The 57,671-nt window shown below is 71.9% G+C and carries 47 protein-coding genes and 1 riboswitch (1 of these 48 cut by a window edge); of the genes, 17 read left to right on the top strand and 30 right to left on the bottom strand.

From position 1 onward, the window contains the following. From AC07CM_RS18280 to AC07CM_RS18265, 4 genes are all read left to right on the top strand, one after another. Positions 1–766: the 3' portion of a hypothetical protein gene (locus AC07CM_RS18280; protein WP_478877412.1), read on the top strand. 227 nt of this gene lie to the left of the window's left edge; the window shows 766 of its 993 coding nt (coding positions 228–993); its start codon lies off the left edge, out of view; the stop codon is at positions 764–766. 36 nt (positions 767–802) lie between these two features. Next, positions 803–2,332, top strand: coding sequence for an amino acid permease (locus AC07CM_RS18275; RefSeq protein WP_478877411.1), 1,530 nt, complete (start codon positions 803–805; stop codon positions 2,330–2,332). Positions 2,333–2,507: 175 nt separating this feature from the next. Beyond that, entirely contained in the window at positions 2,508–3,599 is a 1,092-nt protein-coding gene (locus AC07CM_RS18270; RefSeq protein ID WP_478877410.1) for a mechanosensitive ion channel family protein, read from the top strand. Positions 3,600–3,689: 90 nt separating this feature from the next. Beyond that, positions 3,690–4,115, top strand: coding sequence for a DUF4186 domain-containing protein (locus AC07CM_RS18265; RefSeq protein WP_478877409.1), 426 nt, complete (start codon positions 3,690–3,692; stop codon positions 4,113–4,115). Here AC07CM_RS18265 and AC07CM_RS18260 read toward each other — a convergent pair whose 3' ends face one another. Continuing rightward, positions 4,116–5,681: a M1 family metallopeptidase gene (locus AC07CM_RS18260; protein ID WP_478877408.1), complete on the bottom strand. Its 1,566-nt coding sequence runs from the start codon at positions 5,679–5,681 to the stop codon at positions 4,116–4,118. A gap of 197 nt (positions 5,682–5,878) precedes the next feature. On the opposite strand from AC07CM_RS18260, the gene AC07CM_RS18255 reads away from it, so the two are divergent. The 3 genes from AC07CM_RS18255 (at position 5,879) to AC07CM_RS18245 (ending at position 11,215) form a co-directional block, all read left to right on the top strand. Further along, entirely contained in the window at positions 5,879–8,098 is a 2,220-nt protein-coding gene (locus tag AC07CM_RS18255; RefSeq protein ID WP_478877407.1) for an NADP-dependent isocitrate dehydrogenase, read from the top strand. A gap of 1,043 nt (positions 8,099–9,141) precedes the next feature. Continuing rightward, positions 9,142–9,933 carry an N-formylglutamate amidohydrolase gene (locus tag AC07CM_RS18250; RefSeq protein ID WP_478877406.1) on the top strand — a complete coding sequence of 264 codons (792 nt, stop codon included), beginning with the start codon at positions 9,142–9,144 and terminating at the stop codon, positions 9,931–9,933. A gap of 58 nt (positions 9,934–9,991) precedes the next feature. Beyond that, on the top strand, positions 9,992–11,215 hold the full coding sequence (locus tag AC07CM_RS18245) for a cytochrome P450 (protein ID WP_478877405.1): 1,224 nt from the start codon (positions 9,992–9,994) through the stop codon (positions 11,213–11,215). Positions 11,216–11,221: 6 nt separating this feature from the next. Here AC07CM_RS18245 and AC07CM_RS18240 read toward each other — a convergent pair whose 3' ends face one another. From AC07CM_RS18240 to AC07CM_RS18230, 3 genes are read right to left on the bottom strand one after another with little or no spacing between them, the layout of a single operon-like run. After that, the gene (locus AC07CM_RS18240; protein WP_478877513.1) at positions 11,222–11,710 is read right to left on the bottom strand and encodes a hypothetical protein; all 489 of its coding nucleotides are present in this window, start codon (positions 11,708–11,710) and stop codon (positions 11,222–11,224) included. Positions 11,711–11,715: 5 nt separating this feature from the next. Next, positions 11,716–12,354, bottom strand: coding sequence for an RNA polymerase sigma factor (locus AC07CM_RS18235; protein ID WP_478877404.1), 639 nt, complete (start codon positions 12,352–12,354; stop codon positions 11,716–11,718). Beyond that, positions 12,351–13,778 (bottom strand): S8/S53 family peptidase, encoded by a 1,428-nt coding sequence (locus AC07CM_RS18230; protein WP_478877403.1) that lies wholly within the window; start codon positions 13,776–13,778, stop codon positions 12,351–12,353. The genes AC07CM_RS18235 and AC07CM_RS18230 overlap by 4 nt, the downstream gene beginning before the upstream one ends. A 136-nt stretch (positions 13,779–13,914) precedes the next feature. Here AC07CM_RS18230 and AC07CM_RS18225 point away from each other — a divergent pair, with 136 nt between their 5' ends. Further along, a complete protein-coding gene (locus AC07CM_RS18225) occupies positions 13,915–16,527 on the top strand; it encodes a CHAT domain-containing protein (RefSeq protein ID WP_478877402.1) in 2,613 nt (870 codons plus the stop codon). A gap of 107 nt (positions 16,528–16,634) precedes the next feature. Here AC07CM_RS18225 and AC07CM_RS18220 read toward each other — a convergent pair whose 3' ends face one another. From AC07CM_RS18220 to AC07CM_RS18165, 12 genes are all read right to left on the bottom strand, one after another. Next, entirely contained in the window at positions 16,635–18,398 is a 1,764-nt protein-coding gene (locus AC07CM_RS18220; protein ID WP_478877401.1) for a LuxR family transcriptional regulator AbsR2, read from the bottom strand. A 200-nt stretch (positions 18,399–18,598) separates the two neighbouring features. Then, complete coding sequence (locus AC07CM_RS18215) at positions 18,599–19,732, bottom strand: LLM class flavin-dependent oxidoreductase (protein WP_478877400.1); 1,134 nt, start codon at positions 19,730–19,732, stop codon at positions 18,599–18,601. Positions 19,733–19,743: 11 nt separating this feature from the next. Beyond that, positions 19,744–20,823: an LLM class flavin-dependent oxidoreductase gene (locus AC07CM_RS18210; RefSeq protein ID WP_478877399.1), complete on the bottom strand. Its 1,080-nt coding sequence runs from the start codon at positions 20,821–20,823 to the stop codon at positions 19,744–19,746. After that, a complete protein-coding gene (locus AC07CM_RS18205) occupies positions 20,820–22,196 on the bottom strand; it encodes an NtaA/DmoA family FMN-dependent monooxygenase (protein ID WP_478877398.1) in 1,377 nt (458 codons plus the stop codon). Before AC07CM_RS18205 ends, AC07CM_RS18210 begins: the two co-directional genes overlap by 4 nt. Before the next feature lie 19 nt (positions 22,197–22,215). Further along, the gene (locus AC07CM_RS18200) at positions 22,216–23,424 is read right to left on the bottom strand and encodes an LLM class flavin-dependent oxidoreductase (RefSeq protein ID WP_478877397.1); all 1,209 of its coding nucleotides are present in this window, start codon (positions 23,422–23,424) and stop codon (positions 22,216–22,218) included. Positions 23,425–23,539: 115 nt separating this feature from the next. Then, the gene (locus AC07CM_RS18195) at positions 23,540–23,650 is read right to left on the bottom strand and encodes a putative leader peptide (protein WP_478877396.1); all 111 of its coding nucleotides are present in this window, start codon (positions 23,648–23,650) and stop codon (positions 23,540–23,542) included. A 68-nt stretch (positions 23,651–23,718) separates the two neighbouring features. After that, the gene (locus AC07CM_RS18190; RefSeq protein ID WP_478877395.1) at positions 23,719–24,540 is read right to left on the bottom strand and encodes a GNAT family N-acetyltransferase; all 822 of its coding nucleotides are present in this window, start codon (positions 24,538–24,540) and stop codon (positions 23,719–23,721) included. A 58-nt stretch (positions 24,541–24,598) separates the two neighbouring features. Next, the gene (locus AC07CM_RS18185) at positions 24,599–25,618 is read right to left on the bottom strand and encodes a transporter substrate-binding domain-containing protein (RefSeq protein ID WP_478877394.1); all 1,020 of its coding nucleotides are present in this window, start codon (positions 25,616–25,618) and stop codon (positions 24,599–24,601) included. A 103-nt stretch (positions 25,619–25,721) separates the two neighbouring features. Beyond that, positions 25,722–26,510, bottom strand: coding sequence for an amino acid ABC transporter ATP-binding protein (locus AC07CM_RS18180; RefSeq protein WP_478877393.1), 789 nt, complete (start codon positions 26,508–26,510; stop codon positions 25,722–25,724). Then, positions 26,507–27,484: an amino acid ABC transporter permease gene (locus AC07CM_RS18175; protein ID WP_478877392.1), complete on the bottom strand. Its 978-nt coding sequence runs from the start codon at positions 27,482–27,484 to the stop codon at positions 26,507–26,509. The genes AC07CM_RS18180 and AC07CM_RS18175 overlap by 4 nt, the downstream gene beginning before the upstream one ends. A gap of 355 nt (positions 27,485–27,839) precedes the next feature. Next, a riboswitch (SAM riboswitch) is annotated at positions 27,840–27,950 on the bottom strand. 77 nt (positions 27,951–28,027) lie between these two features. Next, entirely contained in the window at positions 28,028–28,915 is an 888-nt protein-coding gene (locus AC07CM_RS18170; protein ID WP_478877391.1) for a glutathione S-transferase C-terminal domain-containing protein, read from the bottom strand. A gap of 80 nt (positions 28,916–28,995) precedes the next feature. Then, on the bottom strand, positions 28,996–29,118 hold the full coding sequence (locus tag AC07CM_RS18165; protein WP_478877390.1) for a putative leader peptide: 123 nt from the start codon (positions 29,116–29,118) through the stop codon (positions 28,996–28,998). A gap of 152 nt (positions 29,119–29,270) precedes the next feature. On the opposite strand from AC07CM_RS18165, the gene AC07CM_RS18160 reads away from it, so the two are divergent. From AC07CM_RS18160 to AC07CM_RS18130, 7 genes are all read left to right on the top strand, one after another. Continuing rightward, positions 29,271–30,431 carry an NAD(P)/FAD-dependent oxidoreductase gene (locus AC07CM_RS18160; RefSeq protein ID WP_478877389.1) on the top strand — a complete coding sequence of 387 codons (1,161 nt, stop codon included), beginning with the start codon at positions 29,271–29,273 and terminating at the stop codon, positions 30,429–30,431. After that, on the top strand, positions 30,428–30,730 hold the full coding sequence (locus AC07CM_RS18155) for a (2Fe-2S)-binding protein (RefSeq protein WP_478877388.1): 303 nt from the start codon (positions 30,428–30,430) through the stop codon (positions 30,728–30,730). Before AC07CM_RS18160 ends, AC07CM_RS18155 begins: the two co-directional genes overlap by 4 nt. Next, positions 30,723–32,123 (top strand): FAD/NAD(P)-dependent oxidoreductase, encoded by a 1,401-nt coding sequence (locus AC07CM_RS18150; RefSeq protein WP_478877387.1) that lies wholly within the window; start codon positions 30,723–30,725, stop codon positions 32,121–32,123. The genes AC07CM_RS18155 and AC07CM_RS18150 overlap by 8 nt, the downstream gene beginning before the upstream one ends. 81 nt (positions 32,124–32,204) lie before the next feature. After that, complete coding sequence (locus tag AC07CM_RS18145; RefSeq protein ID WP_478877386.1) at positions 32,205–33,101, top strand: dihydrodipicolinate synthase family protein; 897 nt, start codon at positions 32,205–32,207, stop codon at positions 33,099–33,101. Between the two features lie 25 nt (positions 33,102–33,126). Continuing rightward, a complete protein-coding gene (locus AC07CM_RS18140) occupies positions 33,127–34,128 on the top strand; it encodes a proline racemase family protein (protein WP_478877385.1) in 1,002 nt (333 codons plus the stop codon). A gap of 17 nt (positions 34,129–34,145) precedes the next feature. Further along, the gene (locus AC07CM_RS18135; RefSeq protein ID WP_478877384.1) at positions 34,146–34,844 is read left to right on the top strand and encodes a GntR family transcriptional regulator; all 699 of its coding nucleotides are present in this window, start codon (positions 34,146–34,148) and stop codon (positions 34,842–34,844) included. A 142-nt stretch (positions 34,845–34,986) separates the two neighbouring features. Continuing rightward, entirely contained in the window at positions 34,987–35,460 is a 474-nt protein-coding gene (locus AC07CM_RS18130; RefSeq protein WP_478877383.1) for a GreA/GreB family elongation factor, read from the top strand. Positions 35,461–35,466: 6 nt separating this feature from the next. Here AC07CM_RS18130 and AC07CM_RS18125 read toward each other — a convergent pair whose 3' ends face one another. The 12 genes from AC07CM_RS18125 to AC07CM_RS18070 all read right to left on the bottom strand — a co-directional run bounded on the left by AC07CM_RS18125 (position 35,467) and on the right by AC07CM_RS18070 (position 50,344). After that, positions 35,467–36,399, bottom strand: a complete 933-nt coding sequence (locus tag AC07CM_RS18125) for a Dyp-type peroxidase (RefSeq protein WP_478877382.1) — start codon at positions 36,397–36,399, stop codon at positions 35,467–35,469. Positions 36,400–36,510: 111 nt separating this feature from the next. Continuing rightward, positions 36,511–37,143 (bottom strand): DUF1345 domain-containing protein, encoded by a 633-nt coding sequence (locus tag AC07CM_RS18120; RefSeq protein ID WP_478877381.1) that lies wholly within the window; start codon positions 37,141–37,143, stop codon positions 36,511–36,513. 119 nt (positions 37,144–37,262) lie between these two features. Next, the gene (locus AC07CM_RS18115; protein ID WP_478877380.1) at positions 37,263–37,940 is read right to left on the bottom strand and encodes an NAD(P)-dependent oxidoreductase; all 678 of its coding nucleotides are present in this window, start codon (positions 37,938–37,940) and stop codon (positions 37,263–37,265) included. A 39-nt stretch (positions 37,941–37,979) separates the two neighbouring features. Further along, positions 37,980–38,822, bottom strand: a complete 843-nt coding sequence (locus AC07CM_RS18110; RefSeq protein ID WP_478877379.1) for an alpha/beta fold hydrolase — start codon at positions 38,820–38,822, stop codon at positions 37,980–37,982. A 46-nt stretch (positions 38,823–38,868) separates the two neighbouring features. Then, positions 38,869–39,819, bottom strand: a complete 951-nt coding sequence (sigJ, locus tag AC07CM_RS18105; protein WP_478877512.1) for an RNA polymerase sigma factor SigJ — start codon at positions 39,817–39,819, stop codon at positions 38,869–38,871. 484 nt (positions 39,820–40,303) lie between these two features. Next, a complete protein-coding gene (locus AC07CM_RS18100) occupies positions 40,304–42,856 on the bottom strand; it encodes a DUF4118 domain-containing protein (RefSeq protein WP_478877378.1) in 2,553 nt (850 codons plus the stop codon). Position 42,857: 1 nt separating this feature from the next. Continuing rightward, positions 42,858–43,541, bottom strand: a complete 684-nt coding sequence (locus tag AC07CM_RS18095; RefSeq protein ID WP_478877377.1) for a response regulator — start codon at positions 43,539–43,541, stop codon at positions 42,858–42,860. Positions 43,542–43,672: 131 nt separating this feature from the next. Next, positions 43,673–44,341, bottom strand: coding sequence for a potassium-transporting ATPase subunit C (locus tag AC07CM_RS18090; RefSeq protein ID WP_478877376.1), 669 nt, complete (start codon positions 44,339–44,341; stop codon positions 43,673–43,675). 23 nt (positions 44,342–44,364) lie between these two features. Next, on the bottom strand, positions 44,365–46,497 hold the full coding sequence (gene kdpB, locus AC07CM_RS18085; protein WP_478877375.1) for a potassium-transporting ATPase subunit KdpB: 2,133 nt from the start codon (positions 46,495–46,497) through the stop codon (positions 44,365–44,367). Beyond that, positions 46,497–48,158, bottom strand: a complete 1,662-nt coding sequence (gene kdpA, locus AC07CM_RS18080; RefSeq protein WP_478877374.1) for a potassium-transporting ATPase subunit KdpA — start codon at positions 48,156–48,158, stop codon at positions 46,497–46,499. Before kdpA ends, kdpB begins: the two co-directional genes overlap by 1 nt. A gap of 8 nt (positions 48,159–48,166) precedes the next feature. Then, positions 48,167–48,256, bottom strand: coding sequence for a K(+)-transporting ATPase subunit F (kdpF, locus tag AC07CM_RS18075; RefSeq protein WP_016434100.1), 90 nt, complete (start codon positions 48,254–48,256; stop codon positions 48,167–48,169). A gap of 246 nt (positions 48,257–48,502) precedes the next feature. After that, positions 48,503–50,344, bottom strand: coding sequence for an APC family permease (locus tag AC07CM_RS18070; protein ID WP_478877373.1), 1,842 nt, complete (start codon positions 50,342–50,344; stop codon positions 48,503–48,505). Between the two features lie 375 nt (positions 50,345–50,719). Between AC07CM_RS18070 and AC07CM_RS18065 the strand changes: the two genes are divergently transcribed. Further along, positions 50,720–51,184, top strand: a complete 465-nt coding sequence (locus AC07CM_RS18065; protein ID WP_478877372.1) for a hypothetical protein — start codon at positions 50,720–50,722, stop codon at positions 51,182–51,184. A gap of 123 nt (positions 51,185–51,307) precedes the next feature. Here the strand turns inward: AC07CM_RS18065 and AC07CM_RS18060 are convergent, their stop codons facing one another. Then, positions 51,308–53,806, bottom strand: a complete 2,499-nt coding sequence (locus AC07CM_RS18060) for an ATP-binding protein (protein WP_478877371.1) — start codon at positions 53,804–53,806, stop codon at positions 51,308–51,310. Between the two features lie 237 nt (positions 53,807–54,043). Between AC07CM_RS18060 and AC07CM_RS18055 the strand changes: the two genes are divergently transcribed. Next, positions 54,044–55,618 (top strand): Na+/H+ antiporter, encoded by a 1,575-nt coding sequence (locus AC07CM_RS18055; RefSeq protein ID WP_478877370.1) that lies wholly within the window; start codon positions 54,044–54,046, stop codon positions 55,616–55,618. On the opposite strand, the gene AC07CM_RS18050 is transcribed toward AC07CM_RS18055, so the two are convergent. Further along, positions 55,615–57,027 (bottom strand): hypothetical protein, encoded by a 1,413-nt coding sequence (locus tag AC07CM_RS18050; protein ID WP_478877369.1) that lies wholly within the window; start codon positions 57,025–57,027, stop codon positions 55,615–55,617. The two genes, AC07CM_RS18055 and AC07CM_RS18050, sit on opposite strands and share 4 nt — an antisense overlap. Positions 57,028–57,671 lie beyond the last annotated feature (644 nt).

Raw genomic sequence — 57,671 nt, 5'->3', positions numbered from 1 at the left:
TGCGGCGGTGATGCACGCCCGGGTCGGCGTGGAGCGGGCCCTGCGGGCGCAGCGGGAACGGCACCTGCGCACCCATGAGTTGTGGATCGAGGCGTGGGACGCGGCGCAGTCCGCCACCGAGCGGGCCCCGAAGGACCCCGTGCCCTGGGTGTGTCTGCTGGCGCTGGCCCAGCTGGATCCGGAACAGCGCTGGGAGGAGCACCGGGCGCCGCCGCCCGAGCCCGTGCTGCCGCCGGGTCCGTGGGAGCTGCTGGCCGAGGCCGGGCGGCGGGATCCGTACAACCGCGAGGCGCACCACCGGATGCTGCAGTTCCTGTACGCGATCGACGCCTCGGACCGGCTCGCCCAGGCCGCGGGTTACACCCAGTGGGCCGCCTCCTCGGCTCCGCCCGGGTCCGCGCTGCACGTGCTGCCGCTGTACGTGCGGGTCGAGCGCTACCGGCGCGGCAGCGGGCTCGACGCGGCGCTCGACCTGCACTGGGTGGCGGAGGACGCGACCCGCGAGGCGGGGCGGGCGCTGCGCTCCTGGTTCGAGCACGCGCCGCGGTCCGAGCACTCGCTGCTGGACCTCAACCATCTGGCGCACGCCCTGTGGGGTGCCCTCCGGTTCCCGGACTCGGCCCGGGTGTTCGACGCGATCGGCCCGTACGTCACGCCGCCGCCCTGGATGTACCGCACCCCGGACCGCGGCCGTGCCGTGGAGGTCTTCCTGCGGGCCAGGGAACGCTGCCGCACGGCCGCCGAGGACTTCGGCACCCGCCCCTGACGCCCCCTCGTCTCCCCCCACCTTGGAGGTTTCCGCATGTCCCCCGAGCCTCAACCGTCCTCCCCCGCACGGCCGCAGCACGACGAGGAGCGGCGGCTGCGCGAACTCGGCTACCGCCCGGTGCTGGCCCGCCGCATGGGCGGCTTCGGCAACTTCGCGATCAGCTTCTCGGTAATCTCGATCCTGTCCGGATGCATGACGCTGTACGGCTTCGGGCTGGGCACCGGCGGGCCCGCCGTGATGCTGTGGGGCTGGGCCGGTGTCGGTCTGTTCGTGCTGTGCGTCGGTCTCGCGCTCGCGGAGGTCACCAGCGCCTATCCGACCTCCGGCGCCCTGTACTACATGGCCGACCGGCTCGGCGGCAGGCGCTGGGGCTGGTACACGGGCTGGCTGAATCTGCTCGGTCTGCTGGGCGCGATCGCCGGAATCGACTACGGCGCCGCCCTGTTCGCCGGGGCCTTCGCCAATCTCCAGTGGGGCTTCGAGCCGACGCCCGGCAGGACCATGCTGATCTTCTGCGCCATCCTGCTGCTGCACGCCGTGCTGAACCTGTTCGGCGTCCGCCTGGTCAGCCTGCTCAACTCGGTCAGCGTGTGGTGGCACCTGGCCGGTGTGGCGCTCATCGTCGGCGCGCTCGCGATCGTCCCCGACCACCACCAGTCGCCGTCCTTCGTGTTCACCGAGTTCGTGAACGACACCGGCTGGTCCAGCCCCCTCTACGTGGCGGCGATCGGCCTGCTGCTCGCCCAGTACACCTTCTCCGGCTACGACGCCTCCGCCCACCTGTCCGAGGAGACCTCCAACGCCTCGGTGTCCGCGGCGAAGGGCATCGTGCGGTCCATCTGGGTCTCGTGGATCGCGGGCTTCGTGCTGCTCGCCGGCCTGACCTTCGCCATCCAGGACTACGACGCCACGCGCACCACCGACACCGGGGTGCCGCCCGCGCAGATCCTGCTCGACGGGCTCGGCACCGACGGCGCGAGCGCCCTGCTGCTCGTGGTGATCACCGCCCAGCTGTTCTGCGGGAACGCGGAGGTGGCCGCGGCCAGCCGCATGGTCTTCGCGTTCAGCCGGGACGGCGCCCTGCCGGGCTCGCACCTGTGGCGCAGGGTCAGCAACCGCACCCAGACCCCGGTCGCCGCCGTGTGGCTGTCCGTGATCGTCGCCGGTGTCCTCGCCCTGCCCTCCCTGTACTCGGCCACCGCGTACGGCGCGGTCACCGCCATCAACGTCATCGGCATCACCCCCGCCTACGCCATCCCGGTCCTGCTGCGGCTGCGCGCGGGCGACTCGTTCCAGCCGGGTCCGTGGAACCTGGGCCGGTGGAGCCGGCCGGTCGGCTGGATCGCGGTGCTCTGGGTGGCCTGCGTGACGGTTCTGTTCTGCCTGCCGCAGTCCTCGCCGGTCACCGCCGCCACCATGAACTACGCGGCGGTGGCCCTCGTCGTCGTCCTGCTGCTGGCCAGCGTCTGGTGGTACGTCGCCCGCCGTTCCTACGGCACCCCCACCACCGCCGCCTACGGCAGCGACCGCGACCAGGCCGAACTCGCCGAGGGCATCGTCTGAAACAGCGTCGGTCCCGGTACGAACCCCCCTGTCGGATACGGCAGGATGAGCGTTCGCGCCGCTCGCCGATGACGTCGGCCGGCGCGAAGGCACATTCCGGACATCGAGCAGGTGACAACGTGACGAGACTTCACATCAGGCTCTCCGCAGCAGCTTTGCGCCCCGGAGGTGACCGGTGAACCGCGCGCTGACCCTGGACGACCTCGTCGTCGCCGGCATCGCCCTGGCCGCGGGCCTGGTACTGGCCTTTCTGTCCCGCACGGTGCTGCGCTGGCTGGCCAAGCACGCCAAGCGGACCAAGTGGAGCGGCGACGACGTCATGGTGGACGCGCTGCGCTCGGTGGTCCCCTGGGCGGCGATCGCGGGTGGCGCGGCGGCGGCCGCGGCGGTGCTGCCGCTGACCCGCGCCGTCCAGCACCACACCGACCAGATCCTCCAGGTGTGGCTGATCTTCGTGGTGACCCTGTCCGCGGCCCGGGTGGTCGCGGGTCTGGTCCGCTCGGTCACCCAGTCCCGCTCGGGCGTGGCGGGTTCGGCCACCATCTTCGTCAACATCACCCGGGTGCTGGTCCTCGCCATCGGCTTCCTGGTGGTGCTGCAGACGCTCGGCATCTCGATAGCGCCCCTGCTCACGGCCCTGGGTGTCGGCGGCCTGGCCGTCGCGCTGGCCCTGCAGGACACCCTCGCCAACCTCTTCGCGGGCATCCACATCCTCGCCTCCAAGACCGTCCAGCCGGGTGACTACATCCGGCTGAGCAGCGGCGAGGAGGGCTATGTGGTGGACATCAACTGGCGCCAGACCACGGTGCGGCAGCTGTCCAACAACCTGGTGGTCATCCCCAACGGCCAGCTCGCCAAGACGAACATGACCAACTACACGCGGCCCGAGCAGCAGTTGACCATCCTGGTGCAGGTGGGCGTGAGCTACGACAGCGACCTGGACCACGTCGAGCGGGTCACGGGCGAGGTCATCGCCGAGACCATGACCGAGATCACCGGCGCCGTCCCGGACCACGAGCCCGCCATCCGCTTCCACACCTTCGGCGACTCCCGCATCGGCTTCACGGTGATCCTCGGCGTGGGCGAGTTCAGCGACCAGTACCGCATCAAGCACGAGTTCATCAAGCGCCTCCACCGCCGCTACCGCGAGGAGGGCATCCGCATCCCGTCCCCGACCCGCACGGTGGCCCTGCAGCAGGGTGCGGCGGTGATCCCGCAGCAGCGGAGCGGTCAGGACGTGGCGTCCGGCTCCCCGGTGACCGACTAGCTCGGCTCCCGAGCCGTTCCTACGGGCCTTGTGAGGGCTGGGGGCGTCGCACCGACCGGGTCACGCGCGGGATCGTATGCTCGAAGCAGCATGACCCCTTTCGCCGACTCCCCCGGCCCCCGTCCCGCCAGCCGCTCCCTCGACCAGCGGCTGGACGAGATCGCGCGGCAGCCGTTCCGGGCGAAGTTCCGTCTGCGCGGCCGGGATCTGGCCACCGCCGAGCTGAAGGGCCCGGCGACGCTCCGGTGGCACGCGTACGACCTGGTCGCCAAGCGGCTGGCGCCTGCCGAGCCGTACAAGGACGGCAAGCAGACCCCGTACCGGGGGCATCCGGTGTTCGTCGCCCAGCACGCCACCGCCACCTGCTGCCGCGGCTGCCTGCGGCGCTGGCACGGGATCCCCGAGGGGCGGGAGCTGAGCCGCGCGGAGCACGTGTACGTGGTGGACGTGATCTGCCGGTGGATCGAGCGCGAGGTGGCGGGCGGAGCCGGGCCGGACGCCGCCCGCCACGGCTGATCAGAGCGTGGCCGAGTTGTCGTGCCGGTGGCCGCCGCGCTTGCTGTGCGGAGCCGCGAACGACGAGCTGACCGGGGTCACCGTCCAGTCGGGGTGGCCGGGCATGCGCGGCGTCTTGTTGCCGTAGAGCCAGTCACGCAGGAAGCCGGACTGGTCCTGACCGGAGACCTCCGAGGCGACCGCGATGTAGTCGTCGGTGGACGCCGAGAAGTTGCGGAAGCGCTCCAGGAAGGCCTGCTCGACGGCGTTGAAGACCTGCTCCCCGACCTGCTGCCGGAAGGCGTACAGGACGAGCACGCCGCCCAGGTAGCGCTGGCTGTCGAAGAGGTCGGTCGCGTTGGGCGAGGCCACCGGGCCGGAGTCGTGGCGCCACTGGTCGCCGCGGGCGTAGGTGTCCTTCATACGGGCTTCCATCGTGGTCAGGCCCAGCGAGTCGGCCCAGCCCCGCTCGTAGCGGTACAGCAGCCCGTAGAAGTCCGCGTGCCCCTCGTTCAGCCACAGGTCGGACCAGGTGGCCGGGCTGACCAGGTTGCCGAAGTAGGAGTGGACCAGCTCGTGCATCATGTGCGAGCCGATCTTCTTCTCTTCCTGGAGCAGGAAGTTCGGCTTGTACAGGGTGAGGGTCTGCGTCTCCAGGCCGGTGAAGTCGAAGGCGTTCGCGTCGTCGGAGTTGCACGGCAGCAGGCCGTACGTCTCGAACGGGAACGCGACGCCCAGGCGGGACTCCAGCCACGTCACCAGGTTCGGGGTGAGCGCGAGCGCCGGCTCCAGCGCGCTGGCCCGGGCGGACGGCACGACGTCGCGCAGGGGCAGGCCGTGCGGGCCCTGCCGGTCCTTGACGACGTAGTCGCCGACGGTGATCTGGACCAGCTCGGTGGCCATCGGCGACGCCGAGCGGTACGAGTACGTCGTACGGCCGTCGGCCAGGGCCTTGGTGCCGGTGAGGTTGCCGTTCGCCACGCCGCGCAGCCCGTTCGGGACGGTGATGCGGAAGGTGAAGTCGGCCTTGTCCGAGGGGTGGTCGTTGCACGGGAAGACGGTGTGCGCGGAGTTCGGCTGCGGGCAGATCGCGAAGCCGTCCGGGGTGGGCACCCAGGCGGTGTGCGCGAGGCTGCGGCGCGGGTCTGCCGAGTACGCGACGCGCACCTCGACCGCGGCGTCCTCCGCCAGCTCCTTGGCGGGCGTGACGCGCAGCTTCTCGCCCACCTGCTCGAAGACGGCGGCGGTGCCGTTGACGGTCACCGTGCGTATGTCCAGGCCCAGGGCGTCCAGCGAGAAGCGGCTCAGCGGCCGGTCGGTGCGTATCTTCAGGGTCGCGGTCGCGGCGACCGTCCTGGCCGTCGCGTCGTACGTGAAGTCGAGAGCGTAGGACGAGACCCGGTAACCCCTGTTGCCGAGGGTGGGGAAGACGGGGTCGCCGAGGGTCTCCGCGCCCGGGGCCACCACCTTGCGCTTCGCCGTCCCCCCGCCGGCGGTCCGCGCCTGGGCCGGGGAGCCCGCCGTCAGTGCCGCAGCCGTGCCGATCAGAGCGGCCGCCGGGGCCGTCACTCTGGTGCGATATCTCATGGTCCGCTTTCGCTCGGGCGGCCGGGTGGTCGGTCCGGCCGCCGGTCAAATGTGCGATCGCTTGTCATGACCACAAGATCGAGGATTCGGTTGCACCCGCATGGCACGTTTTCGACCGAGGGTCCCCTGTCGAACAGAGCTCGATCACGAGATATCTTGATGTCGAGCAATGTTGCAGACGTGGAGCGGAGCACCCGGTGACTGACTCGACCATCATCTACACCTACACAGACGAGGCCCCGGCCCTGGCGACGCATTCGTTCCTGCCGGTGGTCCAGGCGTATGCCGCGCAGGCGGGTGTCGCCGTGGACACTCGTGACATCTCGCTGGCCGGGCGCATCATCGCCGTCTTCCCGGAGTACCTGAACGAGGACCAGCGCATCCCCGACGCGCTCTCCGAGCTGGGCGAGCTGGCCAAGACTCCCGAGGCCAACATCATCAAGCTGCCGAACATCTCGGCGTCCATCCCGCAGCTGAAGGCCGCCGTGGCCGAGCTGCAGGGCAAGGGCTACGCGCTGCCGGACTACCCGGACGACCCGAAGACCGACGAGGAGCGCGAGATCCGCGCCCGCTACGACAAGATCAAGGGCTCCGCCGTCAACCCGGTGCTGCGCGAGGGCAACTCCGACCGCCGCGCCCCCGCCTCGGTCAAGAACTACGCCAAGACCCACCCGCACCGCATGGGCGCCTGGAGCTCCGACTCCAAGACCGACGTGGCCACCATGGGCGTGGACGACTTCCGCTCCACCGAGAAGTCCGCGGTGATCTCCGAGGCCGGTTCGCTGCGCATCGAGCTCAAGGGCGACGACGGTTCGACCACCGTCCTGCGCGAGTCCGTGCCGGTGCTCGCGGGCGAGGTCGTCGACGCCTCCGTGATGCGTGTCGCCGCGCTGCGCGAGTTCCTGACCGCGCAGGTCGCCCGCGCCAAGGAGGAGGACGTCCTGTTCTCCGTGCACCTGAAGGCCACGATGATGAAGGTCTCCGACCCGATCGTCTTCGGTCACGTGGTGCGCGCCTTCTTCCCGAAGACCTTCGCGCAGTACGGCGAGACCTTCGCCACGGCCGGCCTGACCCCGAACGACGGTCTGGGCGGCATCCTCAAGGGCATCGAGTCCCTCCCGGAGGGCGCCGAGATCAAGGCCTCCTTCGAGGCCGAACTGGCCGAGGGCCCCGCGCTGGCGATGGTGGACTCCGACAAGGGCATCACCAACCTGCACGTGCCGTCCGACGTGATCGTCGACGCCTCGATGCCGGCCATGATCCGCACCTCCGGCCACATGTGGGGCCCGGACGGCCAGGAGGCCGACACCCTCGCGGTGCTGCCGGACTCCTCGTACTCCGGCGTCTACCAGGCCGTGATCGAGGACTGCCGCGCCAACGGCGCCTACGACCCGGCCTCCATGGGCTCCGTCCCGAACGTCGGCCTGATGGCGCAGAAGGCCGAGGAGTACGGCAGCCACGACAAGACGTTCGAGATCCCGACCACGGGCACGGTCCGCCTGGTCGACCAGGCCGGCAACGTGGTGATCGAGCAGACGGTGTCCGCCGGTGACATCTTCCGCGCCTGCCAGACCAAGGACGCCCCGATCAAGGACTGGGTGAAGCTCGCCGTCACCCGCGCCCGCGCCACCGGGGACCCGGCCGTCTTCTGGCTGGACGAGACCCGTGCCCACGACGCCAACCTGATCGCCAAGGTCAACGCCTACCTGACGGAGCACGACACCGAGGGCCTGGACATCCGCGTCCTCGCCCCGGTCGAGGCCACCAAGCTGTCGGTGGAGCGCATCCGCCGCGGCGAGAACACCATCTCGGTGACCGGCAACGTGCTGCGCGACTACCTGACCGACCTCTTCCCGATCCTGGAGCTGGGCACCAGCGCCAAGATGCTGTCGGTCGTCCCGCTGATGGCGGGCGGCGGCCTGTTCGAGACGGGCGCCGGCGGCTCCGCGCCGAAGCACGTCCAGCAGCTGGTCAAGGAGGACTACCTGCGCTGGGACTCCCTCGGTGAGTTCTTCGCCCTGGTGCCGTCCTTCGAGCAGTTCGCGTCGGCCACCGGCAACACCCGTGCCAAGGTCCTCGCCGACACCCTCGACCGCGCCACGGCGACCTTCCTCAACGAGGACAAGTCGCCGACCCGTCGCGTCGGCGGCATCGACAACCGCGGCAGCCACTTCTACCTGTCCCTGTACTGGGCGCAGGAGCTGGCCCAGCAGACCGACGACGCCGACCTGGCCAAGGCGTTCGCCCCGTTCGCCGAGACCCTCTCCGCGAACGAGCAGCGCATCGTCGACGAGCTGATCGCCGTCCAGGGCAAGCCGGCCGACATCGGCGGCTACTACCAGCCGGAGAAGGCCAAGGCGGACGCGGTCATGCGCCCGTCGGCCACCTGGAACGAGGCGCTGGCGTCCCTGAGCTGACACCTGCGGCGCACCAGCCGTCGAAGCAGGTCGTCCCGCCCCGGTCGGATTTCTTCGGCCGGGGCGGAGTCATGTGGCCGTAGGGAGGGGTGGGGTGCTGCGCGGGGCTTCCGAGAGGACGGTGGCGGGCGGCACCCGCCCGCGTGCGTGGGGCGGCGCGGGTCGGTCGGGGCCCGCGGGTGCCCGGGGCGGATCGGTCGGTACTGGTACGCCGCGGGCCTGCGGCGTACGGGCCGCGGGCCCGTGCGGCCGTGGGGCGGCGCGGCTCGGTCGGGGCCCGCGGGTGCCGGGAGGTCGGTCCGCACTGGTACGCCACAGCCCGTTGCCCGTGGGCGCAGGCCCGTGAGCGAGGGCCCCCGGCCCGTGTATGCGGGGCCGCAGGCCCGTGAGTTATGCGGAAGCCGCAGCCCCGTGCCCGTGGAGCGGCGCGGCTCGGTCGGGGCCCGCGCGCGCCGGGGGGGTCCGCACCGGTACGCCACAGCCCGTTGCCCATGGGCGCAGGCCCGTGAGCAAGGGCCCCGGGCCCGTGTGTGCGGGGCCCCGGGCCCGTGTGTGCGGGGCCGCAAGCCCGTGAGTATGCGGAGGAGCGGCGCGGCTCGGTCGGGGCCCGCGGGTGCCGGGAGGTCGGTCCGCACTGCTACGCCACAGCCCGTTGCCCATGGGCGCAGGCCCGTGAGCACGGGCCCCGGGCCCGTGTGTGCGGGGCCCCGGGCCCGTGTGTGCGGGGCCGCAGGCCCGTGAGTATGCGGAGGAGCGGCGCGGCTCGGTCGGGGCCCGCCGGTGCCGGGAGGTCCGCACCGGTACGCCACAGCCCGTTGCCCATGGGCCACAAGCCCGAGAGCGGGGGGCGCACGCCTCTGAACGAGGCCCAGGCCCGTGGGACACCCGTGTCCGGGAGCCGCACGCCCGTGACCGGCCCAGGAGTCCCGACACCCGTGCGCCGCGGGCCGCAGGCCCGTGGCCGGGGCGAGCGCGGTGACTCCGTTGTCAGTGGCGTGTGGCACCTTGATCGCGTGCAAGCGACAACCGCCCTGGAGTAGCCCGTGACCGAGTCCGCCACGTCGTTCGAACTTCTTCCCGGTGCCCCCGAGTCCCCCGTGCTGCTGCACGTGCCGCATTCCGCCCGGGTGATACCGGAGGACGTGCGCGAGGGGATCGTGCTGGACGACGCGGCACTGGAGCTGGAGCTGGATCACATCACCGACGCGCACACCGCGGAGATCGCCGAGCGGGCGGCCGGGCTGGCAGGCCTCACCCCCTGGCGGTTCGTCAACCGGCTGTCGCGGCTCGTGGTGGATCCGGAGCGGTTTCCGGACGAGCGGGAGGAGATGCTGGCCGTCGGGATGGGAGCCGTGTACACGCGGACCACGCACCGGGGTGAACTGCGGGCCGCGGACACGGATCCCGGGCCGCTGGTGGAGAAGTACTTCCGGCCGTACGCCCGGGCGATGACCGAGGCGGTGGCCGGGCGGCTCGCCGCGACCGGGCGGGCCGTCGTGATCGACGTCCACTCCTACCCGAGCGAGGCGCTGCCCTACGAGCTGCACGGGGCGGGGCCGCGTCCGCCCGTGTGCCTCGGCACGGACGCCTTCCACACGCCGCCCGGGCTGAGGGAGTCGGCGCTGAAGGTGTTCTCCGCGTGCGGGGAGACGGGGCTGGACAGTCCGTTCAGCGGGACCTACGTGCCGCTGGAGTACTACGGGCGGGAGGGCCGCGTGAGCGCGCTGATGGTGGAGATCCGCCGGGACACGTACATGACCGAGCCCGGCGGCCCCGCAGGACCGGGCCTTGAGCGGCTCGCCACCGCCCTGGCCGCGCTCGTGGACGCCGTGTAGGCCTCGGCTGGAGCACTCCCGCAGGACAGCTGACGGGGCGCGTACGAGGGTGGTGGGCATGACGGAGGAGACCAGCACACTGACCGGCCAGGCCCCGCCGCCCGTGCGGGACTGGCCGCCGCTCGACCTGGACGGCACCGAGTTCGACCCGGTCCTCGCCGGTCTGATGCGCGAGGGCCCGCTGACCCGGGTCCGGCTGCCGTTCGGCGAGGGCTGGGCGTGGCTGGCCACCCGGTACGAGGACGTGAAGCTGATCACCAACGATCCCCGGTTCAGCCGTACCGAGGTCACCCGCCGTCAGGTGACCCGGCTCGCGCCGAACTTCGCTCCCCGCCCGGGTTCGCTCGCCTGGGCCGACCAGCCCGAGCACAACCGGCTGCGCAAGCCGGTCGCCGGCGCCTTCACGGTGGGCGCCATGAAGCGGCTGCGGCCCCGCGCGCAGGAGATCCTGGACGAGCTGGTGGACGGTGTCGTACGGGACGGGCCGCCGGCGGACCTGGTGGAGCGGGTGCTGGAGCCGTTCCCGATCACCCTCGTCAGCGAGGTGATGGGCGTGCCGCCCGCCGACCGGGAGCAGGTGCACGCCTGGACCCGGCAGATCATCTCCACCTCGGGCGGTGCGCAGGCCGCCGAGCAGGCGAAGACCGGCCTGTACGGCTGGATCAGGACGATCGTCCGTGCCCGGGCGTACGGCACGGACGAGGACGTGTACTCGCTGCTCGGTGCCGCCGTGACCCGCGGGGAGATCAGCGAGGAGGAGGCCGTCGGGCTCGCCGGGCCGCTGCAGATCGGCGGTGAGGCCGTCACCCACAACTGCGGGCAGATGCTGTTCCTGATGCTGACCCGGCCGGAGTTGCTGGAGCGGATGCGCGACCGTCCGCAGGCACGCGGTCCGGTACTGGACGAGCTGCTGCGGCACATCCCGCACCGCAGCACGGTCGGGCTCGCCCGGATCGCGCTGGAGGACGTGGAGCTGGCCGGGCACCGGATCTCGGCGGGCGAGCCGGTGTACGTCTCCTACCTGGCCGCCAACCGCGATCCGGACGTCTTCCCCGACCCGGACCGCATCGACCCCGACCGCGACCCCAACCCGCACCTGGCGTTCGGCAACGGCCCGCACTACTGCACCGGGGCCGTCCTCGCCCGGCTGCAGACCGAGCTGCTGGTCGACACGCTGCTCGACCGGCTGCCCGGGCTGCGTCTCACGGTGCCGCCCGAGCAGGTGCGCTGGCGGCACAAGACGATGATCCGCGGGCCCAGGACACTGCCCGTCACCTGGTGACCGGGGTTACGCCCGCAGCCACTCCGTGACGATCACCTCGCCGCCGGTCCGCAGCCGCAGCGCGAACGGGCCGGTGGGCGGCTGCGCGCTGGTGAAGCGGCCCAGGGTGTCGACCGCGACGGGCAGGGCCGTCTGCGGGCCGCCCAGCACCTCGATGCGCGCCGACTGCGGCGGCAGCAGCTGACCGATCAGCCCCTCGTCGGTGACCTCCACGTCGACGGACAGCTCGCCCGCGCGGAAGGTCAGCATCCGCGGGGCGTCCGGCACTCCCCTGACCGGCAGCGCGTCCACGAGCGAGTCGAAGGTCAGCTCTGCGATCCGGGCGTCCAGGTCGTGCAACGCGTAGGCCTCGAGTGCCAGTTGGCGCAGCTCTGCGGGGACGGGGTCCAGGACCTCGGCCGCCTGGCGCAGTTCCTCCTCCAGCAGATCCCCGTCGAAGCCGCCCTCGTCGAAGCCGCCCTCGAAGCCCTCGCCGGTCAGACCGTTGCCGTCCACGCCGCTCACACCGTCCCCCGTGCGTCCATCCGGGCCCGCAGGCGGCGCAGACAGCGCTGGCGCAGGGGTCCGATGCTGCCGACCGCGATGCCGAGCGCGGCCGACACCTCCAGATAGCTGGGCGGCGGCGAGGCGATCAGCACCCTCAGCAACTGCCTGCACCGCTCGCCGAGTTCCTCGAACTCCTGCCACAGCCGGCGGATCCGCTCGGCCTGGTCCGCCTCCTCCTCGGCGTCGATCAGCGACTGCTCCGGCGTCCGTTCCTCGCTCGCCCGGTCCAGCACCTGCGGGTCGTCCGTCAGGGTCAGCCGAGTGAGCCCCTTGAGCACCTTCAGGCACTCGTGCCGGGCCGTACTGGCCAGCCAGGCGCCCGCCTTGTCCGGCTCGCGGATCCGGCCCAGATGCTGCGCGAAGCGGAACCACACGGTCTGGTAGACCTCGTGCCCGTCGGCGTCCGAGAGCCGGTGCGCGCGCACGACCGACCACACCAGCGGACTCATTCCCTCCACCAGCGCTTTCCAGGCCGCGGCGTCGCCGTCGACGGCGGACCCGACCAGCGCGCCGACCTCTGTACGGTCCACGGCTCCACCCCTCGTGTACGGCACGTCATCGTACGCCGTGGAGCGGAGGGTTCCGGCCCTCATGCGGGCTGCGCCGGGATCGCGACGGGAACCGGGCGCCAGGTCGGCGGCCGGAGCGCCGGTACGTGCGCCCCGCGCACATCGGCGGACTCGGTGGTGGACGCAAGAAGTTGTGCGCGGGCCGCGCGCGGGTCGCGCTCCTTGTGCGCCGTCATGTGGGCGGCGACGAGACCGGCGACGGACGGGGTGGCGAAGGAGGTGCCGCTCCACTGCGCGAGGCCGTCGAACATCACCTGGTCGGGCTTGCCCGCGGTGCTCTCCCTGGCCTCGCTCAGCACGCCCGTGTGCCGCGGGTACTGGCAGGTGCAGGTGTAGGTGAAGCCGAACCGGCAGGAGTCGTAGGTGGAGTGCTGGTAGACGTACGGCACCGGGACGTCGAATCCGGTGAGGGCGCTGGTGAGGCGCTCGCCGGGAGCGTAGACCCGCACCCAGGGGCCGTGGTTGCTGAAGCACGCCTCCGACGCGCCGTCCCCGCGCAGCGCGCCGACCGAGAGCACGCTGTCCGCGTACTGGGGCAGCGCCGCGTAGGCGGCCGGCCAGAACGGGGTGTCGCTGCCGTTGTTGCCCGCGGCGGCCACCAGCAGCGTGCGCTGCTCGCGCAGTTCGCGCATGAACGCCTCCAGGCCGAGCAGAGCCTCGCCCGAACCGGTGGAGGTGCCCGCCGAGAGGCTGATGATGTCGGGCCAGCCGCCCTGGTCGACGGCTTCGAGGAGCCTGGCGCCGAGTTCGGACTCCAGGATGGCCCCCACGTCGTTGAGCGTGCCCCGCACGGTGATGTCGGTGTTGGGCGCGACGGCGGCGACGATCCCGGCGATGAACGTGCCGTGGCCGACGTACTGCCGGAGCACTCCGTCGGCGTCGGTCTCGGACTCCTGGAGGTCGCCCGTGGTGTGGGCGAGGAGCGGGTAGGAGTGGTGGTCGTGCATCAGGCCGGTGTCGATGACGAGGACGCCGACGGCGCTCTCCGGGTCGTGGTGCACCTCCTCCGGCGCCGGGTTGGCGGGCTCGCTGCGCGGCGCGGGCACGGGTTCGTCGCCCGGGCAGGCGTTGACGGGCGCGATGTGCACGACGTGGTTGCGGCGGACCAGCCGGCGGCCCTGGCGCCCCTCGGCCTCCCTGAGGGCGCGCAAGGCGTGCGGGACGACGTCGTCGCCCTGGGCCGGGTCGCCGACCCGGATCCGGGTGACACCGGTGCGGTTCGTCTCCGGGCCCGACCGGCGCACGTGGTCGGGCACCAGGCCCCGGGTGTCGGTGAAGTGGGTCCGCACGGTGTCCTCGACCAGGCGGGCCTCCTCGCCGTCGCGGGCGAGGACGACGCCCTTCTCGTAGAGGAAGTGGGCTTCGTCGTCCGGCCCCATGGCCAGGGGAACGTCGGGCATCGAGCGCTGGATGTGGTCGAACTGCTCGTGGAATCGCTGAGGTGCCATGGAGTGTCCTCCCCCTGAGACGGTGTCCGAAAGTCAGAGTCGCCGGACGACCGATTGATACAGCCCGCGGGGGCGGGCGGTACAGCGGAAGGAGACAACGGAGAACCCGTGTGACGGATTTACGCAGGCCACTACCATGCGAGGGGTGACAGCGGGAAGCAAGTCGGTTCTCGAACTGCTGCCGATGGTCTTCGCCGATCCGGGCGAGGCCCGGGCACGCGCGGATCAGGTACTGCACACCGATCCGTCGCCGCTGCACGCCAGCGTGGCGCATCAGGTGCTCGGCATCTGGCAGCGGGACTTCGGCGACCTGAGGATCGCGCTGCGGCACCTGCGCCGGGCCCGGGACCTCGCCGCGCGTGCCGAGTCGGCCGAGCGGGAGGCGGACGTGCTCGCCACACTGGGGGTCGCACTGGTGCACGCGGGGCGCACGCGCCAGGGGCTCGCGTCGTTCGAGCGGGGTGTCGCCCGGGGCAGCGGACACACCAGGGCACGAGTGCTGTACCGGCGGGCCTATGTGTGGTGGGTGCTGGGTCATCACCGGGAGGCGCTGGAGGACGTACGGCGGGCGCTTCCCGTGCTGCGGCAGGTCGGCGACGACATCTGGACCGCGCGGGCGCTGACCCTGCGGGCCACCGTGCATCTGGCCCTGGGCGCGGTGGACCGGGCGGTCGCGGACTTCACGGCGGCGGAGCGGTTGTGGGAGACCACCGGCCAGGAGCACGACAAGGCGGACGCGGTGGAGAGCCGGGGTCTCGCCGCGTTCCGCTCCGGGGACATCCCGGCGGCGCTGCGGCTGCTGGACGAGGCCGAGGAGCGGTACGGCAAGCTCGGCACGCCCACCTTCATGCTGTCCATCCGGCGCTGCGAGGTGCTGATGGCGGCGGGTCTCGCCCCCGAGGCGCTCGCGGAGGCGGACACGGCGATCGTGCTGCTGGACCGGATCGGCGGGCAGTCCACCCGCAAGGCGGAGCTGCTGCTCGCCGCCGCGCGGGCCGCCCGCTCGGCCGGGCAGCCGGAGACCGCGATCGCCCGTGCCGCCGACGCCGTACGGCTGTTCGCGGGGCAGCGGCGGACCTGGTGGGCGACGCATGCCCGGCTGGTACTCATCGAGGCCCGGGCGGCGGCCGGAAGCGGATCCGGGCGGCTGGTCGCGGACGCGGCGGCGGCCGCCGAGCGGCTGACCTCCTTCGGCTCCCCCGCGGCGCCCGAGGCCTCGCTGCTGGCCGGCCGCATCGCGCTCGCGCTGGGCCGCACGGCGGACGCGGAGCGGCACCTGGCGGTGGCCGCGCGCAGCCGGCACGCCGGTCCGCCGCCGGCCCGTATGACGGGCTGGGCCGCGCAGGCCCTGCGGGCGCGGGCGGCCGGTTCCGGGCGCGGAGTGCTGGAGGCCTGCCGGCGCGGCCTGGACGTCCTCGACGACCACCGGATGACGCTCGGTGCCTCCGAGCTGCGGGCCCGCGCGACCGCGCAGGGCGCCGAACTGGCCGCGCTGGCCCAGGAGGTGAGCCTCGCGTACGGCGGCCCGCGGCGGCTGCTGGAGTGGAGCGAGCGCTGGCGGGCGACGGTGCTGTCCGCGCCGCCCGCCCGGCCGCCCGCCGATCCGGCGCTGCTCGGCAACCTCACCGCCTACCGGGAGATTGCGGCCCGCGCGGAGGAAGCCCGCAGGGAGGGCCGCCCGGTGCCCGCCCTGGAGCGCGAACAGCGGCGTCTGGAGCGGGAGATCCGCTCACGCACCCACCACATGCGCGGCGACGTACCCGGGGACGGCGACCGCTTCGACGCGGGCCGCCTGCTGGACCGGCTCGGTCGGGACCGCCTGGTCGAACTCGCCGTCGTGGACGGCCGGGTACACATCCTGCTCTGCGGTCAGGGACGGGTACGGCGGTTCGCCGGCGGGTCGCTCGCCGAGGCGGTGGCGGAGGCCGAGCACGTGCAGGCCGGACTGCGGCGGCTCGCGCACCCCGGGGGCGAGGCGCGGCTGCCGCTGGTGGAGGCGGCGGGCCGGCGCCTGCAGGAGCTGCTGCTGGGCGGCGCCGTACCGCACCTGGGGTCCGGGCCGGTGGTGATCGTGCCGCCGGGCGCGCTGCACCGGGTGCCATGGGCGCTCCTCCCCGCGTTGAGGGAGCGGGTGCTCAGCGTGTCGCCGTCGGCGGGCAGCTGGCTGCGGGCCCGGGAGACCGAGCCGCCGGCCGGCGGCCGGCACGTCCTGGTGCGCGGCCCCGGCCTGGCCACGGGCGGTGCGGAGGTGCCCGAACTGGCCGGCCGCCACGGCACGGCTACGGTCCTGGAGGGCGAGGCGGCACAGGTCCCGCAGGTGCTGGAGGACCTCGACGGCGCGGCCCTCGCACACCTGGCCGCGCACGGCACGTTCCGCGCCGACAGCCCGCTGTTCTCGGCCCTCCGGATGGCCGACGGCCCGCTGATCGTGCACGACTTCGAGCGCCTCGCCCGTAGCCCGTACCGGATCATCCTCTCCAGCTGCGACACCGCCCGCCTCGCCTCGGTCGGCGCCGACGAACTCCTGGGCCTGGTGACGGCGTTGCTGCCGCTCGGCACGGCCGGCGTCGTGGCGAGCAGCGCACCCGTCAACGACGCCGCCGTGGTGCCGCTGATGCTCGCCCTCCACAAGGGTCTCGACGCCGGCCTCTCCCTCGCCGAGGCCCTCCGCGACGCCCGCGCCGCCCAGCCCGGCGACCCGGTCCACCAGGCGACGGGCTGGGCGTTCGCGGCGTTCGGGGCGGCGTGACGGGGTGCCCTCGCGGCGGACGTTGCGTGACACGGGGGTGCGGGGAACTGCGCGGCAGGCCACGAAGGTGCCACGGTCGGCCGCCCGCTCCGCGAACGGTGCATCGCTCAAGCGGGTTCAGCCGCCGGCAGATCCGTCAGCCACGGCAGGGCCCCGCGGTCGCTCGCCCCGAGCCGCGTGTACGCGCTGTACAGATGGTTGCCGACGGTCCGCACGGACAACGTCAGCTTCTCGGCGATCTCCCGATTGCTGAGCCCGGCGGCCGCGAGAGCGACGATCTGACGTTGCCGCGCGGTGAGTTCGCCCAGCGCGAGCCCGGTCAGGGCAGGCGTTCGCGCACCCGGGCAGCGGCGGGCCAGCGCGACCGCGCGGGTGCGGGAGAGCCGGGCGGCGCGCGGGTCGCGGTGGGCGCGTACGGCCTGTGCGTGTGCCTCGGCCGCGAACAGCAGGAAGCCGCGCTCCTCCAGCGCCTCGGCCGCCCGGTCCAGGGCGGCGCCGTCACCCCGGGCGAGCGCCTCGGCGTGCCGGGCGAACACCCCGCCGGCCGGCAGCCGCCCGGCGGCCCGCTCGGGCGCACCCCGGCGTACGGCGTCGTAGCACGCGAACACGTCGTCCCCGGTGGTCCGGGCCGGGGCCCCCTCGAGGTCACCGACCGTTCCCGACGCCTCCCCCGACTGCACGGCCACTAAGTCGAGTTCCGTACGGCAGCCGGCGTCGTCCGGCATCGCCCGCAGCCCTTCCCGCGCCCACGCCGCCGCTTCCCGCAGCTCTCCGCGCAGCCGGGCGTACCGGGCTCGTACGACCGCGTACCCGGCGGGGACGAACAGCCCCTCGGACAGCAGCCAGTCTCCCACCGGCGTCGGCACGCCCCGTACGTCGTGCCGCCGCAACCCGCGCTCCAGCGAAGCCTGTTCGGCCCGCAGGGGCGGCCCGCACCGGTCCGGTGTGCGGGCCAGCCGCCGGGCTCGCAGCCGGCCGGCGGTGGCGCGCAGGGCCGGCCCGTGCAGCGGGTGGGCGAGGGCGACGGAGCCGAGGTCGTCGACGCGGATCAGGCCGTCCGCCTCCAGGCGTTCCAGGACGTCCAGGTCGAGGTCGTCCAGGGCGAGCGGCAGGGGCTCGGCGAAGGCGAGACGGTCGAGTGTCTCGCGCTCCTCGGCGTCGGACCGGTCCAGCGCGGGGGCGAGGCGGTCACGGACGGTCGCCGTGACCGGCAGCGGGCCGCGCCACGCCCACTCGTCGCACTCCGGGACGCGGATGAGCCCGCCGGACCGGCGCAATGCCCCCAGGAGGTCGCGCAGCAGCCGCAGATCGCCCCGGCACATCCGGTGCAGCCGGCCCATGGTGAGCGGCTCCAGGCCGGCCACGGCGAGCAGCTGGGCGGTGTTCTCGTGGGGCAGCGGCTCCAGCGCCAGGCGCGGCAGCAGCTCTCCCGACCACAGCCGGGACACCGCGCCCGGCACGGGCACGCCGTCCGTCACGGTCACGGCCAGGCGGGTGCGTCCGTGCACGGCGAGCTGGTGGACGAGCGCGGCGGAGGCCTCGTCGAGCAGGTGGGCGTCGTCGACGACGAGGAGTCGTACACCCGACAGGAGCTGTACCGCGCGGTGCAGTGAGACGGTGTCGGGCAGCAGGTGGGCGAAGGCCGCGAAGGGCAGTCCGCAGGTCTCGGGCGTTCCGGTCACCCGGGCGCAGTCCATGCCCCGGACCGCCTCGGTGATCAGCCGGGTCTTGCCGCGGCCCGCCGGTCCGGTCACCACGACGCCGGGACGTCCGGCTGCCAACGACCTGCGCACCAGCTCCAGTTCGTCGTCCCGGCCGCTGAACGGCCAGGGCAGCTCCAGCGTCTTCGCGTCCTGTTCGTAAGTCGTCACGACAAATGGAGCACGCCTACTCAGGTTTGATACAGGGCGACTTGAGTAGCCCCCAACTCAGGTGTTCCGGCTCCCGGGACGGCACTCTGACGGTCCAGGCCACAGTCGGGCAACCGGGGGAGCGGTCGAGGGGACGTAGCCTTCGGGGGAGGGAGACGTCCCCTCGACCACGCCGCGACACGGATGCGCCGCCCCCCGTTTCACGCCCTGCGGTGCCACTCCTCGGCGAGCAGCTCGTAGGAGCGGACCCGGGCGGCGTGGTCGTGGGTGATCGTCGTGATCAGCAACTCGTCGGCGCCTGTGGCCTCCTGGAGTTGTTCGAGCCGGTCGGCGACCTTCCCGGGTGAGCCCACGAACCGGGTGTCGAGGCGGTCCTGGACGAGGGCCCGGTCCTCCTCCGACCAGGCGTGCGCCCGGGCCTCGTCCGGGGTCGGGTACTCGATGGCGCCCTCGGCGTTGCGGATGCTGCGCACCCACAGGCCGTAGCCGGAGGCGAGCTCCCGGGCCGTCGCGTCGTCGTCGGCGACCACGACGTCCGCCGAGACACTGACGTGGGGCTTGTCGAGGGCGTCGGACGGCTTGAAGAAGGACCGGTAGCCGTCCACCGCCTCCAGGACGGTCCCCGGACTGACGTGGTAGTTCGCCGCGAACCGCAGGCCGCGCGCGCCCGCGACCTGTGCGCTCTGTCCACCGCTGCTGCCGAGGATCCACACCTCGACGTCGGCGCCCTCGCCGGGCACGACATGCGCCTCGATGCCCTCCGCGGAGCGGAAGTCGCCGGCCAGCAGGGCGAGGATGTCGTCGATCTGCTCGGAGTAGTCCTGGGACTCGGCGCCCGGCAGCAGGAGCAGACGGCGCTGCAGGGCGATGCGGGGCGAGCCCAGGAGGTGTTCGAAGGAGAAGCGCGGCGGGACGAGCAGGCCGTTCGGGGCACGCCCGTCGACCACCGGGGTGGCCCCTGGCGGCGCGGGCGCCTTCCCCGCCGGCGGGCGGCCGCCGGAGCGCCCGAGGCCGAGGTCGAAGCGGCCGGGGTACAGCGCGTCGAGGAGGCCGAACTCCTCGACCGTGTTGAGCGCGGTGCGGTGCCCGAGCTGGACGGCGCCGGAGCCGAGCCGGATGGTGGAGGTGGCGTCGGCCGTCAGCGCGAGCACCACCGCCGGGGACGTCCCCGCGACGCCCGGGTTGAGGTGGTGCTCGGCGAACCAGTAGCGGGTGTAGCCGAAGCGCTCGGCCTGCCGGGCCAGGTCGACGGAGTTGCGCAGGGCCTGGCCGGCGGTGGACCCGGACGAGATCGGGACCAGGTCGAGGACGCCGAGGGGAATGCCGGAGGACAAGGTCGGGCTCCTCAGTGGTCGGCGGGCAGGGTTTCGGGCAGCACCGGGGCCCAGTCGAACGGCGGGTCCGGGATGTCCTTGCGCAGCACGGGCGCGACCTCGCCCTGGAACCGCTCCAGGGAGTCGCGGTGCTGGGTGTCGGTCAGTCCGCTCGCGTCAGCGTGCAGATGCAGCACCGTGTGCCCGAACTGCTCGTGATAGCGGTGGACCTTGTCGATGACCTGCTGGGGGCTGCCGATCAGCGCCGAGCTGCGCTCCACGAAGTCCTCCAGCGTCTCGAAGACCACGGGCAGGCCCGTCCTCCTCTGGAACGCCAGATTGCTCTCGAACACCGGGCGGTAGACGTCCAGCGCCTCCTGCGAGGTACGGGCCACGTACAGTCCGGCCGAGCCCGCGCCGACCGCGATGTCCGCCGGGTCGTGGCCGTAGTGCTCCCAGCGCTCCCGGTAGTGACGGATCAGCTCGGCGTACGGCTCGATCGGGTTGGTGACGTTCGCGGAGAACAGCGGGTCGCCGTAGCGGGCGGCGAGGTCCACGCTCTCCTTGCTGGTCGCGCTGCCGTGCCAGACCCGGGCGGGCCGCTGGTACGGCCGCGGCCAGACCTCGGCGTCCTTCAGGGGCGGGCGGAAGCGGGTCTCGGCGGTGACCTTGTCCTGCCGCCAGATCTGCCGGAACACCTCGTAGCTCTCGGCGTTGCGGTCCCACTGGTCCTCGGGCGTGACGTGGAACAGCTCGCGCTGTGCGGTGCCGTTGCCCTTGCCGATGATCAGGTCCAGCCGCCCGCCGGACAGGTGGTCCAGGGTCGCGTAGTCCTCGTAGGCGCGGACCGGGTCCAGCAGGCTCAGCGTGGTGACGGCGGTGAAGAGCCGGATGCGTCTGGTGAGCGCGGCGATGTGGCTGAGCACCACCGTCGGCGAGGAGGAGATGAACGGCCGCTCGTGCCGCTCCCCCACGCCGAATCCGTCGAAGCCCAGTTCCTCGGCGAGCACCGCGTTGTCGAGCACCTCGCGGAAGCGGTCGTGGGTCGGCTTCCGTATGCCCGTGACCGGGTCCGGGCGGTGCACGATGAGGGTGATGGCGAGGAACTTCACGACGCGGCCCGCTCGGCAGTGGCACCGGCGTCGGGGTGGGCGAGGCCCAGATGGTCGCGCAGGGTGGTGCCCTCGTACTCGGTGCGGAACACGCCCTGTTCCTGGAGCAGTGGGACGACCCTGTCGGCGAAGACGTCCAGCCCGCCGGGGGTGATGTGCGGGACCAGGATGAAGCCGTCGGACGCGTCCGCCTGCACATAGTCGTTGATGGTCTGTGCGACGGTGGCCGGGGAGCCGACAAAGGTCTGCCGGTTGCCGGTGTTGATCACCAGGTCGCGGATGGACCACTTGTTCGCCTCGGCGAGCTGCCGCCACTCGCGGGCGGTGGCGATCGGGTCGCGGTACATCCTGACCTGGGCGCGGCCCCGGGAGATGTGCTCCTCGGCGACCAGCGGGTCGACGTCGGGCAGCGGACCCTCCGGGTCGTACCCCGACAGGTCGCGGTTCCAGACGAACTCCAGGTGCTTGAGGGCCGTCGCACCACTGACCTGCTGCCGGCGCACCTCGCGCGCCCGTTCGGCGGCCTCCTGGTCGGTGTCGCCGAGGACGAAGGTCGCGGCGGGCAGGATGAGCAGCTGGTCGAGCCTGCGGCCGTACTTGGCGAGGCGCCCCTTGACGTCGGTGTAGAAGGCCTGGCCCTCCGTGAGGGTGGCGTACCTGCTGAAGATCGCGTCCGCACTCGAGGCGGCGAACTCGCGGCCCTCGTCGGAGTCGCCGGCCTGGAAGATCACCGGGCGGCCCTGCGGGGAGCGCGGGACGTTGAAGCGGCCGTGGATGTCGAAGTGCTGCCCCTGGTGCACGAAGGCGCCGGCCTTGGCGTCGCTGAGGAAGGTGCCGGCGGTCTGGTCGGCGAGTATCTCGTCGCCCCGCCAAGAGTCGAAGAGCTCGTTCGCGGTGGCGAGGAACTCCTTGGCGCGGGAGTAGCGGTCTGGCTGCGGCAGGAAGCCGCCGCGGCGGAAGTTCTCGCCGGTGAAGGCGTCCCAGGAGGTGACCACGTTCCAGGCGGAGCGGCCGCCGGAGAGGTGGTCGAGGCTGGCGAACTGGCGGGCCACCTCATAGGGCTCGTTGAAGGTGGAGTTGATGGTGCCGGTCAGTCCCAGCCGGTCGGTGACGGCGGCGAGCGCGGCCAGCACGGTGAAGGTGTCGGGGCGGCCGACGACGTCCAGGTCGTAGATCTTTCCGCCCTGTTCGCGCAGCCTCAGTCCCTCGGCGAGGAACAGGAAGTCGAATTTGGCGCGTTCGGCGGTGCGGGCGAAGTGCGCGAAGGAGCTGAACTCGATGTGGCTCCCGGCGGCCGGGTCGCTCCACACGGTGGTGTTGTTGACGCCGGGGAAGTGGGCGGCCAGGTGGATCTGCTTCAGCGGCTTGCTCATGGTGGTGCGTCCCTCCGGCTCAGGCGGTGGCTGCGGCATGGCGGTTGGCGGGGCGGGCGAGCCCGAGGAGGCCACGCAGGGTGTCGGCCTCGTAGGCGTGCCGGAACAGGCCCCGGCGCCGCAGTTCGGGCACGAGGCCCTGGGTGATCCGCGGCAGGTCGTGGCCGAGCACGGCGGGCCGCAGCCGGAAGCCGGTCAGGCCGCCCGCCCGCAACTCCTCCAGCAGGTCGCCGAGTTGCGCGGGCGTACCGGCGAAGATCCGGGCGTCGCTGGTGTACGGCTCCCCCGCGAGGGCGTCCAGGCGCTCACGGCGGGCCTCGGCCGCGGCCCGGTCGTCGTCGAGGAACACGACCAGGTCGCCGAAGACGTGCAGGGTCTGGTCGGCGCGGCCGGCCACGGCCTGTTCGGCGCGTACCTCGGTGACGATCGCGCGGGCCTGGTCGGCGTCGTGCGGGGTGACGTAGCCGATGTCGGCCTGGCGGGCGAGCAGCCGGTAGGGAATGGTGTCGTGGGCCAGGGCGGTGACGACCGGCTGCCCCTGGGGCGGACGGGGCGTGATCGAGGGGCCCTTGACACTGAAGTGGCGGCCCGCGAAGTCGATGTAGTGCAGCTTGTCGCGGTCGACGAAGCGTCCGGTGGCGGCGTCCCGGATCTCGGCGTCGTCCTCCCAGCTGTCCCAGAGCCGGCGTACGACCTCCACGTAGTCGGCGGCCTCGTCGAACAGGTCGGTGACCAACTCCTGGGCAGCCGCGCTGTCGTAGGCGTCGATCAGCGGGACGGTACGGCGGCCGAAGTGCGCGGCTTCGTTCGGCCTGGCGGTGATCTGCACACGCAGTCCGGCGCGGCCGGTGCTCACGTAGTCGAGGGTGGCGATGGCCTTGGAGCTGTGGAACGGCTCGGTGTGCGTGGCCACGACCGTCGGCACCACGCCTATGTGCCGGGTCAGCGGAGCGACGCGGGAGGCGATGAGCACGGCGTCGAGGCGGCCGCGTACCTGGTCGGTACGGTCGTCCGGCTCGAGGAAGCGGGAGGACTGCGGGCCGAGACCGTCCTCGATGGTGACGAAGTCGAGCAGGCCGCGCTCGGCCTCGGCGACCAGATCGGCCCAGTAGCCGGCGGTGAGCAGGTCATGGGGCCGGGCCACCGGCTCGCGCCAGGAGGCCGGGTGCCAGCCGGTGCCGTCCAGGGCGACGGCAAGGTGCAGGGGAGAAGGAGGAGTTGAGGACACGTGGGTGCCTTCCTTGATGTCCGTGAGAGAACACCGGCTCGCGGAAGAGGGCGTCGGCGGCGGGCGAGCGCGGCGGGATGAGGGCCCGGGCCCGAAGCGTGAGGCCGGGAGAACGTCAGTGACGACAGAGCGCGCCGGCGACGCGCTGGAGGTCTATGTGCGGCCGGGAGTGCAGGCGGACGGAGCGGTACGGGTGCGGGACGCACGGCGGGAGTACACGTGTCACGGCCGTCACCTCCGTCCGTCGGGCGCGGCGGGTCTGGTCGGCGTCCGCCTGGCGGATCTCGTCATGACTCACAACGCCCGGGTGACGCGGGTTGTTCCCGGGCCGCGGGATGTTTCCGGGCTGCGGGATGTTTCCGGGCTGCGGACCCGCAGGATGTGCGTGCGGCGGCGCAGGGTGAAACCGATCGACTCGTACAGCCGGATCGCCGGCGCGTTGTCGGCGGCGGCGTGCAGGAACGGGGTGTCCCCGCGTTCCCCGATGCCCGCCGCGACCGCGCGCACCAGCCGGGTGGCCAGCCCCCTGCCGCGGTGATCGGGGTCGGTGCAGACGGCGCTGATCTCGGTCCAGCCGGGCAGCCGCAGCCGCTCTCCCGCGAGGGCGATCAGCCGGCCCTCGTGCCGGATTCCGAGGTAGGTACCCATCTCGACGGTCCGCCTGAGGAACGGGCCGGGCCGGGTGCGGGCGACCAGGTCGAGGATCTCGGGCACGTCGGCGGTACCCAGCCGTACCGCCTCCGGGGCGGGCTCGGCGCGCAGGGCCGTGTCGACGAGCTGAACGCCCTCTCCCCCGCTGACGACCTGCCAGCCGTCGGGCGCACGGTCAACGGGCTTGATCCGTACGGTGGTTCCCGGTCCGACGAGGGCGTGCAGGTCGGCCCAGGCGGCCGGATCGTCCGGGTTCTCGAGCGCGGCGTGGGCGTAGATGCCGGGCTGGTAGCGGGCGGCGCGGCCGTGGCTCCCCCGGCCTTCGGCCGGGGGGACCCCCATCTCGCTTCGCTCGGCGAGGTGGGCGTGGGGGCCGTCCAGGGCGGCCCAGACGGCGTTGTCGAGGACGGGGGCATCGGGCAGCGAGGGGGCTCCGCCTCCGCGGGTGTCGGTCTGGTGGGCCACGGCGGCGGAGTCCTCTCCCGAGTCGGCTTGCATGGATTCACACGGAGCCGACGACTGGTCAGGAGTTGTCCAGCGGCAGCCCGGGCGGGTTGACCTCGGCTTTGTCGACGGCCTCGTTGGCGAGGTTGTAGGCGGCCAGCCACTTGGCGTACTGCCCCTTCTTGATGAGGTGGTTGACGGCGTCGGCGAGCGGCTTGGCGAGTCCGTTGTCCTTCTTGGTGGTCGCCGCGATCAGGCCCTGCAGAGTGGCGCCGGCGCCGGAGAAGGTGCCCGCGCTGCGGGTCGGGTCGGGCGACTTGGCGGACTGCTTCTCGTGGTAGGCGAGGCCGGGGTTGGCACCGAAGTACGCGTCGATCTTGCCGCCGGTCAGGGCCAGGTAGGTGGCGTTCTTACTGGCGAAGTTCTTGACGGTGAGGTTCTTGCCCTCCTTCTTCAGCTTCGCCTGCCACTCCAGCAGGATCTTCTCCTGGTTGGTGCCGTTGTCCACGGCGACCGTCCTGCCCGCGAGGCTCCTGTAGTCGCCGTCGAAGTTCCAGGTGCTCTTCTTCAGCACCTCGAAGCCGAGGTTGTCCTTGCGGTAGGAGGCGAAGTCGTACTTCTTCTTGCGCTCCTCGGTGTCCGTGATGTTGGAGAAGCCGACGTCGACCTTGCCGCTGTCGATGCCGACGAACATGTTCTCCCAGGTGAAATTCTTCACCTCCGGCCGCAGGCCCAGGACCGCGGCGACCAGGCGGCCGAAGTCGGGCTCGGCGCCGGTGAGGGTCTTCTGGTCGGAGCCGACGAAGGCCAGCGGCGGGAAACCGTCCGGCAGGGCGCCGATGGCGATCCGCAGCTTGCCGCTCCTGCGGACGGACGTGGGCAGTTCGGCGCTGATCGACTTCACCTCGGAGACCTTGAGTCCGGTCTCGGTGGCCGCGCCGTTGGACACCTGCCCCACGGTCACCGTGCCGGCGGCGTCGGTCTTGGTCGCGGCGTCGCTGTCACCACCGCAGGCGGCGAGCCCGGTGGCGAGGGTGGCGACCGCGGTCGCCGCGGTGATGCCGCGTATCAGGCTGCGTCGGGAAAGGTGGCTGGGCATGGCTGTCCTTGTCGTTCAGAAGGTGATGAGGGTGGCGTGGGGAGGGAAGTCGTGGCGGCCCGGTCGCGGTCACTCCGACCGGCTCGGTCCGGCTCGGTCCGGCTCAGAGGACCTTGCTCAGGAAGTCCCGGGTCCGCTCGTGCCGTGGCTTGTCCAGCACCTGGGCCGGCGGGCCCTGTTCGACGATCTTTCCGCCGTCGATGAAGACGATCCGGTCGGCGACCTCACGGGCGAAGCCGATCTCGTGGGTGACGATGACGAGGGTGGTGCCGCTGGTCGCCAGGTCCTTGATGACGGAGAGGACCTCGCCGACCAGTTCGGGGTCGAGCGCGGAGGTCGGCTCGTCGAAGAGGATGATGCCGGGCCGCAGTGCGAGGGCGCGGGCGATGGCAACGCGCTGCTGCTGGCCGCCGGACAGCTGCCTCGGGTAGGCGCCGGTACGGTCGCCGAGGCCGACCCGGGTGAGCAGTTCGCGGGCCAGCTCCTGGGCCTCGGGCCTGGCCAGCCTGCCCGTGGCGACGGGGGCGGCGGCGACGTTGTCGAGGACGGTCAGGTGCGGGAAGAGGTTGAAGTTCTGGAAGACGAAGCCGATCCGGCTGCGCTGGGCGAGGATGGCCCGCTCGCTCAGCTCCTTCAGCCGGTCCCCGTTCCGCTTCACGCCGATCAGCTCGCCGCCGACGCTGACATGGCCGACCTCGGGCTTCTCCAGGTGGTTGATGACCCGCAGCAGTGTGGACTTGCCGGAGCCGGAGGGCCCGATGACGACGGTGACCTCGCCGGGGCGGACGGTCAGGTCGATGCCGTCCAGGACACGATGGGTGCCGTACCACTTGTGGACGTCGTGCACCTCAAGGGCGGCAGGCGTCGAGCGAAGGGTGTCGGTGGTGGTCATACGGCGGCCTCCCGCAGCCGGGCCCGGAACTCGGCGAGGCCCGCCCGTGCCCGCTGCAGCGGTGTCGGCGGCAGACTGCGGGTGGCACCGCGGGCGAAGTACCGTTCCACGTAGAACTGGACGACTGACACCACGCTGGTCAGGATCAGGTACCAGACGGTGGCGACGAGCAGCAGCGGCACGATGTCGCCGGGGTAGGTGCTGCCCATGCTCTGCACCGAGCCGAACAGGTCGAGCAGGGAGACGTAGAACACCAGGGACGTGCTCTTGATCAGGCCGATGAGCTGGTTGACGTAGTTCGGTGTGATGGACCGCAGGGCCTGCGGGAAGACGATGCGGGTGAACTGGTAGCCCTTCGGCAGGCCGAGCGCGGCCGCCGCCTCGTGCTGGCCCTGGTCGACGGAGAGGATTCCGCCGCGCACGACTTCGGAGGCGTAGGCCGCCTCGTTGAGGCTCAGTCCGATGACGGCGACCGTCATGTCGGTGGCGAGCCGGGACTCGTCGAAGGTGACGAAGGCCGGTCCGAAGGGAATGCCGAGGCTCAGCGTCTTGTACAGGGCGCTGAAGTTGTAGAGGAAGATCAGGACGACGATCAGCGGGACGGAGCGGAACAGCCAGGTGTACGTCCAGCTCACCGCCCGCAGCACCGGGCTGCCGGAGAGGCGGCCGAGGGCCAGCAGGATGCCGCCGAGGAGGCCGAGCACCGCGCTGAACGCGGCGACTTCGAGGGTGACGGCGAGCCCGTCGAGGATGGTGGGGCGCAGGAACCAGTAGCGGAAGCGGTCCCACTGGTAGAAGGGGTTGGTGGCCAGTCCGTGCGCAATCTGCGCGACGAGCACGAGGACGACGGCGGTGACGATCCACCGGCCGGGCCGGCGCAGCGGTTGAACGCGTTGCGCTGCAAAGCTTTTTGACGGTGTTTCGACGGGGGGCGCCTCGGCGAGGGACACGGCGGCGCCTGGGGGTTCACTCATGGCGGGCTCCGGCGGAGTCGGACACCCCGGGATCGCGGCGAGCGGATGCGGGCCACCGCGGCACTACGGCACGGGGTGGCACACGGGAACGCACGGGAACCGGGGGCTGGGCGGACGGCGGCACACCGCGCCGGCGGTGTGCGTCAGGAACGCGGGGGCTGGAAGGGAGAGGTCAGCCCCGACAGCGGGCACGGCCCGATGCGGTACACAGTGCGCTGTTGACGCGGAGCAGATCGACGGCACGGTCGGCGACGAGGAGCCCGGCGTACGGCGCGACGCGGCTCTGGACACGGCTCGTCGCCGTCCTGAGAGCTGCGTACATGGCGTCACCTGTCACTGTTCCGGCCCCGCGGGGCCCTCGCGCTTACCGAAAACGTCGTCCGGTCCGGTCGTCACCTGGGGCACCCCACCGCGATGCGAGGGTTGCCGGTCAGCGAGCCAGGGCTTGGCGCTGACGCTCATGACCGTTCTGAGCCGTAAGTAAGGCAGTTGACCGTTCGAATGTCAACGGTTGTCCGGTGGGTGGACCTGCCCGGTGGGCTCTCACCTGCGACAAGTGCCGGGCGTCTCCGCCGCGTGGGCCGTCCAGTCCAGGATCTGGACCGCGGCTCCGGCCGCCTCGAGGCCCCGGCAGCGGCCGTGGTGGCGGCGGGCGATGCCGTCGAGGTCGAGGTGGGCGCCGAAGGCCGGGTGGGCGGCCAGACGGCGGGCGTGGGCCCACAGCGCCGGGTGGTCGGCGACGCGGTGCACGGCGGACGCGTCGAGGTGGTAGCGGTGCACGGTGTCCAACTGCACCAGAGCCACCCACAGTTCGATGTCGGCTGCGGTGAGCCGGCCGTCGACGACGTACTCCTCACCCTCCAGGTACCGCTCCAGCCGGCCCAGTGTGTCCAGCAGCGCGTCCAGGGCGGCGGCACGCTCGGCGGGGTCGGAGTCGGCCCGTCCGGCGCGCTGCGCGGCTTCCTGGATGCCCTCGGCGCAGAGCCGTTCGACGGCTTCGATCTGACTCTCCGTGCCGCACGGGTACAGGGAGGGTCGGCCGTCGCGCGGGAAGCGGTCCAGGTCTCGCAGGATGTCCGGCGTGTGGGTGCTGACGATGCGTCCGGACCAGTCGTCGCTGAGCACCGGCGCCAGGGCGGGTCCGCGGTAGTGGTGGGCGCTCGCCTCGTACAGCGGGCGCAGGGCCGAGTGGCCGCCGCCTGGACAGTCCGGCACGGCGGGCAGGAGGGTCACCGGACAACCGGCGTCGAGACCGAGGAGGCTGTGACCGATGGCGAGGCGCAGCCCGTCGGGACAGGCGGTGGACAGATGGAGGCGGTAGCGGTGCGGCACGGCGTAGTGGCCGCTGCGCGCGTCCTGGCCGATCCGGCCCCGGAAGAGGGGGCCCGTGCGGCGGGCGGTCGGGACGGCGGCGAGCGGAGTGATGGACATGAGTCTCCCCTGGTGCGGGCGCGCGGACGTACGCGCGGCGGAAGCGTTGGTCGGTGGAGTGGGGCGAGGCGGGGCCCGGCTCAGCGCTGAAGGCTGATCGCGCTGCAGACACGCAGCAGGTCGATGTGCAGGCGGGACGTGAGAAGGGGTGCGAGCAACGGCGTGCGGCCCTCTCGGCCGGCGACCGTCTCGAGGCGCACCATGTTTCCCTACCTGTTCACTAGGATTCCCTCACTGGAGTGTCGATCCGGTCTCGTACGGCGTCAAGGGGGCGTCCACGCCTGGGACTCCGGGCGGGTGACGCGGACGGTGCGGGGGTCTCCTCAGACACAGCGACATGTGACATAGTACTGCCGTGGCGAAGCGACTGACCTGCGATGTCGTGGTCGTCGGAGCCGGGATGGTGGGCGCGGCCTGTGCGCTGTACGCCGCTCGGACCGGCCTCGACGTGAGGGTGGTGGACCGGGGTTCGGTGGCCGGCGGCACGACGGGCGCCGGCGAGGGCAACCTGCTGGTCTCCGACAAGGAGCCGGGCCCCGAACTGGACCTCGCCCTGCTGTCGGTCCGCCTGTGGGCGGAGCTGGCCGGGGCACTGGGGGCGTCGGTGGAGTACGAACCCAAGGGCGGGGTGGTGGTCGCCTCGACGCCCCGCACCCTCGGCGCGCTGACGGACTTCGCCGAGGGCCAGCGCGCCGCCGGTGTCACGGCCGAGCCCGTCGGGGCGGACGAACTCCGCTCTCTCGAACCGCACTTGGCCCCCGGCATGGCGGGCGGCGTGCACTATCCGCAGGACGCGCAGGTCATGCCCGCACTGGCCGCCGCCCATCTGCTCCGCGCCTCCGGCGCCCGCCTGCACACGGGCCGGGCCGTGACCGGAGTGCTGCGCACCGCGGACGGCGGGGTGCTCGGCGTCCGCACCGGCCGGGGTGACATCCACGCGCCGGCGGTGGTGAACGCGACCGGCACCTGGGGCGGCGAGTTGGCCGCGCTGGCGGGCGTACGCCTCCCGGTCCTTCCGCGGCGCGGCTTCGTCCTGGTCACCGAGCCGCTGCCGCGCATGGTCCGGCACAAGGTGTACGCCGCGGACTACGTGGCCGACGTGGCGAGCGACTCGGCCACGCTGCGGACCTCGCCGGTCGTCGAGGGCACGGCCGCCGGCCCGGTCCTGATCGGGGCGAGTCGTGAACGGGTCGGTTTCGACCGCACGTTGTCACTGCGGGCGGTACGGGCGCTGGCGGCCGGGGCGATCGCGCTGTTCCCCTTCCTGGAGCGGGTGCGCGCCCTGCGGACGTACGCGGGATTCAGGCCCTATCTGCCCGACCACCTGCCGGCGATCGGCCCCGACCCGCGGGTCCCGGGGCTGTACCACGCCTGCGGGCACGAGGGCGCGGGCATCGGACTGGCCACCGGCACCGGCCAGTTGATCGCTCAGGCGCTGACCGGGAAGACGGCGGACCTGGATCTCACGCCGTTCCGCCCGGAGCGGTTCGAGGCGAACGGAGGGACCACGGGGTGAACCCACTGGAACTGACCCGGGCCAGACCGGGCGCCGCCTTCACCGTCACCTTCGACGGCAGGCCCCTGGAGGCACTGCCGGGCCAGACGGTCGCGGCCGTGCTGTGGGCGGCCGGGGTGACGTCCTGGCGCCGTACGCGCGGGGGCGGCCGGCCGCGCGGGGTGTTCTGCGGGATCGGGGTGTGCTTCGACTGCCTGGTCACGGTCAACGGCCGGGCCGACCAACGCGCTTGCCTGGTCCCGGCGCGACCGGGCGACGTGATCCGCACGCAGGAGGGGACGGGCCGGGACGATGACTGAACGACCGCGCCTCGCCGTCGTCGGGGCGGGCCCGGCGGGACTGGCCGCGGCACTGGCGGCGGCCGCGCGTGGCGTGCGCGTGACCCTCCTCGACGCGGCCGAGCAGGCGGGCGGGCAGTTCTACCGGCAGCCCGCCACCGCCCTCGGCGCACGACGGCCACAGGTCCTGCACCACCAGTGGCGCACCTGGGAACGGCTGAGGGACGGCCTCGACCGGCACATCGCCGCGGGACGGGTCGTCCACCTGACGGATCATCACGTCTGGTGCGTGGAGAGGGAGCCGGCCGGGGCCATCGCCGTGCACGCGCTGCAGGGCCCCCTGCAGGAGGACGGGGTCACCGTCCGCGCGGACGCGGTGCTCCTCGCCACCGGCGGCTACGAGCGGGTGCTGCCCTTCCCGGGCTGGACGCTGCCCGGTGTGGTCACCGCCGGTGGCGCCCAGGCCATGCTCAAGGGCGGCCTGGTGCTGCCGGGCCGAACGGCCGTGGTCGCCGGCACCGGCCCCCTGCTGCTGCCCGTGGCCACGGGGCTCGCGGCGGCGGGTGCGCGCGTGGCCGCGCTGGTGGAGTCCGCCGATCCGAAGGCCCTGCTGCGGCGGGCACCGGCGCTCGCCGCGCAGCCCGGGAAGCTCGCCGAAGGCGCCTGGTACGCGGGCCGGTTGCTGCGGCACGGTGTCCGCACCCTGACCCGGCACACCGTCGTGGCGGCGCACGGCACCGACCGGCTGGAGGCGGTCACCGTCGCCGCGCTCGGCCGGGACGGGCGGCTCACGCCCGGCGGTGCCCGCCGCATCCCTTGCGACACCCTCGCCGTGGGGCACGGCATGCTGCCGCACACCGACCTCGCCGAGACGCTCGGCTGCACGCTGTCCGGGACGGACGTCCGGGTCGACGGCGAGCAGCGCACCGATGTGCCGGGCGTCTGGGCGGCCGGCGAGACCACCGGGATCGGCGGCGCGGCCCTCGCGCTCGCCGAGGGGCACATCGCCGGCCGTTCGATCGCCGCGCGGCTGCACGGCACCGTGCCCGACCCGCGCCGGTGGGCCGCGGCCGCCCGGGTCCGCACCCGGCTGCGTGAGTTCTTCACGGCCCTCGACACGGTCCACGCGCCGCCGGCGGGCTGGGCCGACCGGATCACGGACGAGACGGTGGTGTGCCGCTGCGAGGAGGTCACCGCCGGGCAGGTCCGCACGTCCGTCGACGCCCTCGGGGCCGGGGACCCGCGCACCGTGAAGCTCCTCACCCGGGCCGGGATGGGCTGGTGCCAGGGGCGGATGTGCGGGCCGGCGGTGGCCGGGCTCGTCGGCTGCCCGCTCACGCCCGGACGCCGGCCGTTCGCCCGCCCGGTCCCGCTCGGCGTGCTGGCCGGCCTGCCGGACGACCAGCCGGACTGACCCGTACACACCCTTCCGGGGACTGCACATCCATCGAAGGAACCCAGTAATATGTCACACCCTATTGATTGGGGACCGCTCATGACCCAGCCCGAGAACCGACCCTGGCGCGGTGTCCTCGTCGCCACCGCGCTGCCGCTGCGGGACGACCTGTCGGTCGACCTCGACCGGTACGCCGAGCACTGCGCCTGGCTGGTGGAGAACGGCTGCGACGGCGTCGTACCGAACGGATCCCTGGGCGAGTACCAGGTGCTCACGCCCGAGGAGCGCGCCCGGGCGGTGGAGACCGCGGTCGCCGCGGTCGGCGGTGCGCGGGTGATGCCCGGCGTCGCCGCGTACGGCTCCGCGGAGGCCCGGCGCTGGGCGGAACAGGCGGCCGAGGCCGGCTGCCGGGCGGTGATGCTGCTGCCGCCCAACGCCTACCGCGCCGACGAGCGGTCCGTGCTCGCCCACTACGCGGAGGTCGCCGGGACGGGCGTGCCGGTGGTGGCGTACAACAACCCGATCGACACCAAGGTCGACCTCGTCCCCGAACTCCTCGCGCGCCTGCACGACGAGGGCCACATCCACGCCGTGAAGGAGTTCTCCGGTGACGTCCGCCGCGCCTACCGGATCGCCGAACTCGCGCCGGAACTTGACCTGTTGATCGGCGCGGACGACGTGCTGCTGGAGCTGGCCGTGGCGGGCGCCAAGGGCTGGGTGGCCGGCTACCCGAACGCACTCCCCCGGGCGTCGGCCGAGCTGTACCGTGCCGCCGTGGCCGGCGACCTCACCACCGCGCTCCCGCTGTACCGGCAGTTGCACCCGTTGTTGCGCTGGGACTCGCGGGTGGAGTTCGTGCAGGCCATCAAGCTGTCCATGGACGTCGTCGGCCGGTACGGCGGCCCGGTGCGTCCGCCGCGCGTCCCGCTGCCGCCCGAGCAGGAGGCAGCGGTCCGAGCGGCCACCGAGAAGGCCATGGCCGCCGGGCTCGCGTGACGGAGGACGGGAAGGGAACCCTGAGATGCGCAGCAAGCTCGTCCTGCACGCCGTCGACTCGCACACCGAGGGCATGCCGACCCGGGTGATCACCGGCGGGATCGGCACCGTGCCCGGCGCGACGATGAACGAGCGGCGGCTGTACTTCCGTGAACACCGGGACCACATCAAGCAGTTGCTGATGAACGAGCCGCGGGGGCACTCCGCGATGAGCGGTGCGGTCCTGCAGCCGCCGAGCCGCCCCGACTGCGACTGGGGTGTGATCTACATCGAGGTCTCCGGCTATCTGCCCATGTGCGGGCACGGCACGATCGGCGTGGCGACCGTGCTGGTCGAGACCGGCATGGTGGAGGTCGTGGAACCGGTCACGACCATCCGTCTGGACACACCGGCCGGGCCGGTCGTCGCCGAGGTCGCGGTCGAGGACGGTGCCGCGAGGAACGTCACCCTGCGCAATGTGCCGTCCTTCAGCGTCGGACTGGACCGCAAGGCGGTGCTCGCCGACGGGCGGACGGTGACGTACGACCTCGCCTACGGCGGCAACTTCTACGCCATCCTGCCGCTGGAGGAGTTCGGCCTGCCCTTCGACCGTGCCCGCAAGGACGACATCCTCGCCGCCGGGCTGGCGCTGATGGAGGCGATCAACGCCGGGGACGAGCCGGTCCACCCGGAGGACCCGTCCATTCGCGGCTGCCACCACGTCCATCTGTACGCGCCCGGCGCCACCGCCCGCCACTCCCGGCACGCCATGGCCATCCACCCCGGCTGGTTCGACCGCTCGCCCTGCGGAACGGGAACGAGCGCGCGCATGGCGCAACTTCACGCGCGCGGGGAACTCCCTTTGCACACCGAGTTCGTGAACGAGTCCTTCATCGGCACCCGGTTCACCGGGCGGCTGCTGGGCACCACGGAGGTCGCCGGTGTCCCCGCCGTGCTGCCGAGCTTCACCGGGCGCGCCTGGATCACCGGTACGGCCCAGTACCTACTCGATCCGACCGACCCGTTCCCGGAGGGCTTCGTCCTCTAGAGTCCGACTAGACTTCGATGATGCGTGACATGGCACAGAAACCGCAGGATGCGGACGCACCCGCGCTCCCCCGGCTGGGCGGCCGGCGGAGCAGCTACCGCGAGCGGGTCGCCGACGCGCTGCGGGCCGCCCTGATCGCGGGCGAACTGCGGCCGGGCGAGGTCTACTCGGCACCCTCGCTCGCCTCCCGCTTCGGCGTCTCGGCGACACCGGTGCGGGAGGCGATGCTGGACCTGGCCAAGGAGGGCCTGGTCGACACGGTGCCCAACAAGGGCTTCCGGGTCACCGCCGTCTCCGACAGGCAGCTGGACGAGTACACCCACATCCGTGCGCTGATCGAGATCCCCACGGTGGTGGACCTGGCCCGCACGGCCGACCGGGTGTCCCTGGAGGCGCTGCGTCCGGCGGCCCGGGAGATCGTCACCGCCGCCGCGGCGGGCGACCTGATCGCCTACGTCGAGGCCGACACCCGCTTCCACCTCGGGCTGCTCGCCCTGGCCGGCAACGCCCACCTGGTAGAGGTGGTCGCCGACCTGCGCGGCCGTTCCCGCCTCTACGGCCTCACGGCCCTGGTCGAGGCGGGCCGCCTGCTGACCTCGGCCGAGGAGCACTTGGAGCTCCTGGACGCGCTGCTGGAGCGCGACGAGAAGGCCGTAGGGGAGATCATGACCCGGCACCTGGGGCACGTACGCAGCCTGTGGGCGGCGCGGGACTGAACCGGACTCCGGGCGGGGCCCGGCGAAGGTGGCCGCACGGGTGCCAGACAAACGGACATTTAACATAAAATGCGTCGAAGCGGAGATGTCTCACCGCCGCACTTGTCCACTCCTCCCACCCCTCCCTGCCCGAGGAGCACGCATGACCAGCGAACCCCAGCCCATAGGCGAGGCCGCCCGGCAGGCGCTCGAACGGGAGCTGGCCGACGTCCGCGCCGAACGCGAGACGGTCGCGGCGACTCTGCGGGACGGCGACACGGTCGGCGACAGCGCCGACGGGGCCGACGAGCTGCAGCGCGCCGACGACCTCGACCGCCTCGACGCGCGTATCTCGGAGATCACCACGCGACTGCGGCAGGCGGCCGACGCGGGGCCGCCCGCCACCGATCTGGTCGGGGTGGGCAGCACGGTCACCGTACGGTTCGCGGACGGCACGGTGGACACCGTCCAGATCGGCGCGACCGCGGCGGTGCTGGACCGGACGCTGGTGACGGCGGACAGCCCGCTCGGGCGCGCGCTGCTCGGTCACCGGGTCGGCGACTCGGTCGGCTACGAGGCGCCGGAGGGACGGGCGACCGCGGAGGTCGTGTCGTTGGGCGAGCAGCCCGCGGGGTGACCGGGCTCAGCCCGGGGCGGGGGGAAGGTCGTCGAGGAAGGTGGCCGTCGGCACGTGGAACAGGCACCCGGTGACGGCGGTCGAGTACTCGAGGATGCGGTCGTGGGTGGCGCGTCCGTCGCCGAGGAACATGTGCCTCAGCATCTGCTCGGTCACGTCCGGGGTGCGCGCGTAGCCGATGAAGTACGTGCCGAACTCGCCCTTGCCGAGGGTGCCGAACGGCATGTTCTCGCGCACGATCTTGCGCTCGTCGCCGTTCTCGTCCGTGACGGTGTTGAGCGCCACGTGGGAGTCGGCGGGCTTGACGTCGTCGGACAACTCGACGTTGGCGAGCTTCGTGCGCCCGATGACCCTCTCCTGCTCCTCCGACGACAGGGCGTTCCACGCCGTCATGTCGTGCAGGTACTTCTGCACCGTCACATAGCTGCCCCCGGAGAAGTCCGGGTCCTCGTCGCCGATGAACACCGCGTCGGCCGCGCGCCGCCCCTCGGGGTTCTCACTGCCGTCGACGAACCCGAGCAGGTCGCGCTCGTCGAAGTATTTGAACGCATGGACCTCGTCCACCACCGTGACCGCGTCGCGCAGCCGCTCCGTGAGCAGGTGGGCCAGTTCGAAGCACAGGTCCATGTGGCGGGCCCGCACGTGGAAGAGGAGGTCTCCCGGGGTGGCCGGGGCCCGGTGGCGTTCGCCGTTCAGTTCCACGAACGGGTGCAGCTCCCGCGGCCGCGGTCCGCGGAACAGCCGGTCCCAGCCGGCCGAGCCGATGCCGACGACACAGCTGAGCTGCTCGCCGGGGGCGCGGAAGGCGACCGAGCGGCACAGGCCCGAGACGTCCTCGAGCAGGTCACGGACCGTCTCCTCGTGGCCCGGCGTGATGGTGACCACGAGGAACACGGCGGTCCTGGCCGGTTCGACGACCACGGGCTGCGATTCGACCACGGCCCGTCCTCCTCATCCGATACGGCGGCATCCAATGCGCGAGGGCCCGTCCGGCCCCCTCCCCATCCTGCTGTCTCCGGGGCGCGACCGCGCGGGGACGTCGCGGGGACCTCAGCTGGTGACGAGTCCGGCGACGAGGTTGATGGCGGTGGCGAGAATGCTGGTGCCGAAGACGTACGACAGGAGCGCGTGCCGCAGCACGATCGCGCGGATGGCCGTACTCGACACGGAGGTGTCGGACACCTGGTAGGTCATGCCGAGGTTGTAGCTGAAGTAGAGGAAGTCGCGGTACGCGGGCGGCAGTCCTGAATTGAAGTCGATCCCGCCGTCGGCGGCGTAGTACACGTAGGCATAGCGGGTGGCGTACATCAGGTGCAGTGCGGCCCAGGCCAGGAACACCCCGAACAGGGCGGTCGCGGCGCCCGCGTGGCCGGTGTCGGACGGGCCGAGCAGGAGCAGCAGCACGATGGCGAGCAGTCCGCACGAGGCGACCGCCACGACCACCAGTTCCTCACCGGCCGGCCGCAGGTCCTCGCGCCGGGCGTTGCGGTGGGTGGCGGCGGCGTCCATGGGCCACAGCACCGCCCAGCCCGCCAGCACGAACGCCAGTTGCGTCACGGCGATCCCGGCCAGCGCCCCGAGCGGCGCCCGGGTCGGCAGCCCGACGGCCACGCCGGCCACGGTCCCGAGGATCACCGCACCGACGAGGCGAGGCAGGGTGTCCAGCGCCAACGAGGTCCTCATGCGCCCCGAGACTAATTCCGCGGCCGTGTCCGCCGGAGCGATGACACGATCCCGTCGGGAGACGGCCACCGTGATCGCGGCCTCGACGAGGGCCGTGCGGACCGTGGTGTCGCGGCTCCTCAGTCGGCGATGCCGATGGTCTGTCCGATCGTCTCGGGTCGGTCGAGCACCCGCAGCATGTGATCGGCGACGTGGGCGCGCGAAACCTTCGAGCCGCCCCGGATGTTCTGCCCGAACGCCGTCCGGTAAGCGCCGGTCAGGGGTTTGTCGGTCAGTTGCGGCGGTCGTGAGACGGTCCAGTCCAGATCGCTGCCCCGCAGCATGTCCTCCATCAGGGCGAGGTCCGCGTAGTGCGCGCTGAACATGGCTCGCGCGAACCGGCTGCCCAGGTGGCGCATCAGGAAACCGTCGCCGGCGTCGTGTTTCGGCGGGTTCGGGCGACCCGGCGACGGCACGGTGCCGATCGGTGCGGCGCTGACCACGACCAGGCGCTTCACGCCGGTCGCCCGCATCGCGGCCACGATGGCCTTCGTGCCCCGCGAGGCGACGCCCGCGTCGGCCCTCGGCCTGCGCGGTCCGAGCCCGGACAGGACGGCGTCCCGGCCGACGACGGCGGACGCGAGCACGTCCGCGTCCGGCGCGGCCAGGTCGGCCGTGACGACACGCGCCCGTCCCTTCCACCCGCTCAGGCCCTGTGGGGTGCGTACCACCGCGGTGACATCGTGCCCCGCGGCGACTGCCTGTTCGAGAAGGTGGCGGCCGATGCCACCGGTCGCTGCGAAGATGGTGAGCTGCATCCGCTGTCTCTTCTCTCTCGTCGTTCGGCGCCCGCCCGGTCAGTGGCGGCCGGGCGTAAACTCCCCGATCACCCGGGCAAGTCGGGCCGGCTGGTCCAGCGGGATGAGGGTGTAGCTGTCGCCCACCTCGACCAGCCGTCCGTGCGGAAGGAGTTCGGCCAGTCGGCGGCCGTGTTCGGGCGGCATGACGCGGTCGCGGGTCGCCCACACCACGAGGGCGGGGCGTTCGAACCGGGGCAGGCGTTCGGCCGCGGTCGTCAGGAGACCGGTGTCCGCCGCGGCCGCGCGCAGGGTGCGCACGGCGTCGTGCCGGATGTCCGGCCGCCGCATGACCGGCCGCATCCAGCGGGCGGTGGCGGCGTCCCCCCGTAGGGTCAGCCACCCGAACGCGATCGGGAGCCGCCGGATCGCCCGGAGTCGCATCTGCTGCATGAACAGCCCGAACAGCCGGGGCGGGAGCTTGCCGGTGAGCACCAGCGTCCTGCCGGTCAGCCCGGGCGGGAAGTTGTCGAACGCGTCACAGGAGGCGAGCACGACCCGGCCCACGCGCGCGACGCCCTCGCACATGAGCAGTTGAACGATCGCCCCGCCGGTGTCATTGCCGACGAGGGTGACGTCTCGCAGATCCATGCGGTCGAGCAACTCCGCGACCAGGCGGGCCATCCCGGGCAGCGACAGGTCGGCGTCCGCGCGCATCGCATGACGATGCGCGCCGAGGGGCAGCGTCGGTGCCACGCACCTGTGATCGGCGGACAGCTCACGGATCGTCCCGGCCCACAGCGAGGCATCCATCATGAACCCGTGCAACGGCACGACCGTGGGACCGTCGCCGCCGGTGTCCTCGTACTCGATGGTCCCGGCGGACAGTTCGATCTCCTGCATTCCCGTCCTCCTCACGTCTCGGCCGACGGTCGCCCGGCAGCCGGCCTCAGGTGAGGCCCTCAAGCTTCTCGGGGTTGGTGACGAAGTAGATGCCGCAGACCTGCCGGCCGTCCGGGACCAGGTCGAGGACCAGTACGGCGAAGGGCGAGTCGCCGCTGAACAGCAGCGCCGAGGGGTCGCCGTTGACCCGCCGGTAGCGGATGTCCAGGCCGCCGCCGGTGCGGGTGGCGCCGTTTGCCAGGAGCCGGGCGACCTTGTCACGGCCGTGGACCGGGCGCGGGCCCGCGGCGGTGGCCTTGCCCCCGCCGTCGGCCCACAGGGTCACGTCCGGCGCCAGGAGCGTCAGCAGCGTCCGCAGGTCGCCCCCGGCGACCGCGGCCGTGAACCGCTCGGTCACCTGTCGACGCAGACGCGGGTCGGTCCGGTAGCGGGGGCGGCGGGCGTGGACATGCTCGCGTGCGCGGTGGGCGAGCTGGCGTACCGCCGCGGGACTGCGGCCGAGGATGTCGGCGGTCTCGGTGTGCGCATAGCCGAACACCTCGTGCAGGACGAACACCGCGCGTTCCAGCGGGGTGAGGGTCTCCAGCACGACCAGCAGCGCCATGGACACCGACTGGGTGCGCTCGGCCGTGTCGGCGGCGTCCCCGGCATCGCCGTGAGCACGACCGTCGGCGAGGGAGGTGACGAGCGGTTCGGGCAGCCACGGACCGACATAGGCCTCGCGGCGGCGGCTGATGGCGGCCTGGCGGGCGAGGGCCTTGTTCACCGCGATCCGCACCAGATAGGCGCGTGGGCTGTCGATCCGCTCCGCGTCCGGTGCCCCGCCTCTGGCCGCCCACGCCAGCCATGTCTCCTGGAGCACGTCCTCGGTGTCGGCGACACTGCTGAGCATGTTGTAGACGATGGAGAAAAGCAGTTCTCGGTGCTCGACGAACACCTGGGTGGCCGTGTCGACCGCGTTCTCCCGGGTACCGCCGGCCGACGAGGTGTCGGACATCATGGGACCTCCTGCCATGTCTGACCACTGAGAGCCGTGGGGGCGCCCGGAGTGTGACATCGGCACCCGGCATGTGACCCACGCCTCAGCGCGCGGCGATCGGTCCCGGCAACTCGACCTGCCGGGCGGCAGGTTACGTCCCTTCCCGGGTTGCGGATGCTCTGCCCGTCCGCCAGTGCCCTGCCTCCGAGCAGGAGGTCGAGCCTCATCGCCACCGCGCCGAGGCCTGCCGCTCCCTGTGCTTCCGGACTGTCGACGAAGACAAGCGTCAGCGCCGAGCGCAGATCGAGATCAGGTCGCTGAAGTCCAAGCTCGAAGACCTCAACGAGGTCATCGCCCGTACGGCAACCGACCTCGAAACCGCCCACGTCACCGCTCCAGGCGGACCTGGCGGCCCTGCATCGCCGGAACACCTGGCGGCTACGGCTGGACACGGCCGCCTGGAGCGGGAGTTCGACACCGTGTCGCCCGAGGCCTGACGTTCTCAGGAGGTGGCCGACACCGACAGGCCCGGCTGCTCCGGCCACCCGCGCTCCGGTGCCATCGGTACCGTGAGGACCATGGTGAGGCCGCCGCCCGGGGTGTCCTCGGCGTGGAGCGTGCCGCCGACGGCCTCGGCGAAGCCGCGGGCGACCGCGAGGCCGAGGCCGACGCCGACACCGCGGGGCGCGTCACCGTACCGTTGGAACGGTTCGAAGATGCGGTCCTTGGCCTCGTCCGGGACACCGGGCCCGCGGTCCACGACCCGCAGCTCGACCCGGTCGGCGAGGGCGCTGGCGGACACCATGACCCTCTCCTCCGCCGGGCTGTACTTGACGGCGTTCTCCACGACGTTCGCGACCGCCCGTTCCAGCAGCCCCCGGTCGACGTACACCATCGGCAGGGTCTCGGGGATGTCCAGGTCCACGCACTCCTCCGGATTCGGGACCCCGCCGAGCGCCATGGGCACGACCTCGTCGAGGTCGGTTTCGCGGATGATCGGGGTGACCGTGCCGGTCTGGAGGCGGGACATGTCCAGCAGGTTGCCGACGAGGTGGTCGAGCCGGTCGGCGCCTTCCTCGATCGCCTGCAGGAGTTCGGCCTGGTCCTGCGCCGACCACTTGACGTCGTCCGAACGCAGCGACGTGACCGCGGCCTTGATGCCGGCGAGCGGGGTGCGCAGGTCGTGGCTGACGGCGGCGAGGAGCGCGGTGCGGATGCGGTTGCCCTCCGCGAGTTCCTTGGCGCGGTCGGCCTCGCGTCGCAGGCGCTGGCGGTCCAGGACGACGGCGGCCTGCGCGGCGAACGCGGCCAGCACGCGGCGGTCGGCGGCGGGGAGCACTCGGCCCCGGAGGGACAGGGCCATGTGGTCGCCGACCGGTACGTCGACGTCCGCGTCCTCCGGGATCTTTGCGGGCTGGGGTCCCACGCTGCCGGCGCAGGTCCAGGGGTCCGTCACTCCGGTCCGCTCCAGCAGGGCCACCGACTCCATGCCGAAGGTCTCCCGGACCCGTATCAGCAGCGCCTCGAGTGTGGTCTCGCCGCGCAGGACGTTCCCCGAGAGGAAGGAGAGGATCTCCGACTCGGCGCGCAGCCGCGCCGCAAGGTGGGTACGTCGGGCCGCCAGGTCCACCACGGAGGCCACGGACACGGCCACCCCGACGAAGATCGCGATGGCGACGATGTTCTTCGGGTCGGCGATCGTCAGGGTATGGATGGGTGGGGTGAAGTACCAGTTGAGCAATAGAGAGCCCACCACCGCCGACGCCAGTGCCGGGAAGAGCCCGCCCAGCAGGGCCGCCGCCACCGTCAACGTCAGGAACAGCAGCATGTCGTTGGCGAGGCCGACGTCCGGAGTGGTGCCGGTGAGCAGCCACGTCAGAAGGACGGGACCGAGCACGCCGACGAGCCAACCCCAGATGACCCGGGACCGGCCGAGGCGTGCTCCGCGCGCCACCGGCAGTCCGCGCCCCTTGCCCGCCTCGTCGTGCGTGATGAGGTGGACGTCCAGGTCGGGCCCTGACTCGACGGCGACCGTCGCGCCGACCCCCGGCCCGAAGACGTACTGCCAGCTTCTGCGCCGGGAGACGCCCAGCACGATCTGGGTGGCGTTCACGCCCCGGGCGAAGTCGAGCAGGGCTGCCGGTATGTCGTCGCCGACGACCTGGTGGAAGGTGCCGCCGAGATCCTCGACCAAGGTGCGCTGGTCGGCCAGTTCCTTCGGGGAGGCGGCGGTGAGGCCGTCGCTGCGCGAGATGTAGACGGCCATCACCTCGCCGCCGGCGCCCTTCTCCGCCAGCCGCGCGGCACGCCGTATCAGGGTGCGCCCCTCGGGGCCGCCGGTCAGGCCGACGACGATACGCTCGCGCGAACCCCAGATGGTCGAGACGTGGTGCTCGCTGCGGTACTCGGTGAGATACGCGTCGACGCGGTCGGCGACCCACAGCAGCGCCAGTTCGCGCAGGGCGGTGAGGTTGCCCGGCCGGAAGTAGTTGGAGAGGGCCGCGTCGACCTTGTCCGGCTTGTAGATGTTGCCGTGCGCCATACGACGGCGCAGCGCCTCCGGCGACATGTCGACCAGTTCGATCTGGTCGGCACGCCGAACCACCTCGTCCGGGACGGTCTCCCGCTGCCGCACCCCCGTGATCGACTCCACCACATCACCCAGCGACTCCAGGTGCTGGATGTTGACGGTCGAGACCACGTCGATCCCGGCGGCCAGCAACTCCTCCACGTCCTGCCAGCGCTTGGCGTTGCGGGAGCCCGGGACGTTCGTATGGGCGAGCTCGTCGACCAGCGCGACGGCAGGAGCACGCCGCAGGACCGCGTCCACGTCCATCTCGGTGAAGACGCTGCCCCGGTAGTGGAGTTCCTTGCGCGGGATCTGTTCCAGGCCGTACAGCATCACCTCGGTGCGCGGCCGGTGGTGGTGTTCCACGAAGGCGACCGCGCAGTCGGTGCCCCGCTCGATGCGGCGGTGCGCCTCCGACAGCATGGCGTAGGTCTTGCCGACGCCCGGTGCCGCGCCGAGGTAGATCCGAAGCTTGCCGCGTGCCATGTCATCCCTCGAAGCGGTAGCCCATGCCGGGCTCGGTGATCAGATAGCGGGGGTGGGAGGGGTCCGTCTCCAGTTTGCGGCGGAGTTGGGCCATGTAGACGCGCAGGTAGTTGGTCTTGTTGCTCTGCGAGACGCCCCAGACCTCCTGGAGCAGCTGCCTCTGGGTGATCAGCCGACCCGGGTTGGTCACCAGGATCTCCAGCAGGTGCCACTCGGTCGGGGTGAGCCGTACATCCCGTCCCTCCCGTACGGCCTTCTTGGCGAGCAGGTCGATCGTGAAGCCGTCCGTCTCGACGAGAGTCGTCGCGGGGACGTGCGGGGTGTCCTCGGTACGGCGGACGGCGGCCCGTAGCCGGGCCAGCAGCTCGTCCATGCTGAACGGCTTGGTGATGTAGTCGTCGGCGCCGGCGTCGAGCGCGGCGACCTTCTCGTCGGATGACTGCCGGGCCGAGAGGACCAGAATCGGCACCCGGGTCCAGCCGCGCAGCGCCTTGATGACGTCGGCGCCGTCCATGTCGGGCAGGCCGAGGTCCAGCAGCACGACGTCGGGCTGACGCGCGGCGGCGAGCCGCAGAGCCGTGGCACCGTCGGGGGCGGCGTCCACGCCGTAGCTACGCGCCTGCAGGTTGATGACGAGGGCCCGTACGAGCTGCGGGTCGTCCTCCACCACGAGCACCCGGGTCATGGGTGTGCCTTTCCTCTCGTACGTCGGGGCGGGGAGCGCCGGACGCGAGGCAACCGACGTCATGACTGCGGGAGTCGACGGCCCGGGAATGCGTCCCGGCCGCCAACTCCCGTGCGTGTCACGTAATCCCATCAGTGCTTCGCAGCAAGGTCCTTGAGCGCGATGTTGAGCTCCAGGACGTTCACGCGGGGCTCGCCCATGAAGCCGAAAGTGCGACCCCCGGTGTGGTCCTTGACCAGCTTCTCCACCGCGGAGACGGACAGCCCGTTCTTCACGGCGACCCGGTGCACCTGGAGTTCCGCGTAGTCGGGGGAGATGTCCGGGTCCAGGCCCGAGCCCGAGGAGGTCACCGCGTCGGCGGGCACCTGGGAGGGCTTGATCGTGTACCCGGGCACCGAGTTGTCCTTCACGACGGCGGCCTTGGCGTCCTCGACCTGCTCGACCAGCACCTTGCTGTCCGCGGAGAGGTTGGTGGCACCCGACAGGATCAGCTTGTACTGCGTGTTGACGCTGTTCGTGCCGAGCCCGTTCGCCGGGCGGCCCTGGAACCACTTCAGGTCCGCGTCCGGCGTCTCCTGGCCCTTCTTCAGCGGCAGGTTGTACGACTGCCCGATCAGGGACGAGCCGACGACCTTGCCGTCCGCCTTGATCTCGGAGCCGTTCGCCTTGTCGTGGAACGCCGCTTGGGCGATGCCGGTGACCACCAGCGGGTAGATGACGCCGGTCACCAGGGTCAGCACGAGCAGGGCGCGCAGGCCCGCTCCCAGCAACCGGGCGGTGTTCGTTACGGAGTTGTTCATGGTGATCAGACGCCTTTGAAAGGTCACAGCCCGGGGATGAGGGAGATGAGCATGTCGATGATCTTGATGCCGATGAACGGGGCGATCAAGCCGCCGATGCCGTAGATGCCGAGGTTGCGCCGCAGCATCCGGTCGGCGCTCATCGGCCGGTACCGCACGCCCTTCAGGGACAGCGGCACCAGCGCGATGATGATCAGCGCGTTGAAGACGACCGCGGACAGGATCGCGGAGTCGGGCGAGGACAGCTGCATGATGTTCAACCTGTCCAGGCCCGGGTAGACCGCCGCGAACAGCGCCGGGATGATCGCGAAGTACTTCGCGACGTCGTTGGCGATGGAGAACGTCGTCAACGCGCCCCGGGTGATGAGGAGTTGCTTGCCGATCTCGACGATCTCGATGAGCTTGGTCGGGTTGGAGTCGAGGTCGACCATGTTGCCGGCCTCCTTGGCGGCCGACGTACCGGTGTTCATCGCCACGCCGACGTCCGCCTGCGCGAGGGCCGGGGCGTCGTTGGTGCCGTCACCGGTCATCGCGACCAGCTTGCCACCGGCCTGCTCCCGCTTGATGAGGGCCATCTTGTCCTCTGGGGTGGCCTCGGCGAGGAAGTCGTCGACGCCCGCCTCCTCGGCGATCGCCTTGGCGGTCAGCGGGTTATCACCCGTGATCATGACGGTCTTGATGCCCATGCGGCGCAGCTCCTCGAACCGCTCCCGCATGCCGTCCTTGACGACGTCCTTGAGGTAGATCACGCCCAGCACACGGGCGCCCTCGGCGTCCTCGACCGCGACCAACAGCGGGGTGCCGCCCGCCTCGGAGATGCGGTCGGTCAACGCCTGGGCGTCCGCCGCGACTTCGCCGCCCTGCGCCTCGACCCAGGCGACCACCGAGGCGGTGGCGCCCTTGCGGATCCTGCGCCCGTCGACGTCCACACCCGACATACGGGTCTGGGCCGTGAAGGCGATCCACTCCGCCTGCGCCAGCTCGCCCTGGTGACGCTCGCGCAGCCCGTACTTCTCCTTGGCCAGAACGACGATGGACCGCCCCTCGGGCGTCTCGTCCGCCAGGGACGACAGCTGGGCGGCGTCCGCGACCTCGGCGTCGGTGGTGCCGCGCACCGGCAGGAACTCGGCGGCCTGGCGGTTACCGAGGGTGATGGTGCCGGTCTTGTCGAGCAGCAGCGTGGAGACGTCACCGGCGGCTTCCACCGCCCGCCCCGACATCGCCAGCACGTTGCGCTGGACCAGTCGGTCCATGCCCGCGATGCCGATCGCGGACAGCAGCGCGCCGATCGTGGTCGGGATCAGGCAGACCAGCAGGGCCACCAGCACCACCATCGTCAGGTGGGTGCCCGCGTAGGTGGCGAACGGCGGCAGCGTGGCGCAGGCCAGCAGGAAGACAATGGTCAACGACGCGAGCAGGATGTTGAGCGCGATCTCGTTCGGCGTCTTCTGCCGGGCCGCGCCCTCGACCAGGCTGATCATCCGGTCGATGAAGGTCTCGCCCGGCTTCGTCGTGATCTTGATGACGATCCGGTCGGACAGCACCTTCGTACCACCCGTAACCGCGGACCGGTCACCGCCGGACTCGCGGATCACCGGGGCTGACTCGCCGGTGATGGCCGACTCGTCCACCGAGGCGACACCCTCGACGACGTCACCGTCACCGGGGATGACGTCCCCGGCCTCGCAGACCACCAGGTCGCCGATGGTCAGGGCGGTGCCAGGGACCTGCTCCTCGGAGCCGTCCGCGAGAAGCCGGCGGGCGACCGTGTCGGTCTTGGCCTTGCGCAGGGTGTCGGCCTGCGCCTTGCCGCGGCCCTCGGCGACGGCCTCCGCCAGGTTGGCGAAGATGACCGTCAGCCACAGCCAGGCGCTGATCGCCCAGCCGAACCAGTCGCCCGGGTCCTTGAAGGAGAACACCGTGGTGAGCACGGAGCCGATCCACACCACGAACATCACGGGCGACTTGATCATCACCCGCGGGTCGAGCTTGCGGAAGGCGTCCGGCAGCGACTTGATCAGTGCCTTGGGGTCGAAGAGGCCGCCGCCGACACGGCCCTCGGTGGGCTTGTGGCCGGTGGGGACGTCGCTGTGCGGCGCCCTCGTGGGTGTGGCTGTGGACATGGAGTCCTCTGAGTTCTCTGTACGGGTGGTCATCACGCCAGCCCTTCCGCGAGCGGGCCCAGCGCGAGGGCCGGGAAGTACGTGAGACCGGTGATGATGAGGATCGCGCCCACCAGCAGGCCGGTGAACAGCGGCTTCTCGGTGCGCAGGGTGCCCGCCGTGACGGGCACCGGCTTCTGCTCCGCCAGGGAGCCCGCGAGGGCAAGGACGAAGACCATCGGCAGGAAGCGGCCGAGCAGCATGGCGAGTCCGGTCATGGTGTTGAACCAGTCGGTGTTCGCGTTCAGGCCCGCGAAGGCGGAGCCGTTGTTGTTGGCCGCCGAGGTGAAGGCGTACAGCACCTCGGAGAAGCCGTGCGCGCCGGAGTTGAGCATCGAGTGCGGCGGGGTGGGCAGCGCCATGGAGGCCGCCGTGAAGACCAGCACCAGGGCGGGGGTGATCAGGATGTAGCAGGCGGCGAGCTTCATCTCGCGGCCGCCGATCTTCTTGCCCAGGTACTCGGGCGTGCGGCCGACCATCAGACCGGCGATGAACACCGCGATCACAGCCATGATCAGGATGCCGTAGAGGCCGGAGCCCGTGCCGCCCGGCGCGATCTCGCCCAGCATCATGCTCAGCATCGTGACGCCGCCGCCGAGGCCGGTGAAGGAGGAGTGGAAGGAGTCCACCGCACCGGTCGAGGTCAGAGTCGTGGACACCGCGAAGATCGAGGAGGCGCCGACTCCGAACCGGGTCTCCTTGCCCTCCATCGCACCACCCGCGGCCTGGAGCGCCGGGCCGTGGTGGGCGAACTCGGTCCACATCATCAGCGCGACGAAGCCCAGCCAGATGGTGAACATCGTGGCGAGGATCGCGTAGCCCTGCTTCACGCTGCCGACCATCACACCGAAGGTGCGGGTCAGCGAGAACGGGATCACCAGGATCAGGAAGATCTCGAACAGGTTCGTGAACGGGGTGGGGTTCTCGAAGGGGTGGGCGGAGTTGGCGTTGAAGTAGCCGCCGCCGTTGGTGCCCAGTTCCTTGATGGCCTCCTGGGAGGCGACCGCGCCGCCGTTCCACTGCTGCGAGCCGCCCATGAACTGACCGACCTCGTGGATGCCGGAGAAGTTCTGGATCGCACCGCAGGCGACCAGAATCACCGCGGCCACGACCGACATCGGCACCAGGATGCGCAGCGTGCCGCGCACCAGGTCCGACCAGAAGTTGCCCAGCTCACCCGTGCGCGAGCGCGCGAAACCGCGCACCAGCGCCACGGCCACCGCGATGCCGACGGCCGCGGAGACGAAGTTCTGCACGGCGAGACCGGCGGTCTGCACGACGTGCCCCATGGTCTGCTCGCCGTAGTACGACTGCCAGTTGGTGTTCGTCACGAACGACACGGCCGTGTTGAACGACTGCGCCGGGTTGACCGACGAGAAGCCGAGCGAGCCGGGCAGAACGCCCTGGAGCCGCTGCAGCAGGTACAGGAAGAGGACGCTGACCGCCGAGAAGGCGAGGACACCGCGCAGATACGCGGGCCAGGTCATCTCAGCATCGGGGTTGGCACCGATCGCCTTGTAAATCCACTTCTCCACCGTGAGGTGCTTCTTGGAGGAGTAGACCCGGGCCATGTAGTTGCCGACGGGAATGTAGACGAGCGCCAGCGCGCCTATGAGCGCGAGCAGCTGGAGCACGCCTGCGAGTACGGGACCCATGTCTGTTCTCAGAACCTCTCCGGGAAGATCAGGGCGAGGACGAGATAGCCCAGCAGGGCGACGGCCACGACCAGGCCGACGATGTTCTCGGCGGTCACAGCTTCGTCACCCCCTTGGCGACGAGGGCCACCAGCGCGAAACCCGCGAGGACGGTGACGACGAAGGCCAGATCGGCCATCGTGAACTCCTGAAGAGGTTCGGGGGTAAAACAAGGACGGTTAGAGGAAACCTCCTGGCTGGCCGGATCCGGTCGCTCGTTGACGACCCTCTTACGGCGGCCTGCACGGCTTTGACGAGACTCTTACGGCCACGCTCCATACCGGCTGGTAACAAGAGACACCGGATCAGAGCACCCGGAATCGCAGTCGGCAGATCACCGCGTCCGTCTCCCGTCGCACGGCGTGCGCGACGACCGCGCCGCGCTGGTTCTGCAGCAGCCGCTGCCACAGCCGCTCCGGCTCGGTCTCCGGAATCAGCACGGTGACCCGCGTGACAGGCTCGGCGGCGGCCACGTCACGGACGTACGCGGCGATCGGACGGCCCAGGCTGCGCCGCGTGGACGCCAACCGCACCAGTTCCACCCCTGGGTCCCATTCCGCCCAGGCACGTTCCAGTGCGTGCAGGTGAGCCCTGTCCTCGGGGTCGGGGTAGCACACGGTCACCGCGCGGACCTCGTCACCGAGCGAGGAGGCCGCGGTCAGGGCCTCGGAAGTCAGCCGGGACAGGGATGACACGGGCACGATGACGAGCGAGCGGTCGCGGTGCGGGGCCTCGGGTACGCGGCCCAGGCCGAGCCGCTCGCCGATGCGGTCGTAGGCGCGGCGCACGGTCTCGAAGGCGATCACGAGCAGGGGCAGCGCGATCACGATCAGCCAGGCGCCGTCGGTGAACTTGCTCGCGGTGACGACGACGGTCGCGACCCCGGTGAGCAGCGCACCGAAGCCGTTGAGCAGCGCCTTCCCCTGCCAGCCCCGTCCGCGCTCCGACCGCCAGTGCCGCACCATGCCCACCTGGGCGATCGTGAAGCCGACGAACACCCCGATCGCGAACAGCGGCACCAGGGTGTTGGTGTCACCGCCGGAGAAGAGCAGCAGCGCGGCCGATACGACGGCGAGCGCGAGGACGCCGTGCCGATGCACCTGGCGGTCGGCCTTCAGGGCGAACACATGCGGGGCGTAGTTGTCGCGGGCGAGGAGTTTCAGCAGGACCGGCAGCCCGCCGAAGGAGGTGTTCGCGGACAGCGCCAGCAGGATCATCGTCGCGAACTGGATGACGTAGAACGCCCAGTTGTGGCCGAGCGAGGCGTCCGCGAGCTGGGCGAGGACCGTCACGCCCGCCACCGGCTGGAGGTGGAAACGGCCGATCAGCACCGACAGCCCGATCAGCATCAGACCGAGGACGGCGCCGAGGGCGACCTCCGCGCGCTGGGCCCGCTTCACGCGCGGCACCCGGAAGGACGGGACCGCGTTGGCGATGGCCTCGACTCCGGTCAACGCGGAGCATCCGGAGGCGAAGGCCTTCAGCAGCAGCAGCGCGCCCACGGTGGAGGCGTTGTCCGCGACGACCGAGGCGTGGCCGGCCGCCGTGACGGTGCTGACCGGCGCCGACCGGAGCAGCCCCACGACGATCAGCACGAAGATGGCTCCGACGAAGACGACCGTCGGCACGATGAACGCCTTCGCCGACTCTACGATCCCGCGCAGGTTGACGCCCGTGATCAGCGCGAGGACCGCCAGGCACAGCCACAGCCGGTCGAAGTAGAGGGAGGGGAAGGCCGAGGTCAGGGCCGCCACGCCCGCGGTCACCGCGACCGCGACGTTGAGCACGTAGTCCAGCACCAGCGAGGCGGCGGCCACCAGGCTCGTGCGCGCCCCCAGGTGGGTCCTGGCCACGGCGTAGGAGCCGCCGCCGTCCGGGAAGGCCGCGATCACCTGCCGGTAGGAGGCCACCAGCACCGCCAGGAGGGCGGCGATGGCCAGAGTCACCGGCAGCGTGAAACCGAGGCCGTGGGCTCCCGCGCCGGCGAGCACCAGCACGATCGCCTCGGGGCCGTACGCCACCGACGCCATCGCGTCCAGCGACAGCGCGGCCAGGCCCGTCACGGCGGTCAGGCGATGCCGCTCGCCGGTATCGGGCGGTTCTTCGTCGGCGGGGGTCGAGCCGGGCTGGACGGTCAGGACGGACATCGGTGCGTACTCCTTCTCCAAGAGCCGCGCAGGAGGACTGTGTTCTGCGCTGTGCACTCAGGCTGTGTCCCTTTCCGCCCTCACCTGGCGGTCCTTGCGGCATCTTCGCGCCGATCCGACTGAACTTGACGGCATCTTGACGGGCGCGTGGTCCCGTCGACGGCGGGATCCGATCAGGTCCTGCGGAGAACGCGGATGGGCTGCGCAAAGAACCATTCGATATCCGTCAGAGTCGCATCAAAATGTATCGATCCGGGTCTTCGCGTCTCTACCGTCACCCGTATGGGACGCCGTGAGAGGGCGCGCAGGTCACCGGCCGGTGCTCGCACAGAATCGCCCGGAGACGCGGTGTACGACCGCTGTTGGGGGCGGGAGGTGAAGGATGCCGTCCGGTGCGCCGGCGTGCTCCTCGCCCTGCTCCTGCTCGTCGACTGGGGCTCGGGCCGATTCACGCTCTGGCGCGGCCTGCTGTGGCTCGCGCTCGCCGTGTTGCTGTTCCTCGTGCTGTGTCCCGCCCGGGTGGCGGCCGGTGAGGACTGGCTGGCCTCGCGCCTGTTGCTGCGGGAGCGCCGGGTCCGGACGGACCTGCTGGTGTCCGTGCGCATCCTCGACGGTGTCTCCCAACGTCTCCTGCTGCGCGATGCGTTCGGCGAGCGCGTCCGGATCGATCCCGAGGTGCTCGTGAACAATCCCGGCCTCTGGTACCGGCTGGAGGCGGGCACCCGGAAGGCGGCGGCCGGGGGTCTGCTGCTGTGCGGGCAGACCGCGTTGACCCGACTCTCCGCCCGCGTGGACCGCGAGACCGCGCAGGCCGTGTTCAAGGCGTCCGGACTGGAGTGACCGCGCCTCCTCCGAGTCCGGCCTCACCACCCGCGCACAGGTCCCGACGTGTCCTGCGCGGCCCCGTCTGGTCGGCCAGGGTCACGGCGACCGGCCGGGCTCGCAGCGCGCCGGTCCCCGTGCTCATCGCGCACCTCCTGTGCGGTGCTCGGACGGTCGGGAACCCACCGTCTGCTCGACGAAGGGCAGCGAGACGACCATGGTCAGGCCGCCGCCGGGGGTGTCCTCAGGGGTGAGGGTGCCGTTCATGGCCTCGGTCAGGCCGCGCGCGAGGGCGAGCCCGAGGCCGAGGCCGGTGGTGTTGTCGGTGTCGCCGAGCCGTTGGAACGGCTCGAACATCCGCTCCCGGCCGGTCTGCGGAAGTCCCGCTCCTCGGTCCACGACGCGCAGCTCCACCCGGCCCGCCAGGGCGCTGGCGGTGACCAGGACCTTCTTGCCGGGTGGGGTGTGGCGGGCGGCGTTGCCGGCGAGGTTGGCGATCACCCGTTCCAGCAGAGGCGGGTCGGCCAGCACCGCCGGGATCTCCTCCGTGTCCGCCACTTCCACCCTGGGGACGTCCGCCAGCGCCGTGGGCAGGACCTCCTCCAGGGACGTCGGACGCAGGTTCAGGGGGAGGACGCCTGCCTCCAGGCGGCTGAGGTCGAGGAGGTTCTCCACCAGCCGGTTGAGCTTGGCCATGGACTCGTCCGCGGTGGCGAGAAGCTCCTCGCGGTCCTCCGGGGAGAACTCGACGTCGCTGCTGCGCAAGGAGGTGACCGCGGCCCAGCCCGCCGCGAGCGGGGTGCGCAGGTCGTGGCCGACGGCCCGCAGCAGCGCCGTACGCATCCGGTCGGCCGCCTTCACCGGCTCCACCTCGGCCGCCGCCTCCGCCAGCCGGGTCCGCTCCACCGCCGAGCCGACGTGCGCGGCGAACGCGGCAAGCACCCGCCGTTCGGAGGAGGACAGAGTGCGGCCCCGCAGCACGAGGTACGCGCCCGGACCGGCCGGCACCGCGGTGGCGCCCTCGGTGCCGGGCGGCTCGTCCGCCAGTTCCGCCGAGTCCATACCGAAGGTCTCACGCGTCCGCTCCAGCAGGGCTGGAATCGTCGCCTCACCGCGCACGATGGTGCCGGCCAGCGAGGACATGGTCTCGGCCTCGGCAGTGGCCCGCGCCGAGCGCCGGGACAGCCGTAGCGAGCGGTCGACGACGGCGGCCACGGTGGCTGCGACGACCGCGAACACGGCCAGCGCCAGCAGCGCGTTGGGGTTGTTCAGGGTGAAGGCGCCGATGGGTGGGATGAACCAGTAGTTCAGGAGCAGGGACGCCGTCACCGAGGCGATCACGGCCGAGGCGACGCCGCCTATACAGGCCACGCCCACGACCGCGAGGAGGAACAGCAGCGCCTCGCTGGTCAGGTCCAGCGTCCCCCGCACCTGGGCGAGCACCGCCGTGAGCAGCACCGGAAGCACCAGCCCGGCCACAGGGCCGGCGATCAGCCGGGCCGTGGACAGGGTGCGGCGCCTCGACGGCAGCAGCGTGCCGCGCCCGGCTCGCTCGTGGGTGACCCGGTGGACGTCGATGTCCCCGGACAGCTCGGTCACCGTCTCCCCGGTTCCAGGGCCTGTCACGAAGCGCGCCAGACGTCCCCGCCGACTGGTCCCCAGCACCAGCTGGGTGGCGTTCTCCGCCCGTGCGAACTCCACCAGGGTCGTGGCGACGTCGTCGCCGACCACCGAGTGATAGCTGCCGCCCAGGTCCTCCACCAGCCGACGCTGCCGGGCGAGCGAGGCGGCGGAGACACCGCCGGCCAGGCCGTCGCTGCGGGCCACGTGTACGGCGAGCAGGTCACCGCCCGCCGACCGGTCGGAGATCCGGGCGGCCCGCCGCACCAGTGTGTCCCCCTCCGGGCCGCCGGTCAGCGCGACGACGACTCGCTCCCGGGTCTCCCACACCCCGCCGATGCCGTGCTGCGAGCGGTACTCCTGGAGCGCCTCGTCGACCCGATCGGCCACCCACAGCAGCGCCAGCTGCCGCAGCGCGGTCAGGTTGCCCGGGCGGAAGTAGTTCGCGAGGGCGGCGTCGATCTTCTCGGGCGGGTAAATGTTGCCGTGCGCCATGCGGCGCCGCAGTCCCTCGGGCGGCATGTCCACCAGCTCGATCTGCCAGGCCCGCCGGACGACCTCGTCCGGCACGGTCTCGTGCTGCGGGACGTTGGTGATCTTCTCGACGACGTCGTTGAGGGACTCCAGGTGCTGGATGTTCAGCGCGGTGATCACGTCGATGCCGGCGGCGAGGAGTTCCTCGATGTCCTGCCAGCGCTTGGGACTGCGGCCGCCGCCGGGCACGTTGCTGTGCGCGAGCTCGTCCACGATCGCCACCTGCGGGCGCCGGGCCAGCACCGCAGCCAGGTCCATCTCCTCGAAGCCCCCGCCGCGGTAGGTGCACGCGGTACGCGGGACGACCTCCAGGCCGTCGGTCATCGCCTCCGTGCGCCGGCGCCCGTGGCACTCCACGAAGCCCACCACCACATCCGCCCCGCGCGAGGCGCGGCGTCGTCCCTCGTCGAGCATCCGATAGGTCTTGCCGACCCCCGGGGCCGCCCCGAGATAGACCTTCAGCCGTCCAGGCCGTACGTCACTCATCGCCGCCGACGCGCTCCGCTCACTCGATCAACTGCCCTGAATGGAATGGGCTCTCCCCCCAAGGAAGCCCATCGGCGAGCCGTCCGGGGCGGGCGTTGGCGATTCCTTGGCGCCGATCACGAGTACCTTGACACTGCCTTGACGTGAGCTGGGCCGATAGGATGCGAGCGGTGTGCCGGGAAGTCTGGTCGGCCGGAGAGTCGGAGCGGCTCCCCGTGGTAGCCCCAGGGGGACGGCATGCGCAGCGTCGGCACAGTACTCGGGTTGGTCGTCCTGGCCACCGTGGTGGCGACCTTCGCGCGCCGCCGACGGATTCCGGCACCGTCGTTGCTGGTGCTCGCCGGTCTCGGCGTGGCAATGCTGCCGGGCACCCCGCAGATCCAGATCAGCCCTCAGATCATCGGGCTCGTGGTGCTGCCGCCGCTGCTGTACGCCAGCGCCGAGGAGATGCCCTGGCGGGAGCTGCGGGCGGTGTGGAAACCGGTCGGCGTCCTCGCCATCGGCCTGGTGCTCGCCTCGGCGGCGGCCGTCGCCGCGGTCGCGGTCCTGGTCACCCCGCTGTCCTGGCAGATGGCGTTCGTGCTCGGCGCGGTGCTGGCCAGCACCGACCCGGTCGCGGTGACCGCGCTGGGCCGCAGGCTCGCCCTGCCCCCGCGGGTGCAGGTGCTGGTCCAGGCGGAGAGCCTGTTCAACGACGCCACCTCCCTGGTGCTGGTCCGGGTGGCGGCGAGCATCGCGATCGCGTCGGCGGCGGCGAGTTGGGGCGCGGCCGGCGGCCAGTTCCTGCTGCTGGCCGGCGGTGGCACGTTGATCGGAGCCGCCGTCGCCGGAGTGATCATGCTGATCCGGCGCCGTACCGAGGACCCGGTGCTGGAGACGGTGATCGCCCTGGTCACCCCCTACGCGTCCTATCTGCTGGCGGAGGTCGCGCACACCTCCGGGGTGACGTCCTGCGTGGTCGCCGGGGTGATCCTGGGCGGCCGGGGGGACCGGCTCACCAACGCGCGCATACGTCTCCAACTGCACGCCGTGTACGGCACAGTGGTGTTCCTGCTGGAGAGCGTGGTGTTCTCGCTCATAGGGCTGGCGCTGCCCGCGCAGGTGCGGGCGCTGGCCGACGGTGACCGTTCCTGGCCCCTGTACGCCCTTGCCGTCGCCGCCACCCTCGTCGCCGTACGCCTGCTGTGGATCGCGCCGCTGTCGACGGTGGTCCAGCGCAAGGGCGGGATCAGTCGGCTGAACTGGCGGATTCCGGTGGTGCTGACCTGGGCGGGCACGCGTGGGGTGATGCCGTTGGCCGCCGCCCTGTCCATCCCCGAGGTCGCGAGGAACGGCAGCGCACTGGCGGACCGCCCCTTGGTCCTCGTCCTGACGACGTCCGTGGTGGTCGTGACGCTCGTGGTCCAGGGCTTCACCCTCGCCCCCGTCGTCCGCGCCTCCGGCATCGCCCTGGAGCCCGCCCACACCGAACGCGAGGAGATCGAGGCCCGCTCCCGCCTCGCCCACGCCGGCCTCGCCCGGCTGGAGGAACTCGCCGAGCTGGAGGCCGTACCGGACATCGTCCTGGACCGGTTGCGCCGCGGCCTGAACGCCCGGCTGGAGGACGCCCGCGACCGCCTCACCGAGAGCAACGGCACGGCAGCGGCCACCGAGTCCGCCGACCGGGTCTACCGCCAGCTGCGCCGCGGCCTGATCACCGTGGAGTCGGCGGAACTGCAGCGGCTGTACGACGCACACCGCATCAGCGACACGACCCGGCGACGCCTCCAGCGTTCCTTGGACCTGGAGGAGGCCCGGCTGGCGGACGTCTAACGGAACTCGGCCAGCCGGGTCCGCAGTCCGAGCATGGTGAGCGCCATCGCCGCGAGGAGGAGCCCGCTCGCCCAGGGCAGCAGACCGCTCATCGCCGAGCGACCCTTCCGCACCGAGGCATCGAAGTGGGCGCGGTTGATGTCCGTCACCTTGTCCAGCGCGGTCATCCACTCGCCGAAGTGGGCGTTGGAGGTGCCGGGCTTCCAGTCCATGCAGAACTCCACCGCCTGCTGCTCCTTCCCCGCCGCGAGCAGCGCGCGGATCCTGCGGTCGTCGCGCTCGTAGACGGCGTACGTCTCCACCGTCTTCTCGGCGGCGGTCCGCTCCCCGGGAAAGGTGACGTTGTCCAGTTCCCGCCGGAACTCCCCGGTGAAGCGCAGGTCGTGGTGGTCGGTCCGGTACCCCTGCCAGCTGGTGGCGAGCCCGTCGTCGTAGGTCGTGAGGGTTGCGCCCTTGATGCCGTACAGCTCCTGCGACTTGGCGAGGAATGAGCTCGCGTACTGGTCGCGGCGCTGCGGGTCGAGGAGGTAGCGGCTCTCGTCGGCGTTGGCGTCGTAGGCGATGGCCCGCGCACGGGAGAGCGCGACGACGGAGTCGAAGGAGTCGCGGCGGGCACCACGCAGGTTCCCGGACGAGGAGGTCAGCATCTGGGAGCCCAGGATCACCGCGAGCAGCGTGCACACGGTGGCGGCGACAAGGGGCGGATTCAGGATCCGGTGAAAGCGCCGGACCAGGTACCACTGCAGGAGACCGAGAACGGCCAGCAGGAGCAGCCCCAGGCCGACGACGGAGGCGAGCTGCGTGGAGAGGGTGGAGCGGGCGGTGGTGTACTCGGCGTTGAAGGCGGCGTCGTTGGAGGACACCAGCGTGCGGGACTCGGGCAGCAGCCTGGCTTGCAACAGGTCCGTGGCACGGCGGTAGTCCACCAGCGCTGACGCCTTGCCGCCGGTGCGGCTGTCGTTCTCCAGGGCGCGGCCGATCAGCTCCTGGTACTCGGCGAAGTCGTCGGTCAGAGACTCCACGGTCTTCTCATCGGACCGGTCGCCCTGCGCCGCGACAGCGAGGGTGCGCAAGTCGTGCCCGATCTCGCGCCGGGCATCGCCGTAGTAGCCGACCGCTTTGCCGTACGGGGTCCTCAGACGGCCCTTGCCCCCGTCCCCATTGGACAACAGGATGTTGGCGGCCTGGGCGTCCATGTTGTTGAGGGCCAGGTTGAGGTCGGCGGCACTGGTCGTGCGCGGCGCGTCCCGGCCGGTCACGCTGTTCCAGGTTCCGTTGGCGGCCAGCCCAGCTACAAGCAGTAGCACGGCCACGACGGCCGTGAGCAGGAGCGTGGCCGCGCGCAGAAGACGCAGCCGCGCGGGCACAGTGGCCCAGAAGCGCCGGCGTAGAGCGGCCCACGCGGCCACGACCTGCCGTCCCAGGCGCAGCCCCGGACCCGGTCCGGCCGTCCGCGAATACCCTCGTCTCCGCGGTCCAGGGCTGCCCCCGGGCGGGGCGACCGTCGCTTGCTGCGGCGATGTCTCCCCCTCGGTCCGAGGACCCTGCGCTGTTCCGGCCGTGATGGTCACGGTCCCTCCAACGTCACGCCACGGACGGTCGCCCGTCCCCCGTTGTCGATCAGTCTGCGACGGAATTCGGCCACCGATGGCTCTCGTTGACGCGCTCCTGATGGCTATTCAGCTTTGCTTGACGCGACCTTGATGGCGCTCGCGCCTGCGCCGTATGGGTGCCGCAAATTCCTGGCTCACCGGGGCAATCGGAACAGCGGGCGGGGTTAGATTCGCTGTCGGCCGCCGCTGGGCCACGGACGTCAGTGGCCCCGCACGACGGGCGGAGTCCCCACTCCGCGGTGACGCGAAGGCGGTCCGGTGTGTGTCCGAGGGGGCACGCGCCCGCGCACGACGCCTTTCGTCGCCTCATCGCCGGCGTCCGTGCGCCACCGTGGGGGGGGGGGGGGGGGGGGGGTGGCGGGGGGGGGGGGAGGGGGCCCGTCACCCCGCCACGAAAACAAGACGCCGTGTTTCCTCCGCCCCCCACCCAAGAACCCCCC

This window comes from Streptomyces sp. NPDC044061 (assembly GCF_056434305.1).
The sequence above is the reverse complement of the archived record's forward strand: the minus strand, read 5'-3'. Positions and strand labels throughout refer to the sequence as shown.

What these genes read in the sequence shown, in the direction of transcription:
- AC07CM_RS18275 (WP_478877411.1), top strand. Translation starts at nt 803, where the DNA reads ATGTCCCCCGAGCCTCAACCGTCCTCCCCCGCACGGCCGCAGCACGAC.
- AC07CM_RS18265 (WP_478877409.1), top strand. Translation starts at nt 3,690, where the DNA reads ATGACCCCTTTCGCCGACTCCCCCGGCCCCCGTCCCGCCAGCCGCTCC.
- AC07CM_RS18260 (WP_478877408.1), bottom strand. Translation starts at nt 5,681, where the DNA reads ATGAGATATCGCACCAGAGTGACGGCCCCGGCGGCCGCTCTGATCGGC.
- AC07CM_RS18245 (WP_478877405.1), top strand. Translation starts at nt 9,992, where the DNA reads ATGACGGAGGAGACCAGCACACTGACCGGCCAGGCCCCGCCGCCCGTG.
- AC07CM_RS18235 (WP_478877404.1), bottom strand. Translation starts at nt 12,354, where the DNA reads ATGAGGGCCGGAACCCTCCGCTCCACGGCGTACGATGACGTGCCGTAC.
- AC07CM_RS18230 (WP_478877403.1), bottom strand. Translation starts at nt 13,778, where the DNA reads ATGGCACCTCAGCGATTCCACGAGCAGTTCGACCACATCCAGCGCTCG.
- AC07CM_RS18225 (WP_478877402.1), top strand. Translation starts at nt 13,915, where the DNA reads ATGCGAGGGGTGACAGCGGGAAGCAAGTCGGTTCTCGAACTGCTGCCG.
- AC07CM_RS18205 (WP_478877398.1), bottom strand. Translation starts at nt 22,196, where the DNA reads ATGAGCAAGCCGCTGAAGCAGATCCACCTGGCCGCCCACTTCCCCGGC.
- AC07CM_RS18185 (WP_478877394.1), bottom strand. Translation starts at nt 25,618, where the DNA reads ATGCCCAGCCACCTTTCCCGACGCAGCCTGATACGCGGCATCACCGCG.
- AC07CM_RS18180 (WP_478877393.1), bottom strand. Translation starts at nt 26,510, where the DNA reads ATGACCACCACCGACACCCTTCGCTCGACGCCTGCCGCCCTTGAGGTG.
- AC07CM_RS18175 (WP_478877392.1), bottom strand. Translation starts at nt 27,484, where the DNA reads ATGAGTGAACCCCCAGGCGCCGCCGTGTCCCTCGCCGAGGCGCCCCCC.
- AC07CM_RS18170 (WP_478877391.1), bottom strand. Translation starts at nt 28,915, where the DNA reads ATGTCCATCACTCCGCTCGCCGCCGTCCCGACCGCCCGCCGCACGGGC.
- AC07CM_RS18165 (WP_478877390.1), bottom strand. Translation starts at nt 29,118, where the DNA reads ATGGTGCGCCTCGAGACGGTCGCCGGCCGAGAGGGCCGCACGCCGTTG.
- AC07CM_RS18150 (WP_478877387.1), top strand. Translation starts at nt 30,723, where the DNA reads ATGACTGAACGACCGCGCCTCGCCGTCGTCGGGGCGGGCCCGGCGGGA.
- AC07CM_RS18145 (WP_478877386.1), top strand. Translation starts at nt 32,205, where the DNA reads ATGACCCAGCCCGAGAACCGACCCTGGCGCGGTGTCCTCGTCGCCACC.
- AC07CM_RS18140 (WP_478877385.1), top strand. Translation starts at nt 33,127, where the DNA reads ATGCGCAGCAAGCTCGTCCTGCACGCCGTCGACTCGCACACCGAGGGC.
- AC07CM_RS18135 (WP_478877384.1), top strand. Translation starts at nt 34,146, where the DNA reads ATGATGCGTGACATGGCACAGAAACCGCAGGATGCGGACGCACCCGCG.
- AC07CM_RS18130 (WP_478877383.1), top strand. Translation starts at nt 34,987, where the DNA reads ATGACCAGCGAACCCCAGCCCATAGGCGAGGCCGCCCGGCAGGCGCTC.
- AC07CM_RS18120 (WP_478877381.1), bottom strand. Translation starts at nt 37,143, where the DNA reads ATGAGGACCTCGTTGGCGCTGGACACCCTGCCTCGCCTCGTCGGTGCG.
- AC07CM_RS18115 (WP_478877380.1), bottom strand. Translation starts at nt 37,940, where the DNA reads ATGCAGCTCACCATCTTCGCAGCGACCGGTGGCATCGGCCGCCACCTT.
- AC07CM_RS18110 (WP_478877379.1), bottom strand. Translation starts at nt 38,822, where the DNA reads ATGCAGGAGATCGAACTGTCCGCCGGGACCATCGAGTACGAGGACACC.
- sigJ (WP_478877512.1), bottom strand. Translation starts at nt 39,819, where the DNA reads ATGTCCGACACCTCGTCGGCCGGCGGTACCCGGGAGAACGCGGTCGAC.
- AC07CM_RS18100 (WP_478877378.1), bottom strand. Translation starts at nt 42,856, where the DNA reads ATGGCACGCGGCAAGCTTCGGATCTACCTCGGCGCGGCACCGGGCGTC.
- AC07CM_RS18095 (WP_478877377.1), bottom strand. Translation starts at nt 43,541, where the DNA reads ATGACCCGGGTGCTCGTGGTGGAGGACGACCCGCAGCTCGTACGGGCC.
- AC07CM_RS18090 (WP_478877376.1), bottom strand. Translation starts at nt 44,341, where the DNA reads ATGAACAACTCCGTAACGAACACCGCCCGGTTGCTGGGAGCGGGCCTG.
- kdpB (WP_478877375.1), bottom strand. Translation starts at nt 46,497, where the DNA reads ATGACCACCCGTACAGAGAACTCAGAGGACTCCATGTCCACAGCCACA.
- kdpA (WP_478877374.1), bottom strand. Translation starts at nt 48,158, where the DNA reads ATGGGTCCCGTACTCGCAGGCGTGCTCCAGCTGCTCGCGCTCATAGGC.
- AC07CM_RS18070 (WP_478877373.1), bottom strand. Translation starts at nt 50,344, where the DNA reads ATGTCCGTCCTGACCGTCCAGCCCGGCTCGACCCCCGCCGACGAAGAA.
- AC07CM_RS18060 (WP_478877371.1), bottom strand. Translation starts at nt 53,806, where the DNA reads ATGAGTGACGTACGGCCTGGACGGCTGAAGGTCTATCTCGGGGCGGCC.
- AC07CM_RS18055 (WP_478877370.1), top strand. Translation starts at nt 54,044, where the DNA reads ATGCGCAGCGTCGGCACAGTACTCGGGTTGGTCGTCCTGGCCACCGTG.